Annotated in this window: 55 protein-coding genes (1 of these 55 running past the window's edge); 15 read left to right on the top strand and 40 right to left on the bottom strand. The window is 63.6% G+C overall.

Going from position 1 to position 56066, the window contains the following annotated elements; translation table 11 throughout:
- The 3 genes from KUV26_RS00275 to KUV26_RS00265 all read left to right on the top strand — a co-directional run.
- Positions 1 to 528: the 3' portion of a glycosyltransferase family 2 protein gene (locus KUV26_RS00275; RefSeq protein WP_222506954.1), read on the top strand. Its footprint begins 414 nt before the window's first position; 528 of the gene's 942 nt are visible here — the last part of the coding sequence; its start codon lies off the left edge, out of view; its stop codon occupies positions 526 to 528.
- A 183-nt stretch (positions 529 to 711) separates the two neighbouring features.
- Positions 712 to 2109, top strand: a complete 1398-nt coding sequence (locus KUV26_RS00270; RefSeq protein WP_222506953.1) for a DEAD/DEAH box helicase — start codon at positions 712 to 714, stop codon at positions 2107 to 2109.
- Positions 2110 to 2304: 195 nt separating this feature from the next.
- Positions 2305 to 2484 carry an RSP_7527 family protein gene (locus KUV26_RS00265; RefSeq protein WP_222502144.1) on the top strand — a complete coding sequence of 60 codons (180 nt, stop codon included), beginning with the start codon at positions 2305 to 2307 and terminating at the stop codon, positions 2482 to 2484.
- Positions 2485 to 2572: 88 nt separating this feature from the next.
- On the opposite strand, the gene KUV26_RS00260 is transcribed toward KUV26_RS00265, so the two are convergent.
- The 29 genes from KUV26_RS00260 to KUV26_RS00120 form a co-directional block, all read right to left on the bottom strand.
- A complete protein-coding gene (locus tag KUV26_RS00260; protein ID WP_222506952.1) occupies positions 2573 to 3397 on the bottom strand; it encodes a hypothetical protein in 825 nt (274 codons plus the stop codon).
- 118 nt (positions 3398 to 3515) lie between these two features.
- Positions 3516 to 5183, bottom strand: a complete 1668-nt coding sequence (locus tag KUV26_RS00255; RefSeq protein WP_222506951.1) for a ribonuclease J — start codon at positions 5181 to 5183, stop codon at positions 3516 to 3518.
- Positions 5180 to 5962, bottom strand: coding sequence for a type III pantothenate kinase (locus KUV26_RS00250; protein WP_222506950.1), 783 nt, complete (start codon positions 5960 to 5962; stop codon positions 5180 to 5182). The genes KUV26_RS00255 and KUV26_RS00250 overlap by 4 nt, the downstream gene beginning before the upstream one ends.
- 12 nt (positions 5963 to 5974) lie before the next feature.
- On the bottom strand, positions 5975 to 6721 hold the full coding sequence (locus tag KUV26_RS00245; protein ID WP_222506949.1) for a biotin--[acetyl-CoA-carboxylase] ligase: 747 nt from the start codon (positions 6719 to 6721) through the stop codon (positions 5975 to 5977).
- Positions 6722 to 6792: 71 nt separating this feature from the next.
- Positions 6793 to 8232: an NADH-quinone oxidoreductase subunit NuoN gene (gene nuoN / locus KUV26_RS00240; protein ID WP_222506948.1), complete on the bottom strand. Its 1440-nt coding sequence runs from the start codon at positions 8230 to 8232 to the stop codon at positions 6793 to 6795.
- 15 nt (positions 8233 to 8247) lie between these two features.
- On the bottom strand, positions 8248 to 9798 hold the full coding sequence (locus KUV26_RS00235; RefSeq protein ID WP_222506947.1) for an NADH-quinone oxidoreductase subunit M: 1551 nt from the start codon (positions 9796 to 9798) through the stop codon (positions 8248 to 8250).
- Positions 9798 to 11876, bottom strand: a complete 2079-nt coding sequence (gene nuoL, locus KUV26_RS00230) for an NADH-quinone oxidoreductase subunit L (protein WP_222506946.1) — start codon at positions 11874 to 11876, stop codon at positions 9798 to 9800. The genes KUV26_RS00235 and nuoL overlap by 1 nt, the downstream gene beginning before the upstream one ends.
- A 6-nt stretch (positions 11877 to 11882) precedes the next feature.
- On the bottom strand, positions 11883 to 12188 hold the full coding sequence (gene nuoK / locus KUV26_RS00225; RefSeq protein ID WP_008553673.1) for an NADH-quinone oxidoreductase subunit NuoK: 306 nt from the start codon (positions 12186 to 12188) through the stop codon (positions 11883 to 11885).
- 4 nt (positions 12189 to 12192) lie between these two features.
- A complete protein-coding gene (locus KUV26_RS00220) occupies positions 12193 to 12795 on the bottom strand; it encodes an NADH-quinone oxidoreductase subunit J (protein ID WP_027237103.1) in 603 nt (200 codons plus the stop codon).
- The gene (locus KUV26_RS00215; RefSeq protein WP_039190331.1) at positions 12792 to 13211 is read right to left on the bottom strand and encodes a carboxymuconolactone decarboxylase family protein; all 420 of its coding nucleotides are present in this window, start codon (positions 13209 to 13211) and stop codon (positions 12792 to 12794) included. Before KUV26_RS00215 ends, KUV26_RS00220 begins: the two co-directional genes overlap by 4 nt.
- A complete protein-coding gene (gene nuoI, locus KUV26_RS00210; RefSeq protein ID WP_222506945.1) occupies positions 13208 to 13702 on the bottom strand; it encodes an NADH-quinone oxidoreductase subunit NuoI in 495 nt (164 codons plus the stop codon). Before nuoI ends, KUV26_RS00215 begins: the two co-directional genes overlap by 4 nt.
- 3 nt (positions 13703 to 13705) lie before the next feature.
- Positions 13706 to 14743, bottom strand: a complete 1038-nt coding sequence (gene nuoH, locus KUV26_RS00205) for an NADH-quinone oxidoreductase subunit NuoH (protein WP_222506944.1) — start codon at positions 14741 to 14743, stop codon at positions 13706 to 13708.
- A gap of 6 nt (positions 14744 to 14749) precedes the next feature.
- Positions 14750 to 15136: a hypothetical protein gene (locus tag KUV26_RS00200; protein WP_222502133.1), complete on the bottom strand. Its 387-nt coding sequence runs from the start codon at positions 15134 to 15136 to the stop codon at positions 14750 to 14752.
- On the bottom strand, positions 15133 to 17157 hold the full coding sequence (gene nuoG / locus KUV26_RS00195; protein WP_222506943.1) for an NADH-quinone oxidoreductase subunit NuoG: 2025 nt from the start codon (positions 17155 to 17157) through the stop codon (positions 15133 to 15135). The genes KUV26_RS00200 and nuoG overlap by 4 nt, the downstream gene beginning before the upstream one ends.
- 3 nt (positions 17158 to 17160) lie before the next feature.
- Positions 17161 to 17565, bottom strand: coding sequence for a DUF5333 domain-containing protein (locus KUV26_RS00190; RefSeq protein WP_222506942.1), 405 nt, complete (start codon positions 17563 to 17565; stop codon positions 17161 to 17163).
- 101 nt (positions 17566 to 17666) lie between these two features.
- Complete coding sequence (locus tag KUV26_RS00185; protein ID WP_222506941.1) at positions 17667 to 18023, bottom strand: hypothetical protein; 357 nt, start codon at positions 18021 to 18023, stop codon at positions 17667 to 17669.
- A gap of 5 nt (positions 18024 to 18028) precedes the next feature.
- A complete protein-coding gene (locus KUV26_RS00180) occupies positions 18029 to 18445 on the bottom strand; it encodes an MAPEG family protein (RefSeq protein ID WP_222506940.1) in 417 nt (138 codons plus the stop codon).
- A gap of 3 nt (positions 18446 to 18448) precedes the next feature.
- Complete coding sequence (nuoF, locus tag KUV26_RS00175; protein ID WP_222506939.1) at positions 18449 to 19747, bottom strand: NADH-quinone oxidoreductase subunit NuoF; 1299 nt, start codon at positions 19745 to 19747, stop codon at positions 18449 to 18451.
- A gap of 6 nt (positions 19748 to 19753) precedes the next feature.
- Positions 19754 to 19981, bottom strand: coding sequence for a DUF5337 domain-containing protein (locus KUV26_RS00170; protein ID WP_222502127.1), 228 nt, complete (start codon positions 19979 to 19981; stop codon positions 19754 to 19756).
- 44 nt (positions 19982 to 20025) lie between these two features.
- Positions 20026 to 21249: an NADH-quinone oxidoreductase subunit E gene (locus KUV26_RS00165; protein ID WP_222506938.1), complete on the bottom strand. Its 1224-nt coding sequence runs from the start codon at positions 21247 to 21249 to the stop codon at positions 20026 to 20028.
- Complete coding sequence (locus tag KUV26_RS00160; protein ID WP_222507487.1) at positions 21249 to 22472, bottom strand: NADH-quinone oxidoreductase subunit D; 1224 nt, start codon at positions 22470 to 22472, stop codon at positions 21249 to 21251. The genes KUV26_RS00165 and KUV26_RS00160 overlap by 1 nt, the downstream gene beginning before the upstream one ends.
- The gene (locus KUV26_RS00155) at positions 22472 to 23077 is read right to left on the bottom strand and encodes an NADH-quinone oxidoreductase subunit C (RefSeq protein WP_222506937.1); all 606 of its coding nucleotides are present in this window, start codon (positions 23075 to 23077) and stop codon (positions 22472 to 22474) included. The genes KUV26_RS00160 and KUV26_RS00155 overlap by 1 nt, the downstream gene beginning before the upstream one ends.
- 17 nt (positions 23078 to 23094) lie before the next feature.
- Positions 23095 to 23628 carry an NADH-quinone oxidoreductase subunit B family protein gene (locus tag KUV26_RS00150; protein ID WP_315900042.1) on the bottom strand — a complete coding sequence of 178 codons (534 nt, stop codon included), beginning with the start codon at positions 23626 to 23628 and terminating at the stop codon, positions 23095 to 23097.
- Complete coding sequence (locus tag KUV26_RS00145; RefSeq protein WP_222502123.1) at positions 23619 to 23984, bottom strand: NADH-quinone oxidoreductase subunit A; 366 nt, start codon at positions 23982 to 23984, stop codon at positions 23619 to 23621. Before KUV26_RS00145 ends, KUV26_RS00150 begins: the two co-directional genes overlap by 10 nt.
- A 233-nt stretch (positions 23985 to 24217) precedes the next feature.
- A complete protein-coding gene (locus tag KUV26_RS00140) occupies positions 24218 to 25000 on the bottom strand; it encodes a crotonase/enoyl-CoA hydratase family protein (RefSeq protein WP_222502122.1) in 783 nt (260 codons plus the stop codon).
- 20 nt (positions 25001 to 25020) lie between these two features.
- Positions 25021 to 25878 carry a hydroxymethylglutaryl-CoA lyase gene (locus tag KUV26_RS00135; RefSeq protein WP_222506936.1) on the bottom strand — a complete coding sequence of 286 codons (858 nt, stop codon included), beginning with the start codon at positions 25876 to 25878 and terminating at the stop codon, positions 25021 to 25023.
- Positions 25879 to 25956: 78 nt separating this feature from the next.
- Positions 25957 to 27894, bottom strand: coding sequence for an acetyl/propionyl/methylcrotonyl-CoA carboxylase subunit alpha (locus KUV26_RS00130; RefSeq protein WP_222506935.1), 1938 nt, complete (start codon positions 27892 to 27894; stop codon positions 25957 to 25959).
- 9 nt (positions 27895 to 27903) lie between these two features.
- A complete protein-coding gene (locus KUV26_RS00125) occupies positions 27904 to 29508 on the bottom strand; it encodes a carboxyl transferase domain-containing protein (RefSeq protein ID WP_222506934.1) in 1605 nt (534 codons plus the stop codon).
- Positions 29509 to 29584: 76 nt separating this feature from the next.
- A complete protein-coding gene (locus tag KUV26_RS00120; RefSeq protein ID WP_222506933.1) occupies positions 29585 to 31111 on the bottom strand; it encodes an AMP-binding protein in 1527 nt (508 codons plus the stop codon).
- A gap of 149 nt (positions 31112 to 31260) precedes the next feature.
- Between KUV26_RS00120 and KUV26_RS00115 the strand changes: the two genes are divergently transcribed.
- Complete coding sequence (locus KUV26_RS00115; RefSeq protein WP_222506932.1) at positions 31261 to 31863, top strand: OmpW/AlkL family protein; 603 nt, start codon at positions 31261 to 31263, stop codon at positions 31861 to 31863.
- Between the two features lie 98 nt (positions 31864 to 31961).
- Here the strand turns inward: KUV26_RS00115 and KUV26_RS00110 are convergent, their stop codons facing one another.
- On the bottom strand, positions 31962 to 33122 hold the full coding sequence (locus tag KUV26_RS00110; RefSeq protein ID WP_222506931.1) for an isovaleryl-CoA dehydrogenase: 1161 nt from the start codon (positions 33120 to 33122) through the stop codon (positions 31962 to 31964).
- A 155-nt stretch (positions 33123 to 33277) separates the two neighbouring features.
- Complete coding sequence (locus KUV26_RS00105) at positions 33278 to 33931, bottom strand: DUF1236 domain-containing protein (protein WP_222502115.1); 654 nt, start codon at positions 33929 to 33931, stop codon at positions 33278 to 33280.
- Between the two features lie 166 nt (positions 33932 to 34097).
- Here KUV26_RS00105 and KUV26_RS00100 point away from each other — a divergent pair, with 166 nt between their 5' ends.
- Entirely contained in the window at positions 34098 to 34556 is a 459-nt protein-coding gene (locus tag KUV26_RS00100; RefSeq protein ID WP_222506930.1) for a CreA family protein, read from the top strand.
- Here the strand turns inward: KUV26_RS00100 and KUV26_RS00095 are convergent.
- A complete protein-coding gene (locus KUV26_RS00095) occupies positions 34544 to 35737 on the bottom strand; it encodes a DegT/DnrJ/EryC1/StrS family aminotransferase (protein ID WP_222506929.1) in 1194 nt (397 codons plus the stop codon). The two genes, KUV26_RS00100 and KUV26_RS00095, sit on opposite strands and share 13 nt — an antisense overlap.
- 79 nt (positions 35738 to 35816) lie before the next feature.
- Positions 35817 to 36479, bottom strand: a complete 663-nt coding sequence (locus KUV26_RS00090) for an HAD-IA family hydrolase (RefSeq protein ID WP_222506928.1) — start codon at positions 36477 to 36479, stop codon at positions 35817 to 35819.
- Positions 36480 to 36610: 131 nt separating this feature from the next.
- On the opposite strand from KUV26_RS00090, the gene glmU reads away from it, so the two are divergent.
- From glmU to KUV26_RS00075, 3 genes are read left to right on the top strand one after another with little or no spacing between them, the layout of a single operon-like run.
- Complete coding sequence (gene glmU / locus KUV26_RS00085; protein WP_222506927.1) at positions 36611 to 37966, top strand: bifunctional UDP-N-acetylglucosamine diphosphorylase/glucosamine-1-phosphate N-acetyltransferase GlmU; 1356 nt, start codon at positions 36611 to 36613, stop codon at positions 37964 to 37966.
- A complete protein-coding gene (gene glmS, locus KUV26_RS00080; RefSeq protein WP_222502110.1) occupies positions 37966 to 39789 on the top strand; it encodes a glutamine--fructose-6-phosphate transaminase (isomerizing) in 1824 nt (607 codons plus the stop codon). The genes glmU and glmS overlap by 1 nt, the downstream gene beginning before the upstream one ends.
- Before the next feature lie 5 nt (positions 39790 to 39794).
- Entirely contained in the window at positions 39795 to 40478 is a 684-nt protein-coding gene (locus tag KUV26_RS00075) for a DNA alkylation repair protein (protein ID WP_222507486.1), read from the top strand.
- An 86-nt stretch (positions 40479 to 40564) separates the two neighbouring features.
- Here the strand turns inward: KUV26_RS00075 and KUV26_RS00070 are convergent, their stop codons facing one another.
- Entirely contained in the window at positions 40565 to 41014 is a 450-nt protein-coding gene (locus tag KUV26_RS00070; RefSeq protein WP_222506926.1) for a hypothetical protein, read from the bottom strand.
- Positions 41015 to 41105: 91 nt separating this feature from the next.
- On the opposite strand from KUV26_RS00070, the gene moaA reads away from it, so the two are divergent.
- From moaA to KUV26_RS00055, 3 genes are read left to right on the top strand one after another with little or no spacing between them, the layout of a single operon-like run.
- Complete coding sequence (gene moaA / locus KUV26_RS00065; RefSeq protein ID WP_222506925.1) at positions 41106 to 42116, top strand: GTP 3',8-cyclase MoaA; 1011 nt, start codon at positions 41106 to 41108, stop codon at positions 42114 to 42116.
- 2 nt (positions 42117 to 42118) lie between these two features.
- On the top strand, positions 42119 to 43426 hold the full coding sequence (locus tag KUV26_RS00060) for a 3-deoxy-D-manno-octulosonic acid transferase (protein ID WP_222506924.1): 1308 nt from the start codon (positions 42119 to 42121) through the stop codon (positions 43424 to 43426).
- Positions 43426 to 44484 carry a glycosyltransferase family 4 protein gene (locus KUV26_RS00055; RefSeq protein ID WP_222506923.1) on the top strand — a complete coding sequence of 353 codons (1059 nt, stop codon included), beginning with the start codon at positions 43426 to 43428 and terminating at the stop codon, positions 44482 to 44484. Before KUV26_RS00060 ends, KUV26_RS00055 begins: the two co-directional genes overlap by 1 nt.
- Positions 44485 to 44595: 111 nt before the next feature.
- Here the strand turns inward: KUV26_RS00055 and KUV26_RS00050 are convergent, their stop codons facing one another.
- The 4 genes from KUV26_RS00050 to KUV26_RS00035 all read right to left on the bottom strand — a co-directional run bounded on the left by KUV26_RS00050 (position 44596) and on the right by KUV26_RS00035 (position 50146).
- A complete protein-coding gene (locus KUV26_RS00050; protein ID WP_222502104.1) occupies positions 44596 to 45759 on the bottom strand; it encodes a M20 aminoacylase family protein in 1164 nt (387 codons plus the stop codon).
- A 33-nt stretch (positions 45760 to 45792) separates the two neighbouring features.
- Positions 45793 to 46959, bottom strand: coding sequence for a M20 aminoacylase family protein (locus KUV26_RS00045; RefSeq protein ID WP_222506922.1), 1167 nt, complete (start codon positions 46957 to 46959; stop codon positions 45793 to 45795).
- Between the two features lie 197 nt (positions 46960 to 47156).
- Entirely contained in the window at positions 47157 to 48323 is a 1167-nt protein-coding gene (argE, locus tag KUV26_RS00040; RefSeq protein ID WP_222506921.1) for an acetylornithine deacetylase, read from the bottom strand.
- 2 nt (positions 48324 to 48325) lie between these two features.
- Positions 48326 to 50146, bottom strand: coding sequence for an ABC transporter ATP-binding protein (locus tag KUV26_RS00035; protein WP_222506920.1), 1821 nt, complete (start codon positions 50144 to 50146; stop codon positions 48326 to 48328).
- A 98-nt stretch (positions 50147 to 50244) separates the two neighbouring features.
- On the opposite strand from KUV26_RS00035, the gene KUV26_RS00030 reads away from it, so the two are divergent.
- From KUV26_RS00030 to KUV26_RS00015, 4 genes are all read left to right on the top strand, one after another.
- Positions 50245 to 50454 (top strand): hypothetical protein, encoded by a 210-nt coding sequence (locus tag KUV26_RS00030; protein ID WP_222506919.1) that lies wholly within the window; start codon positions 50245 to 50247, stop codon positions 50452 to 50454.
- A gap of 31 nt (positions 50455 to 50485) precedes the next feature.
- Entirely contained in the window at positions 50486 to 52189 is a 1704-nt protein-coding gene (locus KUV26_RS00025) for a peptide ABC transporter substrate-binding protein (protein WP_222506918.1), read from the top strand.
- A gap of 142 nt (positions 52190 to 52331) precedes the next feature.
- Entirely contained in the window at positions 52332 to 53339 is a 1008-nt protein-coding gene (locus tag KUV26_RS00020; RefSeq protein WP_222506917.1) for an ABC transporter permease, read from the top strand.
- Positions 53332 to 54303: an ABC transporter permease gene (locus tag KUV26_RS00015; RefSeq protein ID WP_222502097.1), complete on the top strand. Its 972-nt coding sequence runs from the start codon at positions 53332 to 53334 to the stop codon at positions 54301 to 54303. Before KUV26_RS00020 ends, KUV26_RS00015 begins: the two co-directional genes overlap by 8 nt.
- Before the next feature lie 72 nt (positions 54304 to 54375).
- On the opposite strand, the gene KUV26_RS00010 is transcribed toward KUV26_RS00015, so the two are convergent.
- Both KUV26_RS00010 and KUV26_RS00005 read right to left on the bottom strand, forming a co-directional pair.
- Positions 54376 to 55656 (bottom strand): DUF3422 family protein, encoded by a 1281-nt coding sequence (locus KUV26_RS00010; RefSeq protein WP_222502096.1) that lies wholly within the window; start codon positions 55654 to 55656, stop codon positions 54376 to 54378.
- Positions 55657 to 55844: 188 nt separating this feature from the next.
- The coding region (locus tag KUV26_RS00005; protein ID WP_222506916.1) for an NAD(P)(+) transhydrogenase (Re/Si-specific) subunit beta at positions 55845 to 56066 on the bottom strand (222 nt) is incomplete at its 5' end.

The raw sequence follows: 56066 nt of genomic DNA, 5'->3' as shown, positions 1-56066 counted from the left end.
GAGGACGAATTCAAGGCGATGGTTCCGAAGGGACCGGAGCGGGAGGCGGAAGTCCGGGCGGTTTACCCAGCTTTTGGCGGTTTTCTGAAAGGCGGTTTCCTGAGCCATACCGCGGGCAAGGTCATAGCAAGAACAGGCCTGCCCAACGCCGAACTGCGGATTCATAACCTGTTTCAGGAGAGCGGGACCGTTGCTGAAAGCCACGAACTGGTCCGGGCCGACCTGTGCCATTGCCATGCGGCCAGCTGGGAGCATTGGCAATCCGTCTACCGCTACCGCCTTGAGCGTGGCTCCTACCGGCCAGAGCTTGGTCCGGGTTATGCCCGGATCATCGGCGGGCTCAACACGCATGAGCTGCTGTCGCTGATTGAGGAGGAACACGGTGAAAACGGCCTGCGCAGTTTCTTTGACGAAATCAGCGCCAAGGACCCGGCGGTCTACCGCAGGCTGCAGGAGCGCGGCCTTTTGAGGAATCGCCCCCTTGGCCTGGAGGAGAAACGGCAAAAACACTTCCCCGGTTTCGGCTGATTTGTTTCCATTTTGCCAATCCGGTGAGCGAAAACCCTGCGAAATCCAGCATTAATTGACCTGCGCATGGGATTTTGCTATGCCCCGCCTCGAGCCGGCAGCTGCCACACCGCATGACCTTTTGCGGAGCCGGCTGCAACACACACGCGCGGGCCAGGTCAGTGTCCGCAATGACGGATGCATATGACAAAATTCACCGATCTGAACCTTAATCCCAAGGTCCTCAAAGCTATTGAGGAAGCCGGGTACGAAACCCCCACACCGATTCAGGCAGGGGCCATCCCGCCGGCGCTGGAGGGGCGCGATGTTCTGGGAATCGCCCAGACCGGCACCGGCAAGACCGCGTCGTTCACGCTGCCGATGATCACGCTTCTGGCCCGCGGCCGCGCCCGAGCCCGGATGCCGCGCAGCCTGGTGCTGTGCCCCACCCGCGAACTGGCTGCCCAGGTGGCGGAAAACTTCGACACCTACGCCAAACACGTGAAGCTGACCAAGGCGCTGCTGATCGGCGGCGTTTCCTTCAAGGAGCAGGACGCGCTGATCGACAAGGGCGTAGATGTTCTGATCGCGACCCCGGGCCGCCTGCTGGACCATTTCGAACGCGGCAAGCTACTGCTCACTGGCGTGCAGATCATGGTGGTGGACGAAGCCGACCGGATGCTCGACATGGGCTTCATCCCGGATATCGAGCGCATCTTCTCGCTGACGCCTTTCACCCGCCAGACGCTGTTCTTCTCGGCCACCATGGCGCCGGAAATCGAGCGGATCACCAACACTTTCCTGTCGGGTCCGGCCCGCATCGAAGTGGCCCGCCAGGCCACCGCGTCGGAAACCATCGAACAGGCAGTGGTGCAGTTCAAGGCATCGCGCCGCGACCGCGAGGGCAGCGAGAAGCGGAAGGTTCTGCGCGCCCTGATCGACGCCGAAGGCGACAAGCTGACCAACGGAATCATCTTCTGCAACCGCAAGACGGATGTGGATATCTGCGCGAAATCGCTCAAGAAATACGGCTATGACGCCGCCGCGATCCATGGCGACCTGGACCAGAGCCAGCGCACCAAGACACTGGATGCCTTCCGTGAGGGCAGCCTGCGCATTCTGGTGGCCTCTGACGTGGCCGCACGCGGTCTGGATGTGCCGAGCGTCAGCCATGTGTTCAACTTCGACGTTCCAGGCCATGCCGAGGATTATGTCCACCGCATTGGACGCACCGGCCGTGCAGGCCGCGAGGGCAAGGCGATCACCATCTGCATCCCGCGGGACGACAAGGCGCTGGATGCGGTGGAAAAGCTGATCCAGAAGGAAATCCCGCGGCTGGAGAACCCGGTCAAGCCGGAGCCCAAGAAGGAAAAGCCGGCCCGTTCCGCCAAGCCGGACACGGACACCCGCGAGAGCCGTAGGGACGAAAACCGCAAGGACGAGAGCCGTGAGCGCCGCAAGGACGAGAAGCCTGCGCAGAAGGTGGAGCGCTCCTCGGGCCGCGGCAAGCACGGCAAGCGCGACGACAAGGCTGTGGTCGGTATGGGAGACCATCTGCCGAGCTTTATCGCGCTCAGCTTCGCCGAGCGCCGCGCCAGCTGATCCGTCAGAACCAGACAGTTTTCAGGCCGCCCCCCTGGGGCGGCCTTTTTCGTTGCGCAGCTGCTTTGCACTCGCAGCATAGTGACCTTTGCAGTTGCAGCATAACGGGTTTTCGATCTTGGCTGGCGTAATCCCCCGCAAAGCGGCGTATTGCTGGCGAAACACTGAAACGCGCCATTTGAGATGGGCCACGCCATGACCACCAACGACACCAAAACCCTGAGCATTTCCCAGTATCAGGCCATCGAGGCCCGCGCCCATGAGCTGCGCGCCCAGGCTTTCGCCAGCATGATGCGCAGCCTGTTCCGCGCCCTGTTCAGCGCCCCGCGCAAAGTGGTCTCCTGCCCCAGCTGCGCCCGCCCGCTGCACGGCTGACGCTCCTGCCGGACTCTGGCAGAAGCATGGAATCGCAAACGCCGCGCGCCCCTGGGGGGCCGCGGCGTTTCCATTTTAGCAACCTATGTCACTGCTCCCGTTTCAGGAACTCAACGGGATTGAACACGTCCGCAAAGGTCCCGGCATCCGCGTACCAGCCCTCGAAGAAATTCTCGGGCCTGGCCATTTCCAGCGTCCTGCTCGTCATGGCAATAATGGCCTCTGTGCCATCAAAGCCCCAGGTCATCAGAATTCCGGGATTCGGTAGGTGCAGCCCCCAAACGGCCGGACTCGTGATGCTTTGCGGCAGCCAGTAGCAGGGCTCCGCTTTTCTGAATACCGAAAGCGGCACCGTTTCGCTGTGGTGCCTGAACTCGTCCCAAGCCGTGACGTCCCGGCAGCCGAAACAGGAGAGGAACTCCTGCACAACGGGCTGCAATATGGCGGCCAGCCCGTCGTCCTCCGGCAAATACAGCCGGTTTGCCTGGCAGTAGACGGCCAGCCGCTTCTGCAGATCAATGCCGGCGCGGTCCTGATAGCCGATGCAAGCCAGCAGCCAGATCGCCAGGTAAACGTCACTCCTCGGCAGGTCCGGCGCGACAGCCTGATGAACCTCCGCCCAGGAGACCGCTTCTCCGCGTGACTTAATCATGTCACAGAAATTCTCCGGCCGGTCATCGCAAGGAAGGACATCTTCATAGATTTCGCTGCCGGCGGGAGAAACCGACACCCCCGCTTTCCGGATCCGGTAAAAGGGATGCAGCGCGACAAACACTTGGTCATAGATCCCTTCCCACCAGGTCAGCATGGGCACCTTGTAGCTGGGATGCTGGACTACTCTATTATCCGTCATGAAATCTGCGCCTTGATAACACTTCCCGAGGCAGTCCAATCGGCCCGCCGCCAGACGCAACAGCGCCGCGGGCCCGTCAGGGCACGCGGCGCCTGGCCCAACGGGGCCTGCTGCATCTTTGATGCGGCTTGGGCCGGGCGGGAGCACCACCCTGCCCTGCAAAGCCGGGTCCGGCGGGTCAGCGCATGCGGCTGACCACCACCGTCACCTCGGGCTTCTTGCCGATCTCGCTAAAGGCGCTCTGGCGGGCGATGCGGCGCAGTTCCTGCTCCAGCTTGTCGTCATCGCGCAGGGTCTTGGCGCCGGCCCGCATCAGGAACTGGTTCAGGTCTTCCTCCAGAACCTCCACCAGAGCGGCATTGGAGGTCCCGGTTTCTGGCAGGCCCTTGAGGTCGCACCAGGGTTCGCCCAGCGGCTCGTCTTCCTCGTCGAGGATCACCGTCACCAGCACATGGCCGTTCAGCGCCATGCGGATGCGGTCGCGCACGATGCCGTCCATTGCGCCGTATTTGACAGTGCCATCCAGATAGGTGCGGCCGGTTTCGATCCACTCGGTCACCTTGGGCGCATCGCCGGTCAGGTCCATCATCATGCCGTTCACCACCACGGCGCTGGCGATGCCCTTTTCCTCGCCCAGGCGGGCGTGCTGGCGCAGGTGGCGGTGCTCGCCGTGCATCGGGATCAGAATCTTCGGCTTCAAGAGCTTGTGCACTTCCTCCAGGTCCGGGCCGTTAGCGTGTCCGGAGACATGGTAGAGGCCGGAGCTGTCATCGACCACATCGACACCCATTTCGGAGAACTGATTGATGATGCGGATGACGCCTTTTTCATTGCCCGGAATTGTCTTGGAGGAGAACAGGAACAGATCGCCCTCCTTCAGCTCAAGCCCGCGGTACTTGCCGCGCGCCAGTTGCGCGGTGGCGGCGCGGCGCTCGCCCTGGCTTCCGGTGGTGATCAGCATCAGGTTGTCGCGCGGCACATTGGCAGCGTCCTCGGGGCTGATCACCTTGGGGAAATCCACTAGCACACCGGTTTCCACCGCTGCCTCAATCATGCGGCGCATGGCACGGCCCAGCAGCACCACGGAACGGCCCGCCTTCACTCCAGCCTCGGCCAGGGTTTTCACCCGCGCCACGTTGGAAGCGAATGTAGTGGCGGCGACCAGCCCCTTGGCTTCGGAAAACAGCTTGGTGATTTCTTCCGGCAGCTCGGATTCCGAGCGGCCCGGATGCTGCGAGAACACATTGGTGGAGTCGCAGACCAGCGCCTGGATGCCATCCTTGGCGATCTCCGCCCACATCTCCGGATCGAAGGGTTCGCCAACCAGCGGGTTTGCGTCCAGCTTGAAGTCGCCGGTGTGCACCACGCGGCCTGCCGGGCTATCGATCACCAGCGCGCCGCTTTCAGGGATCGAATGGCTCATCGGGGCAACGCCGATGGCAAAGGGGCCGAGCTTGGTGGTTTCCGGCCAGGCCTGCACGGTGTGCACATTAGCCGGGTCGTGGCCGGCCTCCTCCATCTTGCGGCGCGCCAGGTTGGCGGTGAAGGCGCGGGCGTAGACCGGCACGTTCAGGTGGGCATAAAGATGCGCGATGGCACCGATGTGGTCCTCGTGCCCGTGGGTGATGAAGATTCCTTCCAGCCGGTCGGCGCGTTCTTTCAGCCAAGTGATGTCCGGCATAATCAGGTCAACGCCTGGGGTGGTGTCCATGTCCGGGAAAGTCACACCCAGATCCACCAGGACCAGCCGCTCCTTGCCCTGCGGGCCATAGCCGTAAACATAGGCGTTCATGCCGATTTCACCCGCCCCGCCGAGGGGCAGGTAGATCAATCTATCACTGCTCATGCGTCAGTACCATTTTCCTTGTTGTATTTATGGATGATCTGCAGCCCGTGCATGGTGAGGTCGTCCTCAAATGCATCGAACAGATCAGCGGATTGCTGAAACAAAGGCGCCAGCCCGCCTGTTGAGATAACCTTCATCGGCACAGCGCGCTCTGCCTTGATACGGGTGCAAATCTCGCGGACGAGGCCGACATAGCCCCAAAACACGCCCGATTGCATGCAGGCCACGGTATTGGTGCCGATCACGTTCTGCGGCTTGGAGATGTCCACATGGGGCAGCGCGGCGGCGGCCTGGTGCAGCGCCTCCAGGCTCAGGTTCACGCCCGGTGCAATCACCCCGCCGACATATGCACCGTCCTCGGCTACCACGTCAAAGGTGGTGGCAGTGCCGAAATCCACGACGATCAGGTTGCCGCCATAGGTGTCAAACCCTGAAACCGTGTTGACCAGCCGGTCAGGCCCTACGGCAGTGCCCTCGTCCACCCGCACCGCGACGGGCAGCAGGCATTCGGGTTTGCCTACCACCAAGGGACGCGTGTTGAAGTAGCGGTCCGCCAGCACACGCAAGTTGAACACCACCCGCGGCACGGTGGAGGAGATAATCATGTCGGTGATATCCGCCTCGATCCCCTGCAGCCGCATCAGCGTGTTGAGCCAGACATAATACTGGTCTGCCGTGCGCTGCCAGTCGGTGGCGGTGCGCCACATGCCGATGAACTTCTCCCCGTCATAGATCGAGAAGACGGTATTGGTATTGCCGCAATCAACTGCCAGAAGCATTGCTGCCCCTTCCTAGAAATAGATGTCCGCCGCGGGAATGCTGACGCGGCCCTTGGCGGTGTTTAGGACAAGGTTGCCGCTGGCGTCCACCGTTTCAAAGGTGCCTTCGGTCTCCGACGACGCCGTGCGGGCGGTGATCACCTCGCCCAGCTTTGCCGCCCGCGCGAGCCATTCAGTGCGGATGGGCTCGAACCCGTAGGTCGAGAACTGCTGTTCATAACGGGCAAAGGCGCCGGCAACGGCATCCAGAAACTCCTCCGGCGTGACCTGCACGCCGGTCTCCGACAAAAGCGATACCGGCCAGACCGCGCCGGGTTCCAGCCATTCCTGCATCGGGGTTTCCACGAGATTGACACCGATCCCGACAAACAGGTGGCTGACGCCATTGCCGTTGCCTGCGCTCTCCAAAAGGATACCCGCCAGCTTACCGCCCTTCAGCAGGACATCATTAGGCCATTTCAGCGACAGGCCTTCGCTGCGGCCGGTCACCGCAACGCAGGCGTCATAAACCGCCAGCGCGGCGACGAAGCTGCGCAGCGCGGCCTGGTCCGGCGAGCCTTCCGGCCGCATCACCAGGGTGGCGGCAAAATTTCCCTTGGGATCCTTCCAGTCGCGGCCGCGGCGCCCCCTGCCCTGGGTCTGGCGCAATGCCAGGATCCATTCCGGTCCCGCCAGTTCCCCGGCAATGCGGGCGGCCTCGTTCAGGGTGCTGTCCACCTCGTCAAGCACCCGTTTCCCGTATCCTGCTGGCCAGCTCATCTGCATTCCTTACAAAGTGCGAAAAGGCCCGGTCGCGCGACCGGGCCTTTTCAGCCTGCCTGAAAAGCAGATCAATTTACAAGGGTTGCCGCTGCAGCAGCGGCGGCGCTGTCGATGCCGAACTGATAGACCACCCCCACCAGCATCATCGCGGCGGACGCCATCAGCGCCAGCCCCAGGACCGGAGCGCCCTTGGCGGACACATCGTCCTCGCCGGTGCCGAAATACATGTAGAAAACGATCCGCAGGTAATAGAACGCACCGATAACAGAGGCCACGGCAGAAGCAATGACCAGCCCCATCAGGCCTGCGTCCACACCTGCCTGCCACACGCCCAGCTTGGCGAAGAAGCCCAGCATCGGCGGCACGCCTGCCAGCGAGAACATCAGGATCAGCACCGCAAGCGCCTTGCCCGGCTCGCGCGCGGCGAACTGGTTCAGGGCCAGGATGTCAGTGACCGGCTTGCCGTCCTTTTCCAGCATCAGGATGAAGGAGAAGGTGCCGATGTTCATGGTGACGTAGATCGCCAGGTAGACCAGCATCGCGGTGATGCCCTGCTCGGTGCCGGAAGCCAGGCCGATCATCGCATAGCCCATGTGGGCGATGGAGGAGAACGCCATCAGCCGTTTGATGTCGCGCTGGCCGATCGCCGCGATGGCGCCCAGGAACATCGACAGAACCGACAGCACCACGATGATCTGCTGCCAGTCGGCGATAGCGCCGCCGAAGGCATCGAACAGCACCCGCGCGAACAAGCCCATGGCCGCGACCTTGGGGGCGGTGGCAAAGAAAGCGGTGACCGGGGTCGGCGAGCCCTCATAGACGTCCGGGGTCCACATGTGAAACGGAACCGCCGAGACCTTGAACGCCATGCCGGAAATCATGAAGACCAGGCCGAACAGCATGCCGATGGACATATGGCCCTGCTCCGCCACCTGGATGATGCCCGCGAACTGGGTGGTGCCGGCGAAACCGTAGACCAGCGAGGCGCCATAAAGCAGCAAGCCCGAAGACAGCGCGCCCAGCACGAAATACTTGAGGCCCGCTTCAGTCGACCTGACGCTGTCGCGGCGCATGGCGGCCACGACGTAAAGCGACAGCGACTGCAGCTCCAGCCCCATGTAGAGAGACATCAGATCGCCTGCGGAGACCATCATCATCATGCCGACCGCGGCCAGCGCCACCAGCACCGGGTATTCGAACCGCAGGATGCCGCGGCGCGCCATGTACTCCTGGCCGATCAGCAGCACGGCGGAGGCGCCCAGCAGCAACGCCACCTTGGCAAAGCGGGAGAAGCCGTCGTCGATGAACATGCCATTGAACGCTGTCTGGGTGCCGTCCGGGCTGGAGGCGATCCAAAAGGCGACCAGCGCCAGCAGGGCGGCGGTGGCCCAGACCATCGGAACCGCCAGCTTGTCCTTGCCGGTGTAGACGGCGCCGATCAGCGCCGCCATGGCGTACAGCGCCAGAACGATCTCCGGCAGGATTACAGTAAGATCAGCTTGGATCATCTGCCTGATGCTCCCTTAATGCGAAGCAATCTGGGTGGCTGCGGGCGCGGTGTCCGCAGCAGCCAGAGACTGGTTGAAGTTTGCAATCAGCGCCTCGGTCGAGGGGCCGATGATGTCGGTGACCAGCGCCGGGTAGACCCCCAAGATCAGGGTCATGGCGACCAGCGGCGCAAAGACGAAGCGCTCACGCGCGGACATGTCGCGGATGCCCATCAGGCTGCCCTTGATCAGGTCGCCGAACACCACGCGGCGGTAGAGCCACAGGGCATAACCCGCCGAGAAAATCACCCCGGTCGCCGCCACTGCGGTGACCCAGGTGTTCTTCTGGAAAGTGCCCATCAGGGTCAGGAACTCACCGATGAAACCCGACGTGCCCGGCAGGCCGACGTTGCCCATGGTGAAGAACATGAAGACCAGCGCATAGGCGGGCATCCGGATCACCAGGCCGCCATAGGCCTCGATGTCGCGAGTGTGCATGCGGTCATAGATCACACCGACGCAAAGGAAGAGCGCGGCGGAGATGAAACCGTGCGACAGCATCTGGAAGATGGCGCCGTCGATGCCTTGCTGGTTGGCTGCAAAGATGCCCATGGTGACAAAACCCATGTGCGCAACCGAGGAATAGGCGATAAGCTTTTTCATGTCCTCCTGCACCATCGCCACCAGCGAGGTGTAGACCACCGCAATCGCGGACATCCACAGGACCACATCGGTCATCACATCCGCACCCACCGGGAACATCGGCAAGCTGAAGCGCAGGAAGCCGTAGCCGCCCATTTTCAGCAGGATCGCCGCCAGCACCACGGAACCCGCGGTCGGCGCCTGCACGTGCGCGTCCGGAAGCCAGGTGTGCACCGGCCACATCGGCATCTTCACCGCGAAGGAGGCAAAGAACGCCAGGAACATCAGCGTCTGGGCGCCGCCCACGATATGCAAGCCCAGCACGTCAAAGGACGCCGCCGAGAAGCTGTGGGTCAGCAGGGTCTCGATGTCGGTTGTGCCGGCATCCACATACATGAAGACCATCGCCACCAGCATCAGCACCGAGCCGAAGAAGGTGTAGAGGAAGAACTTGAAGGAGGCGTAGATCCGCTCCTTGCCGCCCCAGATGCCGATGATCAGGAACATCGGAATGAGGCCTGCCTCGAAGAACAGGTAGAACAGCACCAGGTCCAGCGCCATGAAGACACCCAGCATCAGGGTCTCCAAGAGCAGGAACGCGATCATGTACTCCTTGACCCGGTCGGTGACCGGCCAGCTGGCCAGGATGGTCAGCGGCATGATGAAGGTGGTCAGCAGCACGAACAGAACCGAGATGCCGTCGACGCCCATCTTGTACTTCAGCCCAAAGATCCAGGCCCGGTCCTCGACGAACTGGAAGCCGGTGTTGGCCGGGTCGAACTGGGAGTAGATCCCCAGGCTCACCAGGAAGGTGATCGTGGTGGCAAAGAGCGCAACAAACTTCGCGTTGCGCTGCGCCGCCTTATCCTCGCCGCGCAGGAACAGGGCCAGGATGGCCGCCGCGAGCGCCGGGATGAAGGTGACAATAGAAAGGAGATTGTCCATCAGTGCGCTCCTCCGCCGATCGACATCCAGGTGACCAGGGCGGCAATGCCCAGCACCATCCAGAAGGCATAAGTGAAGATGTAACCGGACTGTGCGCGTCCAGCGAGACGGGTGAAGAAGGGCACAACGCCCATGGCCAGACCGTTGAGGAAACCGTCGATGGTGCTGCCATCGCCGCGCTTCCAGAAGAAGCGGCCAATGGCCACGGCCGGCTTGACGAAGATCACGTCATAGATCTCATCAAAGTACCACTTGTTCAGGAGGAACAGGTACAGCGGGCGCTGCTGCTTCGCCAAACGCGCGGGCAGCGACGGGTTCCAGATGTAGAACCACAGCGCCAGCACCAGGCCGCCCAGCATTGCCATGAAAGGGGACAGTTTCACCCATTTCGGCGCCGCATGGGCATCCTCCAGGATGTGGTTGTCCGGCGCGATGTACAGAGCGCCCTCGCCCGGCTTGCCGGCAAACACATAGTGGTGCTCGCCGCCATGTGCCGCGTCTTCGCCGTGGCCAGCCTCTTCGCCATGCGCCGCAGCGGACGCTTCCGCCACTGGGATGCCGTAGAACTTGCCGACCTGATCGACGTGGCCGAAGAAGCTGCTGTACCAGATCATGCCTGCGGTGACGGAACCCACCGCCAGCACGCCCAGCGGCACCAGCATGGTCCAGGGGCTTTCATGAGCATGGTCGTGGGTGTGCTTGTCGCCGCGCGCTTCGCCGTAGAAGGTCATGAAGATCAGGCGCCAGGAATAGAACGATGTCATGAAGGCCGCGATCACCAGCGCCCAGAAGCCGAACATCGAGCCGCCCGCATAGGCGCTTTCGATGATCGCGTCCTTGGAGACGAAGCCGGCAAAGCCAACCCAGCCGCTGAGCGGGATACCGACGCCGGTGATAGCCAGGGTGCCGATCATCATCGCCCAGAAGGTATAGGGGATCTTCTTGCGAAGCGCGCCGTAGTTCCGCATGTCCTGCTCGTGGTGCATGGCGTGGATCACCGAACCGGCACCCAGGAACAGCATCGCCTTGAAGAAAGCGTGGGTGAACAGGTGGAACATCGCCGCCGAGTACATGCCAACGCCAGCCGCCACGAACATGTAGCCCAGCTGCGAGCAGGTGGAATAGGCGATCACGCGCTTGATGTCGTTCTGCACCAGACCCACGGTCGCGGCAAAGAAGGCGGTTGCTGCGCCCAGCACGGTGATGAAGGCCGCGGCCTCAGGCGCGAACTCGATCAGCGGCGACATGCGGCAGACCAGGAACACGCCCGCGGTCACCATGGTTGCAGCGTGGATCAGCGCCGACACCGGGGTCGGGCCTTCCATCGCGTCCGGCAGCCAGGTGTGCAGCAAGAGCTGCGCCGATTTGCCCATCGCGCCGACAAACAGCAGGAAGGCCAGGAGGTTCGCCGCGTTCCATTCGGTCCACAGGAAGGAGACCTGGGTTTCCGCCAGCGTGGGGGCTGCAGCAAAGATGTCAGACAGGTTGATGCTGTCGGTCAGGAAGAAGAGACCGAAGATACCCAGCGCGAAGCCGAAGTCGCCGACGCGGTTGACGATGAACGCCTTCATCGCCGCCGCATTGGCGCTGGGCTTGCGGTAGTAAAAACCGATCAGCAGGTAAGAGGCCACGCCCACGCCTTCCCAGCCGAAGAACATCTGCACCAGGTTGTCGGAGGTCACCAGCATCAGCATCGCAAAGGTGAAGAACGACAGGTAGGCAAAGAAGCGCGGCTTGTAGCTCTCGCCTTCTTTCCACTGCGGGTCATGGTCCATGTAGCCGAAGGAATAGAGGTGCACGAGCGAGGACACCGTGGTGATCACGATCAGCATGATTGCGGTCAGCCGGTCCAAGCGGATCGCCCAGGAGGTCGACAGCGAGCCGCTTTCGATCCAGCGGAAGATCTCGATGTTCTGGGTCACCCCGTCAAACGACAGGAAGGTGATCCAGCTGAGCAGCGCCGACAGGAACAGCAGCGCCGTCGCGGTCACGGTGGCGGCTTTCTCACCGATCATCTTGTGGCCGAAGCCGCAGATCACCGCCCCCACCAGCGGGGCAAAGAGGAGGATGGTTTCCATGGTTCTTCAGCCCTTCATCACGTTGACGTCTTCGACGGCGATGGTGCCGCGGTTGCGGAAGAAGCAGACCAAGATCGCCAGGCCGATGGCGGCCTCAGCCGCGGCCACGGTCAGCACGAACAAGGTAAAGACCTGCCCCACCAGATCGCCCAGGAAGCTGGAGAATGCGACCAGGTTGATGTTCACCGCCAGGAGCATCAGTTCAATGCTCATCAAGAGGATGATCACGTTCTTGCGGTTCAGGAAGAGCCCGAAGATGCCGATGACGAACAGCGTCGCCGCGACGGTCAGATAATGTTCAAGTCCGATCATTGGATCACAGCCCCTGCCCCGGTTTCACGTCCTTGAGCTCCATCGCGGCGGCCGGGTCGCGCATCATCTGGGCAACCACGTCCTGGCGCTTGACGTCGGTGCGGTGGCGCAGGGTCAGCACGATCGCGCCGATCATGGCCACCAGCAGGATCAGGCCCGCCAGCTGGAACAGAAGGAAATATTGATCATAGATGATGAGGCCGAGCGCCTCGGTGTTGTGGCGGTCCGCAGGTACCGGATTGGCCAGCAGCTCAGGCGCTTTATGCGCGGTTTCCCAAACGCCGAAGGCCATCACGAACTGCATCAGGATCACTAGGCCAATGAGCAGCGCCAGCGGCATGTATTTTGCCATCTCCGCCTTCAGCTCGGCAAAATCCACATCCAGCATCATCACCACAAACAGGAACAGCACCGCGACCGCGCCCACGTAGACGATGACCAGCAGCATGGCGACGAACTCCGCCCCCAGCAGCACAAACAACCCGGCCGAGGAAAGAAAGGCCAGGATCAGCCACAGCACCGAATGCACCGGCTGGCGGCTGATCACGGTGAACAGCCCGCCGGTGATGGCGCTGATGGCGAAGAGGTAGAAGGCAAAAACGCTCATGTCTCATCGTCCCTTTTGTCGTCCATGACGCCTTGCGCGAGATCCAGCGCCCGGTTCATGGCCGGAATGCCGGCAAACACCGACATCTGTCCGATCGTTTCCACGATCTCTTGTTTCTTGGCGCCGGCCGCGAGGGCGTGGCGCACGGTCTGGCGCACGGCACTGTCGGCCTGCGCGCCCTGCATCGTCAGCCCGGCCAGTGTCAGCAGCAGCCGGGTCTTGGCATCCAACCCGTCCTTGTTGACGGTGTTGCCGAACATCATTTCCATGACCTCTTTGGGCATGGTGGGCCACAGCGCCTCGAACTCTTTGAAAGCCTCGGAAGGCGAGAAGTTCTCCAGCGCCGGGTTGAACGCCTTGGCCATCTGCTGGGCCTGCGCCATCATGGCCTCGAAAGGGTTCTTGGGATCGGTCATCGGTACGGCGCGTCGATTTCCAGGTTGCGGGCGATCTCGGCTTCCCAGCGGTCGCCGTTGGCCAGAAGCTTATCCTTGTCGTAAAACAGCTCCTCGCGGGTCTCGGTGGCGAATTCGAAGTTCGGCCCTTCGACGATCGCATCCACCGGGCAGGCTTCCTGACAGAAGCCGCAGTAGATGCATTTGGTCATGTCGATGTCATAGCGCGTGGTGCGGCGGCTGCCGTCCTCGCGCGGCTCGGCGTCGATGGTGATCGCCTGCGCCGGGCAGACCGCCTCGCACAGCTTGCAGGCGATGCAGCGCTCCTCGCCGTTCGGGTAGCGGCGCAGCGCGTGTTCGCCGCGGAAGCGGGGCGACAGCGGGCCCTTCTCGTGCGGGTAGTTCAGGGTGGCCTTGGGGGCGAAGAAATACTTCAGCCCCAGTTTGAAGCCGACCCAGAAATCCTGCAGCAGGAAGTATTTGGCCGCGCGGGTGTAGTCGATGTTCGCCATCAGTTAGCCTCCCACGGTCCAGCGGGCGAAGATGCCCCAGAACCAGTCAAATTTTGCAGCGAAGGACACGAAGACCACCCAGGCCAGCGAGAACGGCAGGAACACTTTCCAGCCCAGCCGCATCAGCTGGTCATAGCGGTAGCGCGGAGTGATCGCCTTCACCATTGCGAAGAGGAAGAAGAAGAACGCCATCTTGGCGACCATCCACAGAACGCCGTCCGGCAGACCCGGGATCGGCGACAGCCAGCCGCCGAAGAACAGCAGGGTCGTCAGCGCGCACATCAGGAAGATGGCGATATATTCACCGGCCATGAACAAGAGGAACGGGGTCGCCGAATATTCCACCTGATAGCCCGCCACCAGTTCCGACTCCGCTTCCGGCAGGTCGAACGGCGGGCGGTTGGTTTCCGCCAGCGCCGAGATGAAGAACAGGAAGACCATCGGGAAATGCGGGATCCAGTACCAGTTCAGCAGGCCCAGATCGCCGTCCTGCGCGCGGACGATGTCGCCAAAATTCATCGATCCGGTGGAAATGATGATACCGATGATGATCAGGCCCAGCGAAACCTCGTAGGAGATCATCTGCGCGGCGGAGCGCAGGGAGCCGAGGAACGGGTATTTCGAGTTCGAGGCCCAGCCGCCCATGATCACACCGTAGACCTCCAGGCTGGAGACCGCGAAGACATAGAGGATGGCGACATTGATGTCGCTGAGGACCCAGCCGTCGTTGAACGGGATCACCGCCCAGGCGATCATCGCCAGCACGAAGGAGGTCATCGGCGCCAGAATGAACACAGTGCGGTCGGCGCCCGCGGGGATCACCACCTCTTTCACCACATATTTCAGTGCGTCGGCGACCGATTGCAGCAGGCCGTAGACGCCCACCACGTTCGGGCCCCGGCGCATCTGGACCGCGGCCCAGATCTTGCGGTCCCCGTAGACGAGGAACAGGAGCGAGATCATCACAAAGGCAACAACTGCAAGCACTTGCGCCAGGATCAGAACAGCGATGCCGCCTGGAGTGTTAAAGAAATCAGCCATAGGTCCTCACACCGTGGGTATTCCGTTCGCCGCGCAATCCGCAACCACGACTTCGGCGTCGATGGTGCGCAGGCCGCGCGGCAGAGAGGGCGAAATCAGGTAGACCGCATCAGCGGTCCGGCTGCCCCCTGCCTGTTTCGTTGTCGTGCGCACATGGCGCGCAAACCCGTAGCCCCGGATCAGCGCGTATTGCGCGGCGGCGCATTCCGCATAATTGTCGAGGTCCCCGGGCACGGCAGCGCCGCGCATGGAGACGTGAAATTGCACCAGATCGCCCTCCAGCAGGCTGGTTTCCACCCCCTCGTAGATCGGGGCGGGCCGCTCGCCTCCGCTGCCGGGCGCCATGGCGCAGGCGGCCAGCAGGAGGGGCGTTATGAGGGCAAAGCGCGTCATTCGGCGGCAAGTTTCCCGGTTTCGCGGGTCTTTGCACCGGCCGACAGTTCCGCCATCAGCTGAGAAGCGCGCGCGATCGGGTTTGTCAGGTAGAAATCCTTGACCGCAGGCAGGAAGTCGGCGTTGCCGAGCTTGTCCTGTTTCAGCGGCCCGCCGTTCTTCTCGGCCACTTCGTCGATCTGCCCCAGATGCGGCACTTCGGCGACCAGGGCCTGGCGCAGCTGGGCCAGCGAGTCATAGCCGAGCGCGGCTCCCGCTTCGGCGCTGAGCGCACGCAGGATGGCCCAGTTTTCCTTGGCCTCGCCGGGCGCGAAGCTCGCGCGCATGGCCAGCTGAGGGCGGCCTTCAGTGTTGACGAACAAGCCGTTTTCTTCGGTGTAGGCGGCGCCCGGCAGGATCACATCGGCCCGGTGCGCACCGCGGTCGCCGTGGCTGCCCTGGTAGATCACAAAGGCGCCGGCGTCGATTTCCACCTCATCGGCGCCGAGGTTATAGATCACCTCCGCCCCGTCGATGGCCGCTTCCATGCCGCCCTCGGTCACGGCGCCGACATCCATCGCGCCGACACGGGAAGCCGCGGTATGCAGCACCAGCAGCTTGGAGCCGGACAGCTCCGCCATCTTCTGGGCCGCAGCCATAACCGCCAGGCCATCGGCCTCGCGCAGGGCGCCCTGCCCCACGATGATCACGGTTTTCTTGTTGTCGCGGGTCTCTTCCGAGACGCCATTGGCGATCATCTCGCTGAGAGCATCACGGCCGGTGCCGGCGTGGAAATACTCGTAGGTCAGATCGGCGGCAGGCCCGATCAGTGCCACCTCGGCGCCTTTGGCCCAGGCCTTGCGGATGCGGGCATTCAGCACCGGTGCCTCGTCGCGCGGGTTGGTGCCGATCAGCAGGATCATCTGCGCATCTTCGAGGTCTTCGATGGTTGCGGTACCGGCGTAACCTGCACGGTTGCCGATCGGCAGGCGGGCGTTGTCGGTGCGGCATTCCACCTTGCCGCCCAATCCCTCGACCAGCTGCTTCAGCGCAAATGCCGCCTCAACCGGCACCAGATCGCCGATCAGGCCCGCAACCTTCTTGCCTTTCATGGCCGCGGCCGCAGCAGACAGCGCCTCGGCCCAGGTGGCGGGTTTCAGCTTGCCATCGACGCGCACATAGGGGCGGTCAAGACGCTGGCGGCGCAGACCATCCCAGACAAAGCGGGTCTTGTCGCTGATCCATTCCTCGTTCACGCCGTCATGGTTGCGCGGCAGGATCCGCATCACTTCGCGGCCCTTGGTGTCAACGCGGATGTTCGACCCCAGCGCGTCCATCACGTCGATGGTTTCGGTCTTGGTCAGCTCCCACGGGCGGGCGGTGAAGGCATAGGGTTTCGACGTCAGCGCCCCGACCGGGCACAGGTCGATGATGTTGCCCTGCAGGTTCGATTGCAGAGTCTGGTTCAGGTAGGAGGTAATCTCCGCATCCTCGCCGCGCCCGGTCTGGCCCATCTGGGTGATGCCCGCGACCTCAGTCGTGAAGCGCACGCAGCGAGTGCAGCTGATGCAGCGGGTCATGGTGGTGTCCACAAGCGGACCGAGGTCCAGATCATCCACCGCGCGCTTGGCCTCCTTGAAACGGCTGCCCGACAGGCCATAGGCCATCGCCTGGTCCTGCAGGTCGCATTCGCCGCCCTGATCGCAGATCGGGCAGTCCAGCGGATGGTTGATCAGCATGAATTCCATCACGCCTTCGCGGGCCTTCTTGACCATGGGCGAGTTGGTTTTCACCTGCGGCGCCTGGCCTTCGGGGCCGGGGCGCAGGTCGCGCACCTGCATCGCGCAGGAAGCCGCGGGCTTGGGCGGGCCGCCGACAACCTCAACCAGGCACATGCGGCAGTTGCCGGCAATCGACAGCCGCTCGTGATAACAGAAGCGCGGGATCTCGACGCCGGCCTCCTCACAGGCCTGGATCAGGGTCATCGCCCCGTCCACCTCTATCTCGGTTCCGTCAATGTTGATCTTGCGGAGGTCAGACATGGTCTATTTCGCCCTCAGTAACACGCCGATCGCGCTGTTTTTCTCAATTTCCGCGCGGCCATAGGCGCAGAATGTTTCGGGTTTGCCGTAGTCGACGCCGTTCTGCGCCAGGAGCTTCTCCCCCTTGGCGCGCATCCGGGCCTTTTCGGCATCAGATTCGATGTAGTCGCGGATTTCCGCGTCCGAGTATCCCAGCGCGTTTGCCCGCGCTTTGAGCCGGCGCAACTCGCCCAGTCCCTTCAGGTAGCGGGGGGAAATTCCGTCGCAGTACTCCGAGACTTCCTTGGCAACGGCGACGGCAAACAGCGGGTCTTCGATTTCCTTCACGTCGCGCAGCGACGGTTTCGCCAGCGCCGCAGCAGGCAGGGCGATGCAAGTGGAAAGAACAACGGCAATCAGGGAACGCATGGCATGGGACTCCTTCAATTTCGAAGCCCCCATGCGCAGGCGCACAGCGCTGCTATTCAATAGCAGCCGGGCGGCAGGGCCCTGATATGCCGGAAATCCGCTCACGGGGTGCAGGTCCCCTGGAACACTGCGCGGCCATCGGTGATGGTCAGAGGGATTTCCTCGTTGCGCGGGTCGTTGGCCCAATCGATATCGGAGGAGCCATAGGTGGTCACACAGTATTTGGTGCCGCCATGAGCCGCCGCCTCGCGCGCGCCCTTGACCGACCGCTCGGCGCCCTTGATGTCGATCTGGAACACCGCTGGATCGGTCTTCTTGTCCACCGGCTTGGCCTTCGCCTTGAACGGCACGCCGTCATAGAGCTCGCGGTTCTTGTTTGTTGTGGAGGTGCCACAGGCCGAAACCAGCGCCAGCGCCGCCAGGCAGGCCGCAGGCACGGCCAAACGGTATGTCTTCATGATGCTCAAAATACTGCCGCCAATGCCAGGATCGCCAGACCTGCCATGCAGGCCCAGCCGATAACGTAGAAAACAGAGCGCGGGCCGCTGTGCGGTTTGCCGATGCCCTGGAGGTGGATGAAGACCATGATGATCCGGGACACCAGCGCCAGCGAGGCCAGCAGATTCACCCAGAACGGCGCCGCGCCCGCCAGAACGGCTGCAAGTGTCACGGTCAGGAAGGCGGGCAGCGTCTCGCAGCCGTTCAGGTAGGCCCGGTTCAGCCGGTAAGCCTTGCTCGCATAGTCCTGTTCAGGCGTGGCGCCCGGGGCCAGACCCGCTTTCTGCTTGGCCAGCGCCGAAAACGGCGACAGCGCCAGGGTGATCAGGGTAAAGACCACAAGCGCGGCCAGAGCGTGGGAATATGCGGCAAAAGCTTCCATGACTTACTCCGCGGCCATCGCGCCCATGCGGCCTGTTTTCTGCGCCCGGATGCGGTCTTCGATTTCCTCGCGGAAGTTCTTGATCAGGCCCTGGATCGGCCAGGCCGCCGCGTCGCCGAGGGCGCAGATGGTGTGGCCTTCAACCTGCTTGGTCACGTCCCACAGCATGTCGATCTCTTCCAGCTCGGCCTCGCCCTTCACAAGGCGGTCCATGACGCGCATCATCCAGCCGGTGCCTTCGCGGCAGGGGGTGCATTGGCCGCAGCTTTCGTGCTTGTAGAACTTGGACAGGCGCCAGATCGCCTTGATGATGTCGGTTTGCTTGTCCATCACGATCACCGCCGCAGTGCCGAGGCCGGACCCCAGCTCGCCGCGCAGGTAGTCAAAGTCCATGATCGCGTCGCGCATGTTCTCGCCGCGCACGCACGGCACCGAGGAGCCGCCGGGGATCACCGCCAGCAGGTTGTCCCAGCCGCCGCGGATGCCGCCGCAATGCTTCTCGATCAGCTCCTCGAAGGAGATGCTCATCGCCTCTTCAACCACGCAAGGGTTGTTGACGTGGCCGGAGATGGCAAACAGTTTGGTGCCTGCGTTGTTCTGGCGGCCGAAACCGGCGAACCAGTCGGCGCCGCGGCGCAGGATGGTCGGCACGACGGCAATGGATTCCACGTTGTTCACGGTGGTCGGGCAGCCGTAGAGGCCCGCGCCCGCCGGGAACGGCGGCTTCATCCGGGGCATGCCTTTTTTACCTTCCAGGCTCTCGATAAGTGCGGTTTCCTCGCCGCAGATATAGGCCCCCGCCCCGTGATGCAGGAAGACGTCGAAGTCCCAGCCGGAACCGGCTGCGTTCCTGCCCAGAAGCCCCTTGTCGTAGCATTCGTCGATTGCCGCCTGCAGCGCCTCGCGCTCGCGGATGTATTCGCCGCGCAGGTAGATGTAGCAGGTATGCGCGTTCATCGCGAAGGAGGCGATCAGCGCGCCCTCGATCAGCGTGTGCGGATCGTGGCGCATGATTTCCCGGTCCTTGCAGGTGCCGGGCTCGGATTCATCGGCGTTGATGACCAGATACGCCGGGCGGCCGTCGCTTTCCTTGGGCATGAAGGACCATTTCAGACCCGTGGGAAATCCGGCGCCGCCGCGGCCGCGCAGACCGCTGTCCTTCATGGTCTGAATGATCCAGTCACGGCCCTTTTCGATCAGCCCCGCAGTGCCATCCCATTGGCCGCGCGCCTTGGCGCCTGCCAGCGTGCGCTCGTGCATCCCGTAAAGGTTGGTAAAGATCCGGTCCTGATCCTTCAGCATGTGTGCCTACCTTTGGCTGTCCTGGCGCATGCGCCAGAGTTGAAATATGTTGACCAGGGCATAGATCATGCCCGCCAGCGCAGCGAAATCGAACAGCAGCGCATAGCGCCCAGGCAGCCCCAGCATGGGGCCGATGAATAGCGACAGCACCACCCATAGCGAAATGGTCCCGGCAATCACCAACGCGATATGCCGGCCTTTCGCTGCAATAGCCTGGTCCTGTTCCTTGCTCATGCGTTCCCTGTCACCAGAGCTGCGGCCCCTCCGGCCGCCGCCCGTCATTCGTCGTCTTGGTAAATGCCTTCCGCCTTGGCGCGTTTGGCAAACTCGGTCTCGTCGCCCACCTGCAGGCGCTTGGCTTGTTCAATCCAGCCGTCCCGCTCGATCCGGCCTTTGAACTGGAGCCGCGCGTCGACCCAGGCCACCTCGGCCTCTGTCCATTCGGCGATCTGCTCGAAATGGAAGATCCCCAGCCCGTTGAGCTTCTCTTCCAGTTTAGGGCCGACCCCCTTCAGCAGTTTCAGGTCATCCGGCAGGCCGCCCAGAGCCTCCTTCAGGATCACCGGCCGGCTTTCTTCGGCCGCGGCTTCCTGGGCCTTGGCCACTGTTTCCTGAGGCTTTGCGTCGGCTTCCTGAGGCTTTGCCGCAGCGCCTTCGGGTGAGGAGGGCTCGGCCGCAGCGGCCTTTTTCGGCGCGGCCTTGGCGGCTTCTTCAGCCTGTTTCGCTGCAGGTTTGGGCGCTTCCGGAGCCTTCGGCGGCGCATCCGCTGCGGCGCGGCCGGCGACAACGCCGTCCTTGCCGATCCACGGCGTCAGCAGCGGCACTTCATCGCCCTGGATGCGCTTGACGCCATCATGGAGGTCCACCGCCAGCTGCACAGAGGCATTGTATTGGGTCTTGCCGCTGTCGAAATCGGTCAGAGAGGTCAGGCCCGACTTCGGCTCCGCCGCATAACGGCCGTTCTGAGGGCCGGGCACCACTGGCTTGCCCGCGGCCAGGTCGTCCAGCAGCCTAGTGAAGCTTTCGACGGTCAGATCCTCGTAGTAGTCCTTGCCGATCTGAGCCATCGGGGCGTTTGTGCAGGCGCCCAGGCACTCCACCTCTTCCCAGGTGAACTTGCCGTCCGCCGACAGCGTGTGCGGCTTCTCGGCAATCTTTTCCTTGCAGACCGCAACCAGGTCCTCTGCCCCGCAGATCATGCAGGAGGTGGTGCCGCAGATCTGGATATTGGCAACGGAACCCGTCGGTTGCAGCTGAAACATGAAGTAGAAGGAGGCAACCTCCAGCACCCGGATATAGGCCATGCCGAGCATGTCGGCGATGGCTTCGATCGCGGGCTTGGTGACCCAGCCTTCCTGCTCCTGCGCGCGCCACAGCAGCGGGATGACCGCCGAGGCCTGGCGGCCCTCAGGGTATTTGGTGATCTGCGCCTCGGCCCAGGCCTGGTTGGCCGGGGTGAAGGCAAAGCTGTCGGGTTGTTCGGAATGCAGACGGCGAAGCATTAGCGGTCAATCTCTCCAAATACGACGTCCATGGTGCCGATGATGGCGGCGACGTCGGCCAGCTGGTGGCCCTTGGCAACGTGGTCCATCGCCTGCAGGTGCAGGAAGCCCGGCGCGCGGATCTTGGAGCGGTAAGGCTTGTTGGTGCCGTCCGCCACCAGATAGACGCCGAATTCGCCCTTGGGCGCCTCGACGGCGGCGTAAACCTCGCCCGCCGGGACGTGGAAACCTTCGGTGTACAACTTGAAGTGGTGGATCAGGCTTTCCATCGAGGTCTTCATGTCGCCGCGCTTGGGCGGGGACAGCTTGCCGCGGGCCAGCACGTCGCCGGTGGCTTCGCGCAGCTTTGCAATCGCCTGGCGGATGATCGAGGTCGACTGGCGCATCTCTTCCATCCGGCAGAGGTAGCGGTCGTAGCAGTCGCCGTTCTTGCCGACCGGGATCTGGAACTCGAACTCGTCATAGCATTCGTAGGGCTGCGCCCGGCGCAGGTCCCAGGCGAGGCCGGAGCCGCGCACCATGACGCCGGAGAAGCCGTATTGCTGGATCTCCTCCTCGGTCACCACACCGATATCGCAGTTGCGCTGCTTGAAGATGCGGTTTTCGGTCAGCAGGCCGTCTATGTCGTCCAGAACCTTCGGGAATTCCATCGCCCAGAGGTCGATATCGTCCAGCAGCTCGTCCGGAAGGTCCTGATGCACGCCGCCGGGGCGGAAGTAGGCCGCGTGCAGGCGCGCGCCGCAGGCCCGCTCGTAGAAGATCATCAGCTTTTCGCGTTCTTCAAAGCCCCAGAGCGGCGGAGTCAGCGCGCCGACATCCATTGCCTGCGTGGTGACGTTGAGGAGGTGGTTCAGCACCCGGCCGATTTCCGAATAGAGCACCCGGATCAGCTGGCCGCGGCGCGGCACCTCGGTGCCGGTGAGCTTCTCAATGGCCAGGCACCAAGCATGTTCCTGGTTCATCGGCGCCACGTAGTCGAGGCGGTCGAAATACGGCAGGTTCTGCAGGTAGGTGCGGCTTTCCATCAGCTTTTCAGTGCCGCGGTGCAGCAGGCCGATATGCGGGTCGCAGCGCTCGACGATCTCGCCGTCAAGTTCAAGCACCAGACGCAGAACCCCATGCGCCGCAGGGTGCTGCGGGCCGAAGTTGATGTTGAAGTTGCGGATCTTCTGCTCGCCGCTCAGCGCGTCAACGCTGCCGTCGTCAAATTTGGAGCCGTCCATCATTGCGCCCCCTCCTTCTCGTCGCCGGGCAGGATGTATTCGGCACCTTCCCAAGGGGACATGAAATCGAACTGGCGGTATTCCTGCACCAGCTTCACCGGCTCGTAGACCACGCGTTTCTGCGCCTCGTCATAGCGGACCTCGGTATAGCCGGTGGTCGGAAAATCCTTGCGCAGCGGGTAGCCGCGGAAGCCGTAGTCGGTCAGGATCCGGCGCAGGTCCGGGTGGCCGGAGAAAAGGATGCCGAACATGTCGTAGACTTCCCGCTCGAACCAGTTGGCCGAAGGATGCACGTCCACGACTGACGGCACCATCTCATCTTCGCGCACCGCGGCGCGCAGGCGGATGCGCTGGTTCCGGTACATCGACAGGAAGTGGTAGACCACATCGAACCGCTTGGCCCGGTCGGGGTAATCCACCGCGGTGATGTCCACCAGGGTTGAAAACTTGCAGTTCGGATCCGACCTGAGGAACTCCACCAGCCCGACGATATTGGCGGGTGCCACATCCACGTTCAGCTCATCAAAGGACACGTCCCAGGCCAAGACGCAATCGGGGCGCTTGGCTTCGATCTGGGCGCCCAGTTCTTTCAGTGTTTCGCTCATATTGTCTCCGCCCCTCCTCAGCGCACCAGGGTGCCGGTGCGGCGGATCTTGCGCTGCAGCTGCAGCAGGCCGTAAAGCAGCGCCTCAGCCGTCGGCGGACAGCCCGGCACATAGACGTCAACCGGCACAACCCGGTCGCAGCCCCGCACCACGGAATAGCTGTAGTGGTAGTAGCCGCCGCCATTGGCGCAGGAGCCCATCGAGATCACGTAGCGCGGCTCGGGCATCTGGTCGTAGACCTTGCGCAGGGCCGGCGCCATCTTGTTGGTGAGAGTACCCGCAACGATCATCACGTCCGACTGGCGCGGCGAGGCGCGCGGCGCGATGCCGAAGCGCTCGGCGTCGTAGCGCGGCATCGAGGTGTGCATCATCTCTACCGCGCAGCAGGCCAGACCGAAGGTCATCCAGTGCAAAGAGCCGGTGCGCGCCCAGTTGATGATATCCTCGGCCGACGTCAGCAGGAACCCCTTGTCCTGAAGCTCGGCATTGATGGCCCGGGTGACAACTTCCTTGTCCACGCCCGCCGTGTTGGGTCCGGTCATCACTGCCATTCCAGGGCCCCTTTCTTCCACTCATAGGCAAAGCCGATGGTCAGCACGCCCAGGAACACCATCATCGACCAGAAACCGAGGTCGCTAATGTCCTTGAAACCGACGGCCCAGGGAAACAGGAAGGCGATTTCAAGGTCGAAAATGATGAAGAGAATCGAAACCAGATAGAACCGGACATCGAACTTCATGCGGGCATCGTCAAAAGCGTTGAAGCCGCATTCATAGGCGCTGACCTTTTCCGGGTCCGGATTGCGGACCGCCAGCACCACTGCTGCCAGGATAAGGACCGTTCCCAGACCTGCCGCGACGGCCAGGAAGACCAGGATCGGCAGGTATTCCCTCAACATCTCTTCCAAGAGCAGCTCCTTTCCCCGGGCGGATTTCCGCGCGGCGTCAATTGGCGTGTTGATTTGGACTGTGCATACCCCCGCGCCCGGGGAGCGTCAACTGAAGCGACGTTAATCCACAGGGGTTTGGATAGAAAAAGCACTGTTGCAACACAGGGATAATTCCCAAGCGTTTTCATAAGAAAAGCGGCCGCAGGGAAACCCGCGGCCGCCGTGAAAACGTGAGTCAATGATGCCGTTTTTCAGCTTTGCCAGACCGGTTTGCGTTTTTCAAAGAACGCGGCGATGCCCTCGCCGGCTTCCGGCCCTTCCCAGCGCTCCACAAGCGCCTTGATTGTATGGTCGATCACGCTGTCATCCAGCCTCGGTCCCAGATCGCGGGCCAGCTTCTTGGCCGCCGCCACAGCGCCGGGGGCGCAGTTCAGATAGGGGGCGACCTCCGCCTCGACCGCCTCGGCCAGCCGGTCCGCAGGAACCGCCCTGGCCAGCAGCCCCAGCTCCACCGCTTCCCGCGCGCCGAACAGGCGGGCCGACATGAACACCCGGCGCGCCTTGGCTTCGCCCATTCGGGCGATCACATAGGGGCCGATGGTGGCGGGAATCAGCCCCAGCTTGGTCTCGGTCAGGCCCATCTTCAGATGATCCGCGCCAATCGCCACGTCGCAAACCGACGCCATTCCGACACCGCCGCCGAAGGCATTGCCCTGCACCGCGCCGATCAGCGGTTTCGGCAATGTGTTGAGCGCCATCAGCATCTCCGCCAGCACCCGCGCCTCGCGCGCGCGGCTGTCAGCATCCGCATCCATCTGCGCCCGCATCCAAGCAAGGTCGCCGCCCGCGCAAAAGCTCTTGCCGGCACCTGTCAGCACCACCACGCGCACGGTCTCGTCCTCCGCCAGCCGTTTCGCCGCCAGGGTCAGTTCCTGCAGCATCTGGCCGGACATGGCATTGTGCTTTTCCGCCCGGTTCAGAGTCAGGGTGCAGACGCCGCGGGCGTCGGTGTCCAGGGTGATCGTCTCGAACATCTTGTGTCTCCGCTGAAATCTTATTGCAGGCCGCGCATGGCCCGGGCCAGCGCCGCAGCTTCTTCCAAAACACCACCGTCCAAACCGGTGTCATACCCCAGTTCAGTCAGGCGCTTGTGCACCGCTTCCGTTGCCACATTGCCCGCCGCGCCCGGCGCATACGGGCAGCCGCCCAAACCGCCGGCGGCCGCATCGAACACCCGCACGCCCTGCGCCAGCGAAGCCTCGATATTGTCGAGCGCCCGGCCCGCGGTGTCGTGGTAGTGGCCTGCCAGCTGTAGGGCAGGCACCCGCGCGGTGACGGCCTGCAGCATCGCGGTGATCGCCTCCGGGGTGCCCTGCCCGATGGTGTCGCCCAGCGAGATCTCATAACAGCCGAGCGAGAACAGCCGTTCGGCCACCTGTGCCACCTTTTCAGGCGGGGTGGCCCCGTCATAGGGGCAGTCGGTCACGCAGGAAACATAGCCCCGGACCGGCAAGCCGATCTCTTTGGCTGCCTCCAAAATGGGCAGGAAGCGGGTGATGCTTTCCTCGATGGTGGCGTTGATGTTGGCCTTGGAAAACCCTTCGGAGGCCGAGGCAAAGACCGCAATCTCATCGGCCTTGGCCGCCACCGCGTCCTCATAACCGCGCATGTTGGGTGTCAGCGCCGCATAGCGCACGCCAGGCGCGCGGGTAATGCCTGCCAGCACCTCTGCGCTGCCCGCCATCTGCGGCACCCATTTGGGCGAAACGAAACTCGCCACCTCAATGCGCTTGAACCCGGCGCGGCTCAGGCAGTCGGTCAGCGCCACCTTTTCCGCCACCGGAATCTCGCGCTTTTCATTCTGCAGCCCGTCGCGCGGGCCAACCTCGAAGATTTCGGCAAATTCGCCCATGGAATGCCCTCCGGCTTCATCTTTCCAAAAATACTCAAACCGCAGCGGGGGCGGCAGGCGCGCCGCCCCGGACCCGGGTCAGCCGTCTTCTTCTTCCAGCCGCACCAGTGCTGCGCCAGCCTCGACCTGGTCGCCAGCCGCGGCCAGCACCTCGGCCACCACCCCGTCGCGGGCCGCCAGCAACGAGTGCTCCATCTTCATCGCTTCCAGAATGGCAAGGCGGTCACCCTCTTTCACCGCCTGGCCTGCTTCGGCAAAGACCGCCTTCACGAGGCCCGGCATCGGCGCTTCGATCACATTGCTGTCGCCGCCCGCGGCCGCGTCGCGGTCCAGCGGGTCAATTGCGGTGAACTCCAGACCGTAGGCATCATGCACGGTGATCAGGGTTCCCGACTGCGACACCGCGGGCATCCGGCGCTCATCAATGCGCCACTGGCCCTGGCTGCGTTCGGCCACGACAGTTTCACCGTCAATGGTCCAAAGCTGCCGGTCCGGCCCGTCCACCTGCACGTCAGCGGTGAACTCCTCGCCCGCATGGGAAAGGGTGACGGCCCGGTGCAAGGGCGCCCAAAGGGTAAAGCCGGTGTCCACCGCGGCTTCAACCAGATCCAGTGCCACCATGCCAGCCGCCGCCTTGTGGCGCAGCTCCACCACCGGCGCCGCGGTCAGAGCTTCCAGATCGCGAGCAATCAGGCCGGTGTCCACGTCGCCATTGGCAAACCCCTCATGCGCCGCCAATGCGCCAAGGAAGGCCAGGTTGGTGACGGTGCCGCCGACCTGGGTTTCCTCCAGCGCGCGGGCCAGCCGCGACAGCGCCACCTTGCGGGTGGAGCCATGCACGATCACCTTGGCGATCATCGGATCGTACCAGGGGCTGATCGTGTCCCCTGCCCGCACTCCGCTGTCGGCACGGGCCTCCGCCGGGAAGGACAGATGTGTCAGCGTGCCGGTTGCAGGCAGGAAGCCCTTGGGCACATCCTCCGCATAAAGCCGCGCCTCAAACGAATGGCCGGTGATGGTGAGGTCTTCCTGCTTGGCAGGCAGGCTCTCACCAGAGGCGACGCGCAACTGCCATTCCACCAGGTCGACGCCGGTGATCAGCTCCGTGACCGGATGCTCCACCTGCAGGCGGGTGTTCATTTCCATGAACCAGAACCCGTCGGTACGCAGCCCGTCAGAACCGTCGACGATGAACTCCACCGTGCCCGCGCCCTTGTAGCCGATGGCCTCGGCCGCGCGCACGCCGGCCTGTCCCATCGCCTCGCGCATTTCCGCAGTCATGCCCGGCGCAGGCGCCTCCTCGATCACTTTTTGATGGCGGCGCTGCAAGGAGCAGTCTCGCTCGAACAGATGCACCGCGGTCTCGCCGTCGCCGAAGACCTGAACCTCGATATGCCGCGGTTGCTGGATGTATTTCTCGATCAGCACATCCGGGTTGCCAAAGGCCGTGGTTGCCTCGCCCTGGGCGCTTCTCAGGGCGTCAGCAAATTCGGCGGGCTTTTCAACCAGCCGCATCCCCTTGCCGCCGCCGCCGGCAACCGCCTTGATCAGCACCGGATAGCCGATTTTCTCCGCCTCGCCGGCTAGGAACTCCGGGTCCTGGTTGCTGCCGTGGTAGCCGGGCACTACCGGCACACCGGCCTCGTCCATCAGCGCCTTGGCGGCGTCCTTGAGGCCCATCTTGCGAATGGCGTCAGCCGACGGCCCGATGAAGGTGAGGCCTGCGGCCTCCACCGCCTCGACGAATTTCGGGTTTTCCGACAGGAAGCCGTACCCCGGGTGAATCGCCTGGGCGCCGGTTTCCTTTGCGACGCGGATGATCTCGTCGCCCTTCAGATAGCTGTCCGCCGGGGCCGGCCCGCCGATATGCACGGCCTCATCCGCCAGTGCGACATGTTTGGAGGCAGCATCGGCGTCGGAGTAAACGGCCACGGTCCGCACCCCCATGGCACGGGCGGTTTCCATCACGCGGCAGGCAATCTCTCCGCGGTTGGCAATCAGGATTTTGTCAAACATGGGAGATCCTCACATCCGGAAGACGCCGAAGCGCGTGTCTTCGATCGGGGCATTCAGGGCGGCGCTCAGCGACAGGGCCAGCACGTCGCGGGATTTGCGCGGGTCGATAATGCCGTCATCCCAGAGGCGGGCGGAGGCATAAAGCGGGTGGCTCTGCTCCTCGAACATCTCGATGGTGGGGCGCTTGAACTCCGCTTCCTCCTCGGTGCTCCAGCTGCCGCCCTGGCGTTCGATGGCGTCGCGTTTCACGGTTGCCAGCACGCCCGCGGCCTGCTCGCCGCCCATCACCGAGATGCGGGAATTCGGCCAGGTCCACAGGAAGCGCGGGGAGTAGGCGCGGCCCGACATGCCGTAGTTGCCGGCCCCGAAGGAGCCGCCGACCAGCATCGTCACTTTTGGCACATTGGTGGTCGCCACCGCCGTCACCATCTTGGCACCGTGGCGGGCGATGCCCTCGTTCTCGTATTTGCGGCCAACCATGAAGCCGGTGATGTTCTGCAGGAACACCAGCGGGATCTTGCGCTGGCTGCACAGCTCCACGAAATGCGCGCCTTTCTGGGCGGCCTCGGAGAACAGCACCCCGTTGTTGGCGATGATGCCTATGGGGCAGCCCTTGAGGTGGGCAAAGCCGGTCACCAGGGTTTCGCCGAAGCGCGGCTTGAACTCATCAAAGCGGGAGCCGTCAACCAGACGCGCGATCACTTCGCGGATGTCATAGGGCGTGCGCAGGTCGCCGGGCACCACGCCGAGGATCTCTTCGGGGTCGTAAGCAGGCTCTTCCGGGCTGGCCCAGTTCACCGTCAGCGGTTTGGTTATGTTGAGCGACTGCACCGCGCGCCGGGCCAGCGCCAGCGCGTGGGCGTCATCCTCGGCCAGGTAGTCGGCCACGCCGGAGAGGCGTGTGTGAACATCGCCGCCTCCCAGGTCCTCGGCGCTGACGACTTCACCCGTGGCAGCCTTCACCAGCGGCGGGCCGGCCAGGAAGATGGTGCCCTGCTCCTTCACGATGATGGTGACATCGGACATCGCCGGCACATAGGCGCCGCCCGCGGTGCAGGAGCCCATGACGACCGCGATTTGCGGGATGCCCTTGGCCGACATCCGGGCCTGGTTGTAGAAAATGCGCCCGAAATGGTCGCGGTCGGGGAAGACCTCGTCCTGGTTGGGCAGGTTGGCGCCGCCGCTGTCGACCAGATAGATGCAGGGGAGACGGTTTTCCTCCGCAATCTCCTGCGCGCGCAGGTGTTTCTTCACGGTCATCGGGTAATAGGTGCCGCCCTTCACGGTGGCGTCATTGCAGACCACCATGACCTCCTGCCCGTGCACCCGGCCGATGCCTGCGATCACGCCCGCTGCGGGCGCGGCACCGTCATACATGGCATGCGCCGCGGTGGCGCCGATCTCCAGGAACGGAGAGCCAGGATCCAGAAGGTTCGCCACCCGGCGGCGCGGCAGCATCTTGCCGCGGCTTTCGTGCCGGGCGCGGGATTTCTCGCCGCCGCCCATTCGCGCGGCCTCTGCCGCCTCGCTGATCTGCGCGAGGGCGTCCAGATGCGCCTCGCGGTTCTGCTTGAAGCCTTCCGAGGAGGGCATCGCCTTGGATGTGAGTTTCATGTCCACTCTCCCGTTATAGGGTTGAGATCTTTTAATCCGGTTGGGCCAGCGTACGCCGTGTATGCCACACCCTGAGTCATTGGGTTTCCTCCGCCGCCCGCGCTTTCAGCTCCTTGCGGATCACCTTGCCGGTCACGGTCATCGGCAGCGCGTCCAGGAACGCGACCTCGCGCGGGTAGGAGTAATGCGCGAGACGCTCCTTGACGTAGTCCTGCAGTTCCTGCTCCGAGGCCTCCGCCCCAGGTTTCAGCACCACATAGGCCTTGACGATTTCGGTGCGCAGCGCGTCGGGCTTGCCGACCACGCCAACTGTCGCCACCGCCGGGTGGGTCATCAGGCAGTCCTCGATCTCCGCCGGGCCGATGCGGTAGCCGCCGGAGGTGATCACATCATCCTCGCGGCCGACAAAGCGCAGGTAGCCGCCCTCCCAGATGCCGCGGTCGCCGGTGACCAGCCAGTCTCCGCGGAACTTGGCGGCGGTTTCTTCAGGCCGGTTCCAGTACTCCAGCAGCATCGAGGCAGAGCCGCGGCGGATGGCGACGTCGCCCTCATCCTCCGTGGGGTTGCCTGCCGCGTCGATCACCGCCAGCTCATGCCCCGGCACCGCTTTGCCGATGCAGCCCGGGCGCGGCTCAAAATCCGCAGCGCAGGAGGAGGCCACCATGTTGCATTCGGTCTGGCCGTAAAACTCGTTGATGGTCACCCCCAGCCGCCGCCGGCCCCAGGCGAGCATCTCCGCGCCCAGGGGCTCTCCGCCGCTGGCAACAGAGCGCAGGCCGTCGAGCCCCTGCCCGGCTGCCTTCAGCATCCGCAGCGCGGTGGGCGGGAAGAAGATGTTGCGCACGCCGGCCTCGGCAATCAGTTCCGCGCAGGCCTCCGGCGTGAACTTGTCCAGCCGCGCCGCCACCACCGGCACGCCCAGCGCCAGGCCCGGCATCAGCACGTCGAACAGCCCGCCGATCCAGGCCCAGTCCGCGGGCGTCCACAGGACATCACCCGGCTGGCCCAAGTGGTCATGGCTGATGGCAACGCCCGGCAAGTGGCCGGTCAGCACCCGGTGGCCGTGCAGCGCGCCCTTAGGGCTGCCGGTGGTGCCGGAGGTGTAGATCAGAACAGCAGGGGTTTCCGGGGTGGTATCGGCGAAAGGCACCGGGCCGCCGTCCGTTCCAGCGCCCTCAACCATCACTGCCTCGGTCAGATCCCCCAGCAGGTCCGCACCCTCGGCATCGGTGAAGACAAACCGCACCCCGGCGTCGCCAGCACGCGAGGCCAAAGCATCGCGTTTGAACAGCTTGAACAGCGGCACCGAGATGCCACCAGCCTTCCAGATCGCCAGATGCGCGGCGGCGCACCAGGGCGACTGGCTGAGCAGCACCCCGACCCGGTCGCCCGGCTGGATGCGGGTCAGCAGGTAACGCGCCAGCCCGTCTGTCATCGCGGCCAGCTCGCCGTAGGAAATGTCCCGGCGCGCGGGGCCGGTCATGTCGATCAGCGCCAGCGCCTCGGCAGGCTGCGCCAGGCATTGCGCCGCCATGTTGAGATGCTCTGGCAGGTCCCAGCTGCTATCTGCGCGAAGCCCCGGAATGTTACGCTTGTCATGCATCTTTAGACATTCCCGAAACGCATAGCAGCTATGCGGTATTTTGCTGTATTTTCAACAGGTAGCACCGGACAGTTTTGACTCAGATCAGAGTTTTCGGCCGCCTGCGGGTGCATCACTTCCGGGTAAACACGAGAAAAGGGACGCACCCCATGAAACGCATGGTTTCCGCGCTTGCGCTGACCTCTGCCCTGGCCGCAATGGCCGCCCCCGCCCTTGCCCAGGAGCAGGGCGACTGGACCGTCGGTGTCGGTATCGCCAACGTGAACCCGAAATCCGGCAACGGCACCCTGGCGGGCGCGCTTGCTGACATCGATGACGGCACCGCGCTGTCGCTTACCGTTGAATACTTCTTCCGCGACAACTGGGGTGTCGAACTGCTGGCGGCCTCGCCGTTTGAGCATGACATCAACCTGAACGGCGCCTATGTGGCCTCCGCCAAGCAGCTGCCGCCGACCCTGTCGGTCAACTACCACTTCCCCACCCAGGGCGTGATCAAGCCGTTCCTCGGCCTTGGCCTGAACTACACCACCTTCTTCGAGGAAGAGACCGCGCTTGGCACGCTCAAGCTGGACGACAGCTTCGGCGTCGCGGTGAACGCAGGCGCCGACTACCAGATCTCCGACAACGGTGCGCTGCGGTTCAACGTCCGCTGGATGGACATCGACAGCGACGCGACCCTGAACGGCGCCGCCATCGGCACCGCAGAGATCGATCCGGTTGTCGTGAACTTCGCTTACGTGCACCGCTTCTGATCCTTCGAGGGTCCGGTTATGGCCTGGCGGCCGGCCTCGTGCCGCCGGGTCTGTTTCAGCCCCGCGCCGCCCTTCGGGTGCGCGGGGTTTTCTTTGGCTTACATGGTGCCCATCAATTCGCGGCCAATCAGCATCCGGCGGATTTCGCTGGTGCCGGCGCCGATCTCCATCAGCTTGGCATCGCGGAAGATGCGGCCGACCGGGTTGTCGGACAGGTAGCCCGCACCGCCAAAGGCCTGCACTGCCTGATGCGCCTGGGTCATGGCGACCTCGGAAGCGTAAAGGCAGCAGGCGGCAGCGTCCTGACGGGTCACGGTGCCCTTGTCGCAAGCCTTGGCGACCTCATAGACATAAGCGCGGGCGGTGTTCATCGCGGTGTACATGTCGGCGATCTTGGCCTGCATCAGCTGAAAATTCCCGATCGGCTGGCCGAACTGCTTGCGCTCCTTCATGTAGGGCATCATTTCGTCCATGCAGGCCGCCATGATGCCGGTGCCGATCCCTGCCAGAACCACGCGCTCATAGTCCAGGCCGGACATCAGCACGCGCACGCCCTTGCCCTCTTCGCCCAGGATATTCTCGAACGGAACCTCCACATCCTCGAACACCAGCTCGGCGGTGTTGGAGCCGCGCATCCCCAGCTTGTCGAAATGCTTGGAGGTGGAGAAACCCTTGAATTCTTTCTCGATCAGGAAGGCGGTAATACCCTTGGAGCCCGCTTCCGGATCAGTCTTGGCATAAACCACCAGCGTATCAGCGTCAGGACCGTTGGTGATCCAGTACTTGTTGCCGTTCAGACGGAAATGGTCGTTGCGCTTTTCGGCCCGCAGCGACATCGAGACCACATCGGAACCGGCGCCCGCTTCGGACATTGCCAGCGCGCCGACATGTTCGCCCGAGATCAGCCGCGGCAGGTATTTCGCCTTCTGCTCCGCATTGCCGTTCAGCTTGATCTGGTTGACACAGAGGTTGGAATGCGCGCCGTAGGACAGCGACACGGAGGCGCTGGCACGGGCGATTTCCTCGACCGCTACAGTGTGGGCCAGATAGGACATGCCGGCGCCGCCGAATTCCTCCGGCACGGTGATGCCCAATAGGCCCAGCTCGCCCATTTCCTTCCACAGCTCTGCGGGGAATTCGTTCTTCTGGTCGATCTCCTGCGCCATCGGCTTGACGCGGTCCTGCGCCCAGCGGTGAACCACGTCGCGCAGCGCGTTCACATCCTCACCAAGATCGAAAGTCATGCTTGCGTTGAACATCCCGCGGTTCCTCCAGGGCAGAGCCAATTATATGAACAGTTGTTCAATTCAATAAAGGAGCGGCCGATTCGGGTCAATCGGCTTCCTTCCCCCCCCGGAAACGGCAACGGGCGGCCCCTTCCGGGACCGCCCGCCTTTTTTCGGTTCAGACCGCGTTAGCGGACCACATGGATCACCGTGCGGCTGTCGGCCTCAACCAGCACCGGCAGGCCGTTCAGGTAGACATAGCGGTAGTCCGATTCCGGAACCGGAGTCAGCTCGACCTCTTCCGGAATCATCACACCGGTCACAACCTCGCCCTGCACGTAAACCGGCTCGGTCGCGTGGCTGCGGACATAGGTCACAACCTCTTCGTCCGGCACCGCGACTTCACCCGCGGCAGCGCCTGCAATCGCGCCGGCCACTACGCCAGCCGGGCCTGCAATCAGGCCGCCGGTAATGGCACCGCCGACGGCACCCAGTTCGGCATCGTTTTCACCGGTTTTTTCATAGGTCACCGTGTTGATCTGAACCGGGCTCTCCTTGGCGACAACCGGAATGTATTCCTGCGTCACGTTGCCGGTCAGGTACTCGCCATAGGCCCAGCCGTCAGCGCCTTCGTAGCTGACCTTGCACCAGTTGCTCTCTTCGATGCAGCCTTCGAGGTCAACGGCCCCTTCTGCGGCGATGACACCGACGATGTCGTACTGCGGCCCCGGACCCGCGCGCAGGTTCAGGTCGGTCACGGCCTGCGCCTGGGCGCCGGCCCAGACCGGTGCGGCCAGCAGGGCCAGAGCGGAAGCGGTCAGGGCGATTTTGGACGTATGCATCGTTTTCTCCTCAATGCCGTTTCTAGTGTAAGGCGCCTCCTTGCGCCGTTGCGGGTGCTCAACGTCCGCATTTCGAAAATGGTTCCCAGGATCTTTTCGCCGCCACTTCGCGTAGAGTTGCCATGAGCGGGAAACAGCCGCTTCCCAACGCCAACAGGAGCACTGCATGACACGATTGAACCGCACTCTGGCCGCCGCTTTCTGCCTGCTGAGCCTGCCCGCCGCTGCCGAGGAGGTCGGTAAGATCGGGGTCGACTGGGTGGGAAATGACATTGTCATCGAGGCCATCGCCGACCCCAAGGTCCAGGGCGTGACCTGCCACATCGCCTATTTCGAGCGCGGGCTGATTGACCGGCTATCCAAAGGCAACTGGTTCGAGGATCCTTCGAATGCCTTGATCGCCTGCCGCCAGACCGGACCTATCACTGTTGGAGACATTGACCGCAGCCGAGACGGCGAGGATGTGTTCCGCGCCTCCCGCTCCATCATTCTGAAATCGCTGCGGGTGAAGCGCATTTTCGATGAGGCCAACCAGACGCTGATCTATGCCGCCCATGCGGCGGAACTGACGGACGGGTCGGCCAAGGTCTCGATCTCGACGGTGCCGCTCTATCAGGCGGACTGATAGACGGCGGAGACCTCGGCCCGGATGATGCGGGCGATCTGAGCGCAATCCTCCAGGCTGAAGGTCAGCGGCACCCTCATGTCAATGATGCCCGCCAGGATCCGGTCGCTTTGCGGCAGGCGTGGCGTCTCCGCATAGCGCCAGCTGTCATAACGGGAGGTGAAGGCCACCGGCTCCGGCGTGCCGAACCATTTCAGTTCCACTCCGCGGGCCCCGCAGCGGCGGACCACCTCCTGCACGGCCTCCTCGGACCAGTCCAGAAGCAGGAACTGGATCGAGGAGCCGACATAAACCTCCTGCGCGGGGCGCTCCACCACCGTCAGGCCGGGCGTGCCGCGCAGCCCCTCCTCCACCGCGCGGTAGCGGCCGTTCCAGCGCTCCGCCTGCGTGCCCAGATCGCGCAGCTGCGGCCGCAGGATGGCGGCACGCAGGTTGTCCATCCGGCCCGAGATATTGGGCGTCTCGTATTTCACCCGCTCGAACACCTCCGGCCCCGGCGCCGCCAGATGGCGGCCATAGAGCATGTAGGAGCCGGACATCATGATGGCGCGGGCGGCGATTTCTTCATCGTCCGTGACCAGAAGCCCGCCCTCGCCCGAATTCACATGCTTGTAGGTCTGGCAGGAATAGCAGCCGACCGCGCCGTGGCGGCCCGACAGCACCCCGTTCCAGGCGGCCCCCATGGTGTGGGCGCAATCCTCGATCACGGTGATGCCGGCCGCATCGCAGATTTCCATCAGCCGATCCATGTCGCACAGGTGTCCGCGCATGTGCGACAGCATCAGCACCTTGGCCATATCCGCCTTGGCGGCCAAGTCATCCAGATCGATGGTCAGGCTCTCGGTCACTTCGACGAACACCGGTTCCGCCCCGACGGAGGCGATGGACCCCGGCACGGGCGCCAGCGTGAAAGCGTTGGTCAGCACTTTGTCGCCGGGCTTGACCCCGACCGCCCGCAGCGAAGTCGCCAGCGCATAGCCGCCCGAAGCCACCGCCAGACAGTATTTTGCGCCCGTCTGCGCCGCGAACTCCTGTTCCAGCAGCGCGGTCTCGCCAGCCTCGCCCTCTGCCACGTTGTAGCGGTGCAGCCGCCCGTGGCGGAGCACCGCCAGCGCGGCTTCGATGGCGTCTTCGGGGATGGGTTCCTGCTGGGTGAAAGACCCGGTAAACTTTTCGCTCATGCGGCGTTTGTGGGCCGCAGCCGGTCAACGGTCAAGAGGGAAGCTGGAGCCTCGGTTTTCCCGAAACCGAGTTGCGGGATCACGCAATCAGCCGTTCCGCGACCTCGGGCAGGTCCTCGAACCGGTGCAGCAGAGCCTCCGGCTTCAGCACCGCCATGTCATCCCCGGATGGACCGAAAGTCACCAGCACAGACGGCACGCCGGCATTGGCTGAAGTGGTGCGGTCGGTGTCGCTGTCACCCACCAGAAGCGTGCGCGCGGGGTCGCCGCCTGCGCGCCGGGCAGCCTCGAACAGCGGCTCCGGGTCGGGTTTGCGCACCGGCAGGGTGTCCGCCCCCACCAAAGAGGCAAAGGCATCGCGCACGCCCAGGCTGCGCATCAGCTGGTCGGCCAGCGCTTCGGGCTTGTTGGTGCAGATGCCGACGCCGAAGCCGGCGGATTTCAGCACCTCCACCGCCTCCATCGCGCCGGGGTACATTACCGAATGAAGATCGATAGCATCGCGGTAAGCGGCCAGCAGCACCGGATAGAACTCATCCACGGTGGCCTCGCTGAACTGGTTTGCCCGCTTAAGGCCGTGAGCGAGCATCATCCGGCCGCCGCGCAGGGCGACCCCCGCATCCTGCGGGTGGCTCAGCACATCCCCCAGCCCCATTTGCCGGAAACAGGCGTTGGCCGCAGCCAGAAGGTCGCCCGAAGTATCTGCCAGCGTGCCGTCCAGATCGAAGATAACCGTTCGCATGCCCTGCCCTTTCGGCACTTTTCCGCCGCCTGATGTTGCAGGCCGCAACCTTGTTTGATGGCGCTATCTCTTGCGCCCCGCCCCTCAGCGGATAAAACGGGAGCGCTAAAAAGACAAAGAGAAAAGCGATTATGAGCATTGCCCTTGTCATCCTGGCGGCCGGAAAAGGCACGCGGATGAACTCCGACCTTCCGAAAGTGCTGCACCCGATTGCCCAGGCGCCGATGCTGGAGCATGCAATGGCCGCGGGCCGCGCGCTGGCGCCGGAGCGCACTATCATCGTGGCAGGGCACGGGTCTGACGAGGTCCGCAAGGCAGTGGCCGGCATCGACGAAGAGGCCGAGGTTGTCCTGCAGGAAGAGCAGCTTGGCACGGCCCATGCGGTGGACCAGGCCCGCGGCGCTTTGGACGGGTTTGAAGGAGATGTAGTTGTTCTTTACGGCGACACCCCGTTTGTCAGCGCCGAAACGCTGGAACGCATGATCGACGCCCGCCAGCGCGCTGACCTGGTGGTACTGGGGTTCGAGGCCGCCGATCCGGGCCGCTATGGCCGCCTGGTAATGGAGGGCGACAGCTTGGAGCGGATTGTCGAGTTCAAGGATGCGGGCGAGGCCGAACGCGCAATTTCGTTCTGCAACTCCGGTCTGATGGCAGGCAAGTCCAGCGCGATGTTCGATCTGATCGCCAAGGTCGGAAATGAAAACGCCTCCGGCGAATACTACCTGACCGATCTGGTGGAACTGGCCCGGCGCGAGGATCTGAAAGTGACCGCAGTGTCCTGCGACGAATCCGAGACGCTGGGCGTCAACTCCCGCGCCGAACTGGCGCAGGCGGATGCGCTGTTTCAGGCGCGCGCGCGTTCAGAGCTGATGGAGCTGGGCGTCACCCTGATGGCGCCGGAAACCGTCTACCTCGCCTTTGACACACATATTGGCCGCGACACGGTGATTGAACCCAACGTGGTCTTCGGCCCCGGCGTCACGGTCGAAAGCGGTGCGCTGATCCGCGCGTTTTCGCATCTGGAGGGCTGCCACGTCAGCCGCGGTGCCAAAGTGGGGCCATATGCGCGCCTGCGTCCCGGCGCGGAGCTGGCCGAGAACACCCACATCGGCAATTTCGTCGAGATCAAGAACGCCGAGATTGCCGAGGGTGCCAAGGTGAACCACCTCAGCTATATCGGCGACGCCACGGTCGGGGAAGCGGCAAATATTGGCGCAGGCACGATAACCTGCAACTATGACGGGGTGATGAAGCACCGCACCGAGATCGGCGCGCGGGCCTTTATCGGGTCGAACACCATGCTGGTGGCCCCGGTCCGGATCGGCAACGAAGCGATGACGGCAACCGGTGCCGTCGTCACGAAGAACGTCGAAGACGGCGACCTGGCCATTGCCCGCGCCGAGCAAACCAACAAACCGGGCCGCGCGCGCAAGCTGATGGATATGCTGCGCGCCAAAAAGGCCCGCCTGCAGAAGGGAGCCATGTGATGTGCGGAATTGTCGGCGTACTGGGCAATCACGAGGCCGCCCCGATCCTAGTCGAAGCGCTGAAGCGGCTGGAATACCGCGGCTATGACAGCGCAGGCATTGCCACCGTGAACAACGGCGCCCTGCGCCGCCGCCGTGCGGTGGGCAAGCTGGTGAACCTGTCCGACCTTTTGGTACATGAGCCGCTGGCCGGGAAATCCGGCATTGGCCACACCCGCTGGGCCACCCACGGCGCGCCCTCGGTCAGCAACGCCCACCCTCATCGGGCCGGCGCGGTGGCGGTGGTGCACAACGGCATCATCGAAAACTACAAGGAACTGCGCGCAGAGCTTCTGAACTGCGGCATGGAATTCCGCACCGAGACCGACACTGAGACCGTCGCCCTGATGACCGAGCGGTACCTGAAGGAAGGCCTCGCCCCTGTTGACGCGGCCTTCAGGACGCTCGACCAGCTGGAAGGCGCCTTTGCGCTGGCCTTTCTGTTTGACGGCGAGGAGGATCTGATCGTCGCTGCCCGTAAGGGCTCGCCGCTGGCAATCGGCCACGGCGACGGCGAAATGTTCGTGGGCTCGGACGCCATTGCGCTGGCGCCGCTCACCGACCGGATAACCTATCTGGAGGAAGGCGACCGCGCCGTTGTCACCCGTGCCGGCGCTGAATTGCGCAATGCGCGCGGCGAATTGGTGAACCGGGAAACCAAGACCATCCAGATCGACGCCACCCAGGTCGACAAGGGCGGCCACAAGCATTTCATGGCCAAGGAAATCGCTGAGCAGCCGCATGTGATTGCCGAGGCCATCCGCCATTACCTGCCGGTCGAGGAAGACGCCGTGCGCCTGCCCGGCGAAGGGGTGGATTTCTCAGGCGTCGAGCGGCTGACCATGGTGGCCTGCGGCACGGCCTATTATGCCTGTGTCACTGCCAAATACTGGTTCGAGCAGATCGCCCGCCTGCCGGTCGAGGTCGACATCGCCTCGGAATTCCGTTACCGCGAGCCACCGATCCCGGGCAAGACACTGGCGCTGTTTGTATCCCAATCGGGCGAGACCGCTGACACCCTGGCAGCGCTGCGCTATTGCCAGGAAAAGGCGGACAAGATCCTGTCGGTGGTCAACGTCCCCGAAAGCTCCATCGCGCGGGAAAGCGATCTGGCCTTGCCGATCTTTGCCGGGCCGGAAATCGGCGTGGCCTCCACCAAGGCCTTCACTTGCCAGCTGACGGTTCTTCTGGCACTGGCGCTGAAGGCCGCCTGCGACCGCGGCCACCTGAGCCCGGAAGAAATGTCCGAATACGCCACTGCGATCCGCGGGCTGCCCAATGTTCTCTCCTCGGCGCTGGAACAGAACGAGGCGATCCGCCTCGCGGCGCAGAAAGTCAGCGAAGCCCGCGACGTCCTCTTCCTGGGCCGTGGCCTGATGTTCCCGCTGGCGCTGGAGGGCGCCTTGAAACTGAAGGAAATCAGCTACATACACGCCGAGGCTTACGCCTCCGGCGAGCTGAAGCACGGCCCCATCGCGCTGATCGACAAAAACATGCCTGTGGTGGTGCTGACCCCCCGGGACTCGCTGTTCGACAAATCCGTCTCCAACATGCAGGAAGTCCTGGCCCGAAAGGGGAAGGTGCTGATGATCTCCGATCAGGATGGCATTGACGAGGCGGGCGACGACGTCTGGTGCGCAATCCGGATGCCCCGCGTCAAGGAGGCCCTGTCGCCGATCCTCTACGCAATCCCTGCGCAGCTCTTGGCCTACCACACCGCGGTGGCCAAGGGAACCGACGTGGACCAGCCGCGCAACCTGGCAAAATCGGTGACAGTCGAGTGACCAGCATGAAATTGGCAGAAGCACTGGCGCAGCTGGAGGCACAGGCAGATCCCGGCCGGGCAGAGCAAATGGCCGCGTACCACAAGCAGAGCCGTCGGGTTCTGGGAGTTCCCAACCCGGCCACCAATGATCTGAACAAATCCTGGCGGCAGAGCTTGAGCGTTGCTGAGCGCGCAGACCTTGCGCGCGCCCTTTGGGGCACCGACATATTCGAGGCCCGCATTGCCGCCGCCAAACTGCTCACTCAGGCACGGATCAAGGACGACGGGGCCATCTGGGAGCTGCTGCAATCCTGGGTGCCGGAGTTCGACAGCTGGGCAATTGCCGATCACGCCTGCTCCGCCATTTCGAAACGGCTGCTGGCTGATCCTTCCCGGCTGGACACCGCGGAGGAGTGGTCCCGGTCAGACCACATGTGGACCCGGCGCGCGGCGCTGGTGGCCACCCTGCCCTGGGCCAAGATGAACAATCTGAAACCTGCCGATCAGGAGGCCCGCGAGCGGATCCTGGACTGGGCGGCGTCCTATGTGCCGGACCGCGACTGGTTCATGCAAAAGGCCGTCGCCTGGTGGCTGCGCGACCTCAGCAAGCACGATGCCGAGCGCACCCGCGCGTTTCTGGCGGAACATGGCGATGCCATGAAGGCGTTTGCGCGCAAGGAAGCCGCAAAATACCTGAAAGACGCCTGACTCAGCCACGAACCCGTCGGGAACAGCTGAGCAGCACCCGCACGGCCGAAGCAGGCGGTTGATCTGCCCCTTCAGGAGCTCAAACCTCAGCCCGCGGGCAGCACCTGCACCTCGGCCAGCTCGGTCAGCGGCAGGCCCAGCGCCCGCATCGCGCCGATCGAAAGACGGCTGCCGCCGGAGGCCTCGCCCGGAACCGGCTTCAGCGTCACCACGACCTGGGTATTGCGGCTGGAGCGGATCAGCGCCTGCTGCTCAGCCGCCACCAGCGGCGTTTCCATCCACATGCCCGGCAGCGACGGATCGCCCAGCGAGGCAACCGTGGTCGCGGAACCGCGGAATGACGGCGCGGATGGAGACGTGGGCGCCAGCGGCTCCGCCTCCGCCACGTCGACGCCCGGCGCAGGCTCCAGCACGGGGTCCTGCGGCTCCGCCGCGGCGGGGCTGCCGGAGCCGTTCAGAATGGAAGAATTCAGCTGGATGCCGTTGCAGGCCGCCAGCAGGGAAATCGAGGCGAGGGAAATGACTATCATACGCATGAGCAAACCCTAGCTCCGGGCGAAACTCTTTGCCAGACACAAATGCTGACTGCCCCTTGCCGCGGGCGGTGCCCCGCTTTACCTAGGAGACATGACGGCTCCGCTTATTGATCCCTTCGCCCGCGCAATCACTTACCTGCGTGTCTCGGTCACCGACCGCTGCGACTTCCGCTGCGTCTATTGCATGTCCGAGAACATGACCTTTCTGCCCAAGAAGGACCTGCTGACGCTGGAGGAGCTGGACCGGCTTTGCTCCACCTTCATCCGGCTGGGGGTGGAAAAGCTGCGCATCACCGGCGGCGAACCGCTGGTGCGCCGGGGCATCATGACCTTTTTCCAGTCGATGAGCCGCCATCTGGAGTCGGGTGCCCTGAAGGAACTGACGCTGACCACCAACGGCTCGCAGCTGGTGAAATACGCCGACGACCTTTATGCCGCCGGGGTGCGCCGGGTGAACATCTCGCTCGACACCCTGGATGAACAGAAATTCGCCGATGTCACCCGCTGGGGCCGCCTGCCGCAGGTGCTGAGGGGTATTGACGCCGCCCAGAAGGCGGGCCTGCGCGTCAAGATCAATGCTGTGGCGCTGAAAGGCTTCAACGAGGAAGAACTGCCCGCCATCACCCGCTGGTGCGCCGAACGGGACATGGACCTCACTTGGATCGAGGTTATGCCGATGGGCGAGGATATCGGCGCCATGGAACGCATCGGCCAGTACTGGTCGCTGAAGGACGTGCGCGCGGAATATGAAAACCACTACTCCGTTACCGATCTCGCCGAACGCACCGGCGGGCCGGCGCGGTATGTGCGGCTGGAGGAAACCGGGCAGAAGATTGGCTTCATCACGCCTCTGTCCCATAACTTCTGCGAGAGCTGCAACCGGGTGCGCGTGACCTGCACCGGCGAGATCTACACCTGCCTCGGCCAGGAGGGCAAAGCTGATCTGCGCGGCCCCCTGCGCGCCAATGAAGAAGGCACCGGCGTATTGGAAACCGCAATCCGCGCTGCCATCGGCGACAAGCCCCGGGGCCATGATTTCGACTATTCGCGCCAAGAGGCCGGCGGCCAAATTTCCCGCCACATGAGCCACACCGGCGGCTGAACATGTCGGGAGCATCAACAGCGCCCAAGACGCTGCTCTATTCCCTTTACTGCGGTGTCAGCGCTTTGATTGCGCCCCTTGCCTGGCGCAAGGTGGCGGGTAAGCTGCGCGATTACGGCCTGCCGGAGGAACGGGTGCGCGAGCGCCTGGGCCATGCCTCCCTGCCCCGCCCCGCGGGTCGGCTGATCTGGTTCCACGCCGCCTCGGTCGGCGAAAGCCTGTCGGTACTGACCCTGATTGCCCGCATGGGCGAACGAGATCCCGCGGCTGAGTTCCTGATCACCTCCGGCACGCCCACGTCCGCCGAGCTGATCGCCAAACGGATGCCGCCGCGCTGCCGCCACCAGTTCCCGCCACTGGACACCGGTACCGCGGTGGACCGCTTTCTGGCCCATTGGCAGCCCGATCTGGGGGTGTTCGTGGAAAGCGAGCTGTGGCCGCAGATGCTGGTGCGGGCCCGCACGGCCGGCTGCCCGCTGGTGCTGCTGAACGCCCGGCTGTCGGACAAATCGGTGGCGGGCTGGACAAAACGCCCGGCCACCGCGCGGTTTATCCTCGACCAGTTCGCCCTGCTGGTCACTCAGAACCAAAAGACCGCCGCCAACCTGCAGGCTATGGGGGCCGCCCCGGACCGCATCCGCCCCGGCAGCAATCTCAAGGCCGTCTCCGCGCCGCTGCCGGTCGATCAGGACGCCCTCGCCGAGGTGCGCGTCAGCATTGGCGACCGCCCAGTCTGGGTCGCTTCTTCTACCCACGAGGGCGAAGAGGAAACCGTGCTGGAGGCCCATAAAGCTGTGCTGAAACAGCATCCGGACCTCTGCCTGCTGCTTGCCCCCCGCCATCCGGAACGCGGCGATGCGGTTGAAGCACTGATCAAGGATGCAGGGCTCAGCTGCGCCCGGCGCAGCAAGGGCGTGCTGCCCGGCCCCCGAACGCAGGTCTACCTGGCCGACACGCTGGGCGAGGTCGGCACCTGGTACGCGCTCTGCCCGCTGGTCTTCCTCGGCGGCTCGCTGCGCGAAATCGGCGGCCACAACCCGTTTGAGCCGATGCAGGCAGGCTCCGCCGTGATCACCGGCACCGGCCACTACAATTTCGCCGAGACCTATGCCGAGCTGACCGCCCTTGGCGCCGCGGCGGAGGTGCGATCGGCAGCGGAGCTGGCCGAACAGGCTGCCAAGTGGCTGGGGCAGCCGGAAGCCTTTCAGGCCGCCCGCGATGCTGCCGGGCAGTTCATCTCCCGCCAGTCGGATCAATTGGACAAGACGGTGGACGCCCTGCTGGCGCTTCTGCCTGATAGGAGACCGTGATGGCACAGGTTGACGCCAACAAAATCGAAGTCATCGCGCCAAATTTCAAACGCCGCCTGTCCGGCGTCACATCCACCATCGTGCGGCTGGTGCCGCTGCAGCGCCAGCATATTGCCATCGCCACCGCAGGCAGCGGCCTGCCAGGGGAGATGCCGCATCTGTCGGCGGCACAGCTCATTCTCATGCCCCGCAACGGCCCTGCAGGCGCCCGCGTCTGGCACGCCCGTCGCAATGTGGAAATGCTGGGTGGGCTGGCGCTCAAATACCTCTTGGGCAAGCGGCTGAAGCTGTTGTTCACCTCCGCCTCGCAGCGCCATCACTCCGGCTATACCAAGTGGCTGATCTCGCAGATGGACCGGGTGATTGCCACCTCGGCCAAGGGCGCAGCCTATCTGGAAAAGCCGGTGCAGGTGGTGCATCACGGGATCAACACCGGGGAATTTGCACCGCCCGCCGACAAATCGGCACTGCGGCGCGAGCTGGGACTTCCGGAAGACGCCACCCTGATCGGCTGTTATGGCCGCATCCGGGCGCAGAAAGGCACCGACGTCTTTGTCGATGCCATGCTGGAGGTGCTGAAAGCCCACCCCAGGGCGGTGGGCCTGGTGATGGGCCGCGCCACCGAAAAACACGTGGCGTTCGAAAAGGAACTGCGCGCCAAGGTCGAGGCTGCAGACCTGTCGGAACGGCTGCTGTTCCCGCCGGAGGTGCCGGTCTGGGAGGTGTCCCGCTGGTATCAGGCGCTGGACCTCTATGTCGCGCCGCAGCGCTGGGAAGGGTTCGGCCTCACCCCGCTCGAAGCGATGTCCTGCGGCGTGCCGGCCGTGGCCACCCGTGTCGGCGCTTTCGAGGAGCTGATTGCGCCGGGCGAAACCGGCCTGCTGATCGACCCGGGCGAAACCCGCCAGATGGTAGATGCGATCAACGAAGTCCTGTCCACCGAAGGCCGGCTGGCCGAGTGGTCCGCGGCGGCCCGCAAACACGCGATGACTAATTTCGCGCTGGAGAAAGAGGCGGAAACGCTGGTCGCCATCTACCGCGAACTGCTGGAGCACTGACCCCAGCGCCACAGCGCAACCAGATCTTTCTTCATCTGGCCGGAAATATCCTCGGGGGTGAATTGTGCCGCAGGCGCAAGAGGGGGCAGGCAGCCCCCTCCCCGATATCATTCAGGCCGCAGGCATCCGCTGCTCAACGATCTCCGCCCACCAACTGCAGCCAGCCGGAATAGCGTCGTCGTTGAAGTTGTACTCCGGGTGATGCACCATCGCTGTGTCGCCGTTGCCCATCAGGATATAGGCGCCGGGGCGCTCTTCCAGCATGAAGGCAAAGTCTTCGCCGCCCATCACCAGCGGCGCATCCCCGCAGGAGCCGGAGACGCTGGCTGCCACCTTGGCGGCGAACTCGGTCTGCTCCTCGTGGTTCACCATCACCGGATAGCCGCGGTGATAGGTGATGTCCGCAGTGCCGCCAAAGGTGGCAGCGATGCCCGTGCAGACCTCGTTGATCCGCTTCTCAGCCAGATCGCGCATGTCCTTGGACATGGTGCGCACGGTGCCCTTGATCTGCACCTTCTGCGGGATCACGTTGAACGCCTTGGAGGAGGTTTCGAAGGACGTCACCGAGACCACGATCTGGTGCACCGGGTCGGCATTGCGCGAGGCGATGGTCTGCAGCGCCAGCACCGCCTGGGCCGCCAGAACGGTGGTGTCGACGGTCTCATGCGGCTTGGCAGCATGGCCGCCGCGGCCTTCGAAGGTGATGTCGAACTGGTCGGTCGCGGCAAAAAAGGAACCCGGGCGGATCGCAAAGGAGCCCAGCGGCTGGCCCGGCCAGTTGTGCAGGCCGTAGACCTCCTGCACGCCCCAGCGGTCCATCAGACCGTCGTCGCACATCACCTTGGCGCCACCGCCGCCTTCCTCGGCGGGCTGGAAGATCACCACCACGGTGCCGTCGAAATTACGGGTCTCGGACAGGTACTTGGCCGCGCCCAGCAGCATCGCGGTATGGCCGTCATGGCCGCAGGCATGCATCGCGCCGGGGGTCTTGGAGGCATAGTCCAGCCCGGTCTGTTCATGGATCGGCAGCGCATCCATGTCGGCGCGCAGACCAATCACCTTGCCGGAGGTGTCCGCCTTGCCCTTGATCACGCCGACAACACCGGTGCGGCCGATGCCGGTCACCACCTCATCGCAGCCGAACTCCTGCAGCTTCTGAGCCACCAGCGCGCTGGTGCGGTGGGTTTCGAACAGGATTTCCGGGTTTTCATGGATGTCACGGCGCCAGGCGGTGATTTCATCCTGCAGTTCGGCAAAGCGGTTCTTGACCGGCATTTCTCACTCCTTTGGTTGTCTTTCCCCGCAGCCTCAGGCCGCGGGCATTCTTCGTTCCACCAGCTCGGCAAACCAGCTGCATCCCAAGGGAATCGCTTCGTCGTCAAAGACATAGGCCGGGTGGTGGCACATCTGGGTGTCGCCGTTACCGAGGAAAATATAGGCGCCGGGGCGCTGCTCCAGCATGTAGGAGAAATCCTCGGACGGCATGATCGGCGGGGTCTCGGCATCGACCTTGGCAGAGACCGCCTGCGCGGCCTCCACCGCATGGGCGGTTCCGTTTTCATCATTGATTGTAACGGGATAGCCCGGCAGCCATTCGACCTCAGCCGTGGCGCCGAAGGCAGCAGCAGTGCTTTCGGCGACCCGGCGCACCCAGTCCTCGGCCTGGACGCGGTATTCCGGGTCCAGCGTGCGGACGGTGCCCTGAAGCTTGGCGGTATGGGCAATCACGTTCGACGCGGTGCTGTCGGTCTCGAAGGTGCCGACGGTCAGCACCACGCGTTTGACCGGGTCCACGTTGCGCGACACGATCGAATGCAGCGAGACCACGATCTGCGAGGCCACCAGCGTTGTATCAATCGCCTCATGCGGCGCGGCGGCGTGGCCGCCCTTGCCAGTGACGGTGATGATGAACTCGTCCGAGGACGCCATCAGCGGACCGGGGCGGATGGCAAATTCACCGACCGGAAGGCCGGGCATATTGTGCAGGCCGTAGACCTCCTGAATGCCCCAGCGGTCCATCAGCCCGTCGTCGCACATCGCCTTGCCGCCTGCGCCGCCTTCCTCGGCCGGCTGGAAGATCAGCACTGCCTTGCCGTCGAAATTCCGTGTCTCTGCAAGGTACTTAGCCGCGCCCAGCAGGATCGAGGTATGGCCGTCATGGCCGCAGGCGTGCATCATGCCGGGCGTCTTGGAGGCATAATTCACACCCGAGGCCTCGGGGATCGGCAGCGCGTCCATATCGGCGCGCAGGCCGATGGCTCGGCCCGAGGTGTTGGTCTTGCCCTCAATCACCGCCACCACGCCGGTCCGGCCGACGCCGGTGGTGATGTCGGTGATGCCGAACTCCTTGAGCCGTTCCGCCACAAAGGCGGCGGTCTCGTGCACCTCGTACATCAGTTCGGGGTTCTCGTGCAGGTGATGGCGCCAGGCTGTGATCTCCTGATGCATCTCGGCAAAGCGGTTCTTGGCCGGCATTTTCCCCTCCCCCTTTATGTTTTAGGTTCCGTTGCGGCAGACTGTCCGCGAAAAAACTTAGCTTCGCAAGTATCCGGGGCCGTCAGGACGCGGCGGCACCCGGCAAAGCGGGGGAGACATGCCCCCTCTTGAGCATCTCCTTTAGGCCCCACTGGCATCAATCTGAGCACGAAAGGCCCGGTTTCAAGGCGCGGGGATCACTCCTGCAGCTTTTCCACCAGCCCGCGCATGAAAGCATGGCCCGCGTTGAACTGCGCCACAGTGATATACTCGTTCGGCTGATGCGCCTGAGCGATATCCCCGGGGCCACAGATCACCGCGGAATACCCCGCCTGCTGGAACTGGCCCGCCTCGGTGCCGTAGCTTACCACATGGGAGCCATTGTCGCCGGTCAGGGCGCGAACCAGGGCCTCTGCCTCGCCATCCTGTTCCGGAACCAGGCCAGGAACGTCGAAATGCTTGGACACGTCAATGCGGGCCTCCGGGTGGATGGCCTGCATCTCCGCCTCGACCGCGCGCACCTTGGCAAAATAGGCGGCTTCCCAGTCGGCGGCATTCTCGCCCGGCACCACCCGGAAATCCATCATGAAGCGGCAGTCCTTGGCGGTGATGTTATGGGCGGTGCCGCCCTCGATCATGCCGACATGGCAGGTGGTCCATGGCGGGGTGAACATCGCCTGCACCTCACCCGGCTCCTTGGCCATGTTCTCCGCATTCTTCCGGTTGGCCCAGTCGATCATCTTTGCCCCATGCATGATGGCGCTGACGCCGGTATGCATGAGCGAGGAATGCACCTCGAACCCGATCAGATGGGTGGCGTATCCGGTGCCGCCTTTGTGGCCCGTCACCGCCTTCATCATCGACGGCTCGCCCACAATCACGGCGGAGCCCTTGGGCAGCACGGGCTGCATGGCTTCGATCATCGGCGGCGCGCCGGTGCAGCCGATTTCCTCGTCAAAGCTCAGCGCCAACTGCAGCGGACGCGTGACGCCTTGCTCATGCGCCTCGACCAGCGCCCAGATCGCCAGCGCGTCGTATCCCTTCATGTCGCAGGTGCCGCGGCCGAAATATTTGCCGTCCCTCTCCACCACCGAAAAGGGGTCGGTGTCCCAGGGCTGGCCGTCCACCGGCACCACATCGGTGTGGCCCGAAAGCACAACGGCGCCTTCTTCCATCGGTCCCACGTGGGCAAAGACAGCGGCCTTGTGCGGCTGGTGCGGATCCACCCAGCGATGGTTTTCGATGCTGTGGGAAGACAGGTATTCCTGCACCCAATCGACCAGCGGCAGATTGGTGTCCCGGCTCACCGTCGGAAAGGAGACCAGTCTTTCCATAATCTCCAGCGGTGTCAGTTTAGCATTCATGGTCAGTACCCGCTGTCCGTTGTCAGCACGAAATGGCCCGGTTCGAGTTCCAGGTATTCCGATGGCGCAGGCTCGTAGCCGACCTCGTGAATCGGCGACGGGATCGGCTTGAAGTTCAGTTCCTTCTCCGACTTGCGCTGGCGCGGGTCTGCAATCGGGACCGCCTTCATCAGCGCCTGGGTATAGGCGTGCAAGGGATTTTCGAATACGCGGTCGCGCGGACCGATTTCGACGATGCGTCCCAAATACATGACGCCCACCTGATGGCTGACGCGCTCCACCACTGCCATGTCGTGGCTGATAAACAGGAACGAGAGGCCAAGTTCCGCCTGAAGCTCCATCATCAGGTTCAGCACCTGCGCCTGCACCGACACGTCGAGCGCCGAGACCGCCTCATCCGCGACAATGAGCTTTGGGTTCAGGGCGAGCGCGCGGGCGATGGCGATGCGCTGGCGCTGGCCGCCGGACATTTCGTGCGGGTAGCGGCGCATGAAACTGCGCGGCAGGTGGACCCGGTCGAACAGGCTGGCGACCCGGTCGTGCAGTTCCGATCCTTTGGCCAGTCCGTAGTTCTTGAGCGGTTCCGCCACCTGGTCGATCAGCTGCATCTGCGGGTTCAAGGACGCGAAGGGATCCTGAAAGATCATCTGCATGTCCTGGCGGGCTTTGTGCATTTCCGAGGCGCTGAATTTCAGCACATCGCGGCCTTCGAAATTCACCTTGCCCGACAGCGGCTCCACCAGCCGCAGGATCGAGCGGCCGGCCGAGGATTTGCCGCAGCCGGATTCGCCGACCAGCGACAGGGTCTGCCCCTTGAACACCTTGAAGGACACATCTTCCACCGCGTGCACGTTGGAGATGGTGCGGCGCAGCAGGCCGCCCTTGACCGGGAAGCGGGTGGTCAGGTTCTGCACGTCCAGCAGCACCTCGTCTGTGCCCTTGATCGGTTCGATCTTTTGGTCTTCGACGCCCATCAGCTTCATCGGCTCAGGGTACATTTTGCCGCGCATCTCACCCAGTTTAGGCACCGCAGCGAGCAACGCTTTGGTGTAGTCGTGCTTGGGGTTTTCGAAAATTTCCTCGACGGGGCCTTCCTCAACCTTGTTACCGCGGAACATAACCACGACGCGGTCGGCCATCTGCGCCACCACCGCCATGTCGTGGGTGATGAACATCACTGCGGTTCCGGTTTCGCGTTTCAGCCGGTCCATCAGTGCCAGGATTTCTGCCTGGATGGTCACGTCGAGCGCGGTTGTTGGCTCATCAGCAATCAGAAGCCGCGGCTCGCAGGCCATTGCCATGGCGATCACCACCCGCTGGCGCATGCCGCCGGACAGCTCGTGCGGGTACTGCTTCAGGCGGCGCTCCGGTTCCGGGATGCGCACCTGACGCAGCAGTTCCAGCGCGCGTTCCTCGGCCTGGGCCTTGGACATGTTCTTATGGATGCGGAGGCCCTCGGTCAGCTGGCGGCCGACGGTGAACACCGGATTGAGCGCTGTCATCGGCTCCTGAAAGATCATACCGATCTCGTTGCCGCGAATCTGTTTCATCATCTCCTGTTCTGAAGTGGCAAGGTTGGTTTCCCCGCCCTCGCGGCGGTTGAACAGCAGCTCGCCGCCCGCGATTTCACCGCCGCCGAACTCCACCAGCCGCATCAGCGACAGTGAGGAGACCGATTTGCCGGAACCGGATTCGCCCACGATACAAACGGTTTCCCCGGGACTGACATCAAAAGAGACGTCTTCGACGCCGACAACCGGGCCGTCCTTGGTCTGAAACTCCACCCGCAGGTTTCTTATGGACGCAATGGCGTTGTCCAGCATGACGGCTCCCTGTTTTTCTTGTCTGGCCCGCCAGAGAAGGCGGCCTCAGGTTCCGGAGTAAACTCTACTTTGCACAAAAATGCTCATGCAAATAATGCATGGGCATTTCGAAATTGGAATTTGCAATTTCCCGACAAAAGCGCTTCGATACCCCTGTGGTTGCCTGCAGGCTTGCACGTGCCGGCGCGTCCGGCGCAGTGTTAAGGGTTTATAGTTTCAGCGTTTTCCCATTGCTTGCAGACCCGGAGCCACACTTCCGCAGCAATGCGGCAATCTTCCGGGCCGCAACAGGCCCGGCCAACGAATAAGACACCAAACGTGTCCGACAAGGAGAGTGTGATGAAACTGAAATCCCTATTGATGGGTGCTGTTGCCACGGCCTCGCTGGCGCCTGCGGCCTTTGCCGAGCGCGGTGCGGACGGCCAGGTCAACATCATCTACTGGCAGGCGCCGTCGATCCTGAACCCGTTCCTGTCCGGCGGCACAAAGGACATTCAGGCGGCCTCGCTGGTGATCGAGCCGCTGGCCCGCTATGACCCCGACGGCAACATGGTCCCCTATCTGGCGACCGAGATCCCGACCGTTGAAAACGGCGGCGTCAGCGAAGACCTGACCTCGATCACCTGGAAGATCGCCCCGGGCATCAAATGGTCCGACGGCACCGACTTCACCGGCCATGATGTCAAGTTCACCGCCGACTACTGCATGCACCCCGAAGGCGGCTGCGCCCAGCTGACCAAGTTCGAGGGCGTCAGCTCCGTCGAACTGGTCGACGACATGACGGTCAAGGTCACCTTCGACAAGCCGACCCCCTTCCCCTACGGCCCGTTCACCGGCGGTGAAAGCCCGATCCTGCAAAAAGCGCAGTTCGAAAACTGCATGGGCGCCAAGGCACCGGAATGCACCGAGGCAAACTTCGGCCCGATCGGCACCGGCCCGTTTGTGGTCGATGAGTTCAAGCCGAACGACGTGATCACCATGTCGGCCAATCAGAACTACCGCGACCCGGCCAAACCGGCCTTTGCCAAGGTTCTGTTCAAGGGCGGCGGTGACGCGACCGCAGCGGGCCGTGCCGTGATGGAAACCGGCGAGTTCGACTATGCCTGGAACCTGCAGCTGGCGCCGGAAGTGATCGCCCAGATGGAAGCAGGCGGCAAGGGCAAACCGGTTGCGGGCTTCGGTTCGCTGGTCGAACGCATCATGCTGAACCAGACCGACCCGTCGCCGAGCCTGCCGGAAGGCGAGCGTTCCACCGCCAAGCATCCGCATCCGTTCCTGAAAGATCCGGCGGTCTACAAGGCGATGTCGATGGCCATCGACCGCCCGCTGCTGGTGGAAATCGGCTATGGCAAGGCCGGCAAGGTCGGCTGCAACTGGGTGCCTGCACCGGCGGCCTTTGCCTCCGACACCTTTGACTGCTCCACCCAGGACATCGAAGGCGCCAAGGCGATGCTTGAGGAAGCCGGCTACAAGGACACCAATGGCGACGGCGTGCGGGAGACCCCGGACGGCAAGCCGATGAAGATCCTGTACCAGACCTCGACCAACGCCGTGCGCCAGGACTTCCAGGCGCTGATCAAGGAATGGTGGGGCCAGATCGGCATCGAATCCGAGCTGCGCAACATCAACGCCAGCGTGTTCTTCGGCGGCGACCCGGGTTCTCCCGACACCTTCCAGAAGTTCTATGCCGACGTTGAAATGTACGCCAACAACTTCGACGGCACCGACCCGCAGGCATATCTGGCGAACGGGCTGTGCGACAAGGCGCCCAAGCCCGAGTCGCAGTGGCAGGGTGAGAACATTTCGCGCTTCTGCAACGAGGAGTTCGACCAGCTGCACGCCGAGCTGACCAAGACCGCCGGCCTGGAAGCCCGTGCCGAGATCGCCAAGCGCCTGAACGACATCATGGTCGAAAACGGCGGCATGATCCCGCTGGTGCACCGCGGCCGCCTGTCGGCGCATTCCAACACGCTGGGCGGCGTTGATCTGAACGTCTGGGACAGCGAGCTGTGGAACGCAGCTGACTGGTACCGCATCAAGTAAGCCTGGCTTGCTTTACCGGGGCCCCGGCACAGCGCCGGGGCCTCTTGCCATCTGCAGGGGCCGCCTTGCGGCGCTGCGCATGGTCTGGATGCAGAGCCCCGCCTGATCCGAATTCAATACAAGTTGCAAAGGCGCTTAGCAGATGCTGACCTTTACAATCCGGCGGCTGATCCTGGCAGTTCCGACACTGCTGTTCATCAGCCTCGTGATCTTCCTGCTGCTGGAGCTCGCCCCCGGCGATCCGATGGCGCAGGTCCCCCTGACCGTCCCCCCCGAAGTTAAAGAAAAGATGCGCGAGGCGCTTGGCCTCGGCCAGCCGATGCACATCCGCTTCTGGAAGTGGCTGGTCCAGTTCTTCTGGATCGAGCCGCAAGTTATGATCGATCATTACCTCGGCACCAGCTTCTCGGCCGGTGATCTGCGGGTGATCTCCTGGCAGACCCGCTCGCCGGTGATGGACATCGTCATCCAGCGCATGCCGCAGACCCTGTGGGTGGTCGGCACCGCTTATGTTGTCGCGATCCTGATCGCGCTGCCGATCGGCATCTATTCCGCCTACCGCCAGTACAGCTGGTTCGACCAGCTGGGCACCTTCGTGTCGATGGTCGGCTTCTCGGTGCCGCCGTTCTTCTCCGGCGTGCTGGTGATCGTGATCTTCTCGGTGCAGCTGGGCTGGTTCCCGTCGATCTATGACACCACCCATGTGGTCGACAGCTGGGACAGCTTTGTCTACCAGCTGAAGCAGATGATCATGCCGGTGATGGTGCTGGCGCTGCAGATCACCGCGCAGCTGAGCCGGTTCATGCGCGCCTCGATGCTGGACAACCTGAACCAGGATTACGTCCGTACCGCCCGCGCCAAGGGCCTCAGCGAGTATATCGTGGTCATGGTCCATGTCCTGCGCAACTCGATGATCCCGGTGGTCACCGTGATCGCGCTGGGGATCCCGTCTATCTTCGGCGGCGCCATCATCACCGAGCAGGTGTTCAAGGTGAACGGCATCGGCCAGCTCTTGATCGGCGCCATCCAGGCCAACGACCTGCCGATGGTGCAGACGCTGACCTTCATCTTCGCGGTGCTGATCGTGCTGTTCAACCTGATCGCCGACGTGCTTTACGGCATTCTTGACCCGAGGATCCGCTATGACTGACAAGGAACGCTTCGTGCCGGATGAAGGCATGGCTCCGGCCTCAACCGCGGTGCCCGGCGCCGCTCAGCTGGAGGAGCTGCACAATCCGCCGCGCAGCCAGTGGCTGAATGTCTGGCATCAGTTCAAATCCCACCGCGGGGCGCTGATGGGCGGGGCTCTGTTCCTGTTTATCATCCTGGCAGTCTATCTGGGTCCCTTCGTGTGGGACATCGAGGCCACCAAGATCGACATCCGGGCCCGCAACCAGGGCCCCAGCTGGGCGCATCCCTTGGGCACCGACCAGCTGGGCCGGGACATGCTGGCCCGGATGATGGCGGGCGGCGCGACTTCTGTTTCCGTCGGCCTGACGGCAATGCTGCTGGCGCTGGGTCTGGGATCGCTTCTCGGGGTGCTGGCGGGGTTCTTCAAGAAGCTGGACGGGCCGCTGATGCGCTTGACCGACCTGTTCCTCGCCCTGCCGCTGCTGCCACTGCTTCTGGTGATGATGCTGCTGTTCCGCGAGCCGCTGAATGCGGCCTTCGGTCCGGAACAAGGGATTTTCATCCTGATCGTGGTCTCGATCGGCGTCACCAGCTGGATGCCCACCGCCCGCATCGTGCGCGGGGATGTGCTGGCGCTGAAGGAGCGCGAGTTCGTGATGGCGGCCCGCTCCATCGGCACTACAAACAGCGGGCTGATCACGCGGCACATCCTGCCTAACGTGCTGTCACCGATCATGGTCTCGGCCACCCTGGGGATTGCCACCGCGATCATCACCGAATCCTCGCTCTCCTTCCTCGGCCTCGGCTTCCCGCCGGATTTCCCGACCTGGGGGCGGCTGCTGTTCGATGCCACCGACTACCTGCAGCAGTATCCTGAGCGGGTGTTCTGGCCCGGCCTGGCGATTTCGCTGACGGTCCTAAGCGTGAACTACCTAGGTGACGGTCTGCGCGACGCGCTGGACCCGCGGATCCGGGGCCGCTGAGCGAACGTCACAGAAACGATCGAGGGCCGCCCCGTCAGGCGGCCCTTTTCACTTGCACACGCGCCACAGTGTTCAGTGCAGCTTCTTCCGGATCCGCTGGATGCCCAGCCACACCAGCCCGATCACCGGCAGGGTGACGGCTGCAATCAGCACCTTCTTGGTTATCCCGTAGCGCTCTGCCAGCGGAAACAGAAAGTCGGAGACCAAGGATATCGCATAATAGCTGACAGCCACCACCGACAGACCTTCGACCGTGTGCTGCAGGCGAAGGGCGATATCGGCGCGGCGATCCATACTGGCGAGCAGCGCCTGGTTCTGGGCCGAGCGTTCCACATCCACCCGGGTCCGCAGCAGCTCCCCTGCCCGGCGCGCCCTTATGGCGAGAGTATCGAGCCGTTTCTCGGTGGAGTTCACCGTCCGCATCGCAGGTTCGAACCGGCGCAGCATGAACTCGGCAAAGGTCTGGAACCCCTCATGGCGTTCCTCGCGCAACAGGCTGATGCGCTGGCTGACCAACGCGTCATAGGCCCCCGTCGCGCCGAAGCGGAAGGCAGACTGCGCCGCCATCGCCTCCAGCTCAGCTGAGACCGCCAGCAGCTGGGTGAGGATTTCCTCGGCCGGTTTGGTGCCGCCGGTCATTTCCACCATCATCTCGGAGAGGCGGGTGTCCAGCTTCCCGATTACCGGCGTCAGCCCGCGGGCGCGGGAGAAGCCCAGCATGGACATTGCCCGGTAGGTCTCGATCTCGCACAGCCGCTGCACCACCCGGCCCACCCGCTGGCTGCCCGTGTCCGCATTTGGAAAAATGGCAAATCGCACATGGCCCGCCGGGTCGATGCGGAAGTCGCCTGCGACCACGGCGCTGTCGTCCAGCACCTGCGAGACCGCCAGGCTTTCCGGCACGAACCAGTCGTGCATGGTGGCTTTCAGCACCGCGGGTGCCGCGCGCGGCACCACCCGGATCAGCGCCGAAGTGATCCGCTGGCCCGGTGCCTCCGCCAGCCAGTCCGCGGGAAAGATGTCAAAATCAGCCGGATCAAAGGCCCGTGCGCTGACACCGTCGTAGTAGACAGTATAGCTCACGAACTCGGTGTGCTGCTCCCACTTCAGCATATGGCGGCCGATCTGCGCGGTGTGGTGGGTCGCGCCAGGCTGCGGATGAGGCGCCCCGTGGCGGTCCAAGAGCTGGATCAGATGCTGCATGTCCTGCATGCGGTCTCGGTGCACTGCCTCGCGCGGCTGCTTCACCGCCAGATAGGCCACGGTGCAGGGCGAGGTCATAGTCGGGAACGGGCGGGCATGCAGCTCATTCGTCAGCTGATAACGCAGCGGATGATCTTGGATCGGTGGCATTCTGGGTCTCCGGGGCAATGCCGGCGACCATACTGCGGCCAAGAAAACATGTACAGAAATGTTTTATTTCAACATGTTACCTGAATGCAACGGCATACAACGGACCGGAGCAAGCCTAAGCGCGCCAAGGCTCAACATGAAAAAAGGCGCCCTGGATGTAGCGCCTTTTCAATTGTTTGACTGCCCGCTTACTGGACCAGGCCCAGCAGGTTGTCGAGGCTTGCTTTTGCGTCGCCGTAGAACATGCGGGTGTTCTCCTTGAAGAACAGCGGGTTCTCGATGCCCGAGTACCCCGTGCCCTGGCCGCGTTTGGAGACGAACACCTGTTTCGCCTTCCAGCACTCCAGAACCGGCATGCCGGCGATCGGCGAGTTCGGGTCCTCCTGCGCCGCAGGGTTCACGATGTCGTT

The organism is Leisingera daeponensis, assembly GCF_019801465.1.
Lineage (GTDB): Bacteria > Pseudomonadota > Alphaproteobacteria > Rhodobacterales > Rhodobacteraceae > Leisingera > Leisingera daeponensis_A.
Note: the sequence above shows the minus strand (reverse complement) of the source record. Positions and strands in the feature narration are given on the sequence as shown.

Excerpts from the sequence above, each read along its gene's own strand:
- KUV26_RS00095 (WP_222506929.1), bottom strand. The coding sequence starts at position 35,737 with ATGAGCGAAAAGTTTACCGGGTCTTTCACCCAGCAGGAACCCATCCCC.
- nuoK (WP_008553673.1), bottom strand. The coding sequence starts at position 12,188 with ATGATCGGACTTGAACATTATCTGACCGTCGCGGCGACGCTGTTCGTC.
- KUV26_RS00120 (WP_222506933.1), bottom strand. The coding sequence starts at position 31,111 with ATGCATGACAAGCGTAACATTCCGGGGCTTCGCGCAGATAGCAGCTGG.
- moaA (WP_222506925.1), top strand. The coding sequence starts at position 41,106 with ATGACGGCTCCGCTTATTGATCCCTTCGCCCGCGCAATCACTTACCTG.
- KUV26_RS00130 (WP_222506935.1), bottom strand. The coding sequence starts at position 27,894 with ATGTTTGACAAAATCCTGATTGCCAACCGCGGAGAGATTGCCTGCCGC.
- KUV26_RS00110 (WP_222506931.1), bottom strand. The coding sequence starts at position 33,122 with ATGTTCAACGCAAGCATGACTTTCGATCTTGGTGAGGATGTGAACGCG.
- argE (WP_222506921.1), bottom strand. The coding sequence starts at position 48,323 with ATGAATGCTAAACTGACACCGCTGGAGATTATGGAAAGACTGGTCTCC.
- KUV26_RS00030 (WP_222506919.1), top strand. The coding sequence starts at position 50,245 with ATGGGCATTTCGAAATTGGAATTTGCAATTTCCCGACAAAAGCGCTTC.
- KUV26_RS00165 (WP_222506938.1), bottom strand. The coding sequence starts at position 21,249 with ATGCTTCGCCGTCTGCATTCCGAACAACCCGACAGCTTTGCCTTCACC.
- nuoI (WP_222506945.1), bottom strand. The coding sequence starts at position 13,702 with ATGGCGAACATCGACTACACCCGCGCGGCCAAATACTTCCTGCTGCAG.
- glmS (WP_222502110.1), top strand. The coding sequence starts at position 37,966 with ATGTGCGGAATTGTCGGCGTACTGGGCAATCACGAGGCCGCCCCGATC.
- KUV26_RS00050 (WP_222502104.1), bottom strand. The coding sequence starts at position 45,759 with ATGCCGGTCAAGAACCGCTTTGCCGAACTGCAGGATGAAATCACCGCC.
- KUV26_RS00045 (WP_222506922.1), bottom strand. The coding sequence starts at position 46,959 with ATGCCGGCCAAGAACCGCTTTGCCGAGATGCATCAGGAGATCACAGCC.
- KUV26_RS00125 (WP_222506934.1), bottom strand. The coding sequence starts at position 29,508 with ATGAAACTCACATCCAAGGCGATGCCCTCCTCGGAAGGCTTCAAGCAG.
- KUV26_RS00160 (WP_222507487.1), bottom strand. The coding sequence starts at position 22,472 with ATGGACGGCTCCAAATTTGACGACGGCAGCGTTGACGCGCTGAGCGGC.
- KUV26_RS00020 (WP_222506917.1), top strand. The coding sequence starts at position 52,332 with ATGCTGACCTTTACAATCCGGCGGCTGATCCTGGCAGTTCCGACACTG.
- KUV26_RS00090 (WP_222506928.1), bottom strand. The coding sequence starts at position 36,479 with ATGCGAACGGTTATCTTCGATCTGGACGGCACGCTGGCAGATACTTCG.
- KUV26_RS00220 (WP_027237103.1), bottom strand. The coding sequence starts at position 12,795 with ATGAGCGTTTTTGCCTTCTACCTCTTCGCCATCAGCGCCATCACCGGC.
- KUV26_RS00185 (WP_222506941.1), bottom strand. The coding sequence starts at position 18,023 with ATGAAGACATACCGTTTGGCCGTGCCTGCGGCCTGCCTGGCGGCGCTG.
- KUV26_RS00105 (WP_222502115.1), bottom strand. The coding sequence starts at position 33,931 with ATGCATACGTCCAAAATCGCCCTGACCGCTTCCGCTCTGGCCCTGCTG.
- KUV26_RS00135 (WP_222506936.1), bottom strand. The coding sequence starts at position 25,878 with ATGGGCGAATTTGCCGAAATCTTCGAGGTTGGCCCGCGCGACGGGCTG.
- nuoN (WP_222506948.1), bottom strand. The coding sequence starts at position 8,232 with ATGATCCAAGCTGATCTTACTGTAATCCTGCCGGAGATCGTTCTGGCG.
- nuoF (WP_222506939.1), bottom strand. The coding sequence starts at position 19,747 with ATGCTGAAGGATCAGGACCGGATCTTTACCAACCTTTACGGGATGCAC.
- KUV26_RS00170 (WP_222502127.1), bottom strand. The coding sequence starts at position 19,981 with ATGAGCAAGGAACAGGACCAGGCTATTGCAGCGAAAGGCCGGCATATC.
- KUV26_RS00200 (WP_222502133.1), bottom strand. The coding sequence starts at position 15,136 with ATGACGCGCTTTGCCCTCATAACGCCCCTCCTGCTGGCCGCCTGCGCC.
- KUV26_RS00075 (WP_222507486.1), top strand. The coding sequence starts at position 39,795 with ATGAAATTGGCAGAAGCACTGGCGCAGCTGGAGGCACAGGCAGATCCC.
- KUV26_RS00150 (WP_315900042.1), bottom strand. The coding sequence starts at position 23,628 with ATGGCAGTGATGACCGGACCCAACACGGCGGGCGTGGACAAGGAAGTT.
- nuoG (WP_222506943.1), bottom strand. The coding sequence starts at position 17,157 with ATGTCTGACCTCCGCAAGATCAACATTGACGGAACCGAGATAGAGGTG.
- KUV26_RS00155 (WP_222506937.1), bottom strand. The coding sequence starts at position 23,077 with ATGAGCGAAACACTGAAAGAACTGGGCGCCCAGATCGAAGCCAAGCGC.
- KUV26_RS00215 (WP_039190331.1), bottom strand. The coding sequence starts at position 13,211 with ATGACCGATCCCAAGAACCCTTTCGAGGCCATGATGGCGCAGGCCCAG.
- KUV26_RS00180 (WP_222506940.1), bottom strand. The coding sequence starts at position 18,445 with ATGGAAGCTTTTGCCGCATATTCCCACGCTCTGGCCGCGCTTGTGGTC.
- KUV26_RS00115 (WP_222506932.1), top strand. The coding sequence starts at position 31,261 with ATGAAACGCATGGTTTCCGCGCTTGCGCTGACCTCTGCCCTGGCCGCA.
- KUV26_RS00070 (WP_222506926.1), bottom strand. The coding sequence starts at position 41,014 with ATGCGTATGATAGTCATTTCCCTCGCCTCGATTTCCCTGCTGGCGGCC.
- KUV26_RS00025 (WP_222506918.1), top strand. The coding sequence starts at position 50,486 with ATGAAACTGAAATCCCTATTGATGGGTGCTGTTGCCACGGCCTCGCTG.
- KUV26_RS00015 (WP_222502097.1), top strand. The coding sequence starts at position 53,332 with ATGACTGACAAGGAACGCTTCGTGCCGGATGAAGGCATGGCTCCGGCC.
- KUV26_RS00245 (WP_222506949.1), bottom strand. The coding sequence starts at position 6,721 with ATGAGCTGGCCAGCAGGATACGGGAAACGGGTGCTTGACGAGGTGGAC.
- nuoL (WP_222506946.1), bottom strand. The coding sequence starts at position 11,876 with ATGGAAACCATCCTCCTCTTTGCCCCGCTGGTGGGGGCGGTGATCTGC.
- glmU (WP_222506927.1), top strand. The coding sequence starts at position 36,611 with ATGAGCATTGCCCTTGTCATCCTGGCGGCCGGAAAAGGCACGCGGATG.
- KUV26_RS00265 (WP_222502144.1), top strand. The coding sequence starts at position 2,305 with ATGACCACCAACGACACCAAAACCCTGAGCATTTCCCAGTATCAGGCC.
- KUV26_RS00035 (WP_222506920.1), bottom strand. The coding sequence starts at position 50,146 with ATGCTGGACAACGCCATTGCGTCCATAAGAAACCTGCGGGTGGAGTTT.
- KUV26_RS00140 (WP_222502122.1), bottom strand. The coding sequence starts at position 25,000 with ATGTTCGAGACGATCACCCTGGACACCGACGCCCGCGGCGTCTGCACC.
- KUV26_RS00010 (WP_222502096.1), bottom strand. The coding sequence starts at position 55,656 with ATGCCACCGATCCAAGATCATCCGCTGCGTTATCAGCTGACGAATGAG.
- KUV26_RS00235 (WP_222506947.1), bottom strand. The coding sequence starts at position 9,798 with ATGGACAATCTCCTTTCTATTGTCACCTTCATCCCGGCGCTCGCGGCG.
- KUV26_RS00190 (WP_222506942.1), bottom strand. The coding sequence starts at position 17,565 with ATGCGTTCCCTGATTGCCGTTGTTCTTTCCACTTGCATCGCCCTGCCT.
- nuoH (WP_222506944.1), bottom strand. The coding sequence starts at position 14,743 with ATGGCTGATTTCTTTAACACTCCAGGCGGCATCGCTGTTCTGATCCTG.
- KUV26_RS00255 (WP_222506951.1), bottom strand. The coding sequence starts at position 5,183 with ATGAGCAGTGATAGATTGATCTACCTGCCCCTCGGCGGGGCGGGTGAA.
- KUV26_RS00270 (WP_222506953.1), top strand. The coding sequence starts at position 712 with ATGACAAAATTCACCGATCTGAACCTTAATCCCAAGGTCCTCAAAGCT.
- KUV26_RS00060 (WP_222506924.1), top strand. The coding sequence starts at position 42,119 with ATGTCGGGAGCATCAACAGCGCCCAAGACGCTGCTCTATTCCCTTTAC.
- KUV26_RS00250 (WP_222506950.1), bottom strand. The coding sequence starts at position 5,962 with ATGCTTCTGGCAGTTGATTGCGGCAATACCAATACCGTCTTCTCGATC.
- KUV26_RS00100 (WP_222506930.1), top strand. The coding sequence starts at position 34,098 with ATGACACGATTGAACCGCACTCTGGCCGCCGCTTTCTGCCTGCTGAGC.
- KUV26_RS00055 (WP_222506923.1), top strand. The coding sequence starts at position 43,426 with ATGGCACAGGTTGACGCCAACAAAATCGAAGTCATCGCGCCAAATTTC.